Below are 57,671 nucleotides of genomic sequence, written 5' to 3'. Positions count from 1 at the left end.
AACCATAGATCTATCTTTTTTGAAATGAAACATTATTATTTTTATACAAAAGAAAAAAATTAATAGTAATGATATTATAAAAGGGATAAAATATCCAAAAATATCCATATATCCTATATAATCTGCTATAGAAGCGTGAATATTAGTGAATTTTAGAAGTGATAATAGAACACTTAAGAAAAAAATTGTTTTGATCAGTAGTAATTTATCAAATAGATGAAGGGGAATTTTTTTATCAAAGAAAACTGTTCTAAAAGACAAAAGTAAAAGATTATATAAAATAATAAATAATGACATTTTTTGTAATAGTGGCATTCCAAAAAGAAATACAGATGTATCTAATTTTGTTAAGGGATCTATATCCCCTGTTAATCCGCTCAAAATAACATTCAATAAAGCTTGTGATATTTGTAAATAAGATTCACAAACAATAGAAAATAAAAAAATTGCAAAAGTTTTGAATATTAAGAATTTTTTATTAGCTCGTTCTTTTTTAGAAGCTGAAATTAAATGAACAAAACTAATTAATGTCATAAGTGTAGCAAATATAGGTATAGATATCCATCTTACTAATAATAATTTGATAATGGATTGTACCACATCCTGAGAAGAAAGCCACATAATTTGTAGTATTAAATTTGCAGAGAATACAATGGTTGCTACCAAAGCTGTAATCCCTAACAATATTAATAACAATCTTTTTTGAACTTTTAGCGTCATCATAACCCTCCAAAACTATACTAAATTATTGAGCATTAACCATCAATAAATACTGTTTTTTTCTCTTTTTCTACAATACTAGGATTTATATATATATATAACATCTGAGACATCACTTTTTCTAATTCATTATTTATAGGGATACAATATATATTTTCAAATTTATATTTTTTACTATTTGTTAAATCACTAAAAATAACATTTTCTAAAGAATCTTTTTTTTCCCATAAGATTTTATTGTTGTGTAATTGCTTTATTTGCTGTTCAGAAAGAAAAGGACTATTTTCTTCATCTTTTAATGTAAAATAAACAATAGGCGTATCCTCTAATAAAAAATATTGTGTTTTTGTTTGACCATTATGATCAATAAAAACACTTTTTTTCAAGAATAAGTCTCTAAAACTTTGATTATACCATGATATATAAGGCTCATTAGTATCAGTCTGAATTAATAAAGTAGGGTAAGGTGATAATTGTGCAACCGTTTTAAATTTTTCATGTTCCATTTTTGCAATAACTGTTTTCAACTGATCATAATGGTCAATTTTTACAAGAAAATTATTAAATAATTCTCCCAAATTACCAAATTCATCTTGCTCAGGAAATCGTAAAATAGAAGGGCGGATAGTAGAATACTGTTCTATATTATCAAAACGACGTAAAAAATCTTGGTATTTATTAATGCCTCTATCAAAAACAAAAATAGAAATAAGAACTCCGGTTACAATAGCTATTAACGATAAAATAATTACTGTTATATACAAATGTCTATAGATATTTTCTGTTTCTACTGATACCATTGTCCAAATAGGTTCTAATAAAACATCTACACTAGTCAACATCACAAAAAAAGTAACCATCACGACAATAGAAAAAACAACATAAATTCTTATAATAGATGATAATGAGAACAAAATACCCTCCTAAATTACTTGAAATATAGTAACTTTTATAGTATAATAGAAGATATTATACTATAAATATGAAAAAAAATCCAAAACATGCCTCATTAAGGAATTCAAATGAAAGAAACACTCTTTGCTACAGTCAATAATCAGCAAATATTAGGAGAAGCAATATTAAACTGTAGAAAAAGAATCTTATCAGAACAACCAGAAAAACCTAATTTTGCTCAAGATCCTAACGATAATAACAATTCTTTTCTCAATGCTGAAGCTTTACAAAAACTAATTGATATGCATTCTTTAGTTTCTTTAGCAAAATTTGAAGGAATTACTGTAGAAGATGAGGAAATATCCGATACTATTTATAAATTACGATCAGCCTATGAAGATGAAATTGAATGGGAGTTATCTCTTGATGATTTAGGTATTACTAATAGTAATATCAGAGAGACTTTTTATTTTGATATGATGGTTGATCGATTAATTAAATCTCATCTGCAACATTTTGATGATCCTAACGATGATAGTGCTGAAGAATTTTATTATCAGAATCAAGAATCTATGAAAATCCCTGATTCTTATACTTTTATAGAAATAGAAGTTCCTAATACTGATCGTTTGAAATTAGCAGTAACTATTGTATCTCAAAATGATACAGCATCTATTGTTAAAGAAGCAGAAAAATATGCTTTACCCATTAGTGTTAATGAAGAAATCCCAAAACATAAATTACCAGAATCTCTCCAAGAAATGTTAGCTGATCTTGAAGAAAATAAAATTGGAACTATTCCTGCTGAAGATGATACTATTGTACTTATAAAGCTTCTACGAAAGTATACAGGTGAAGTATTAACTTTAGAAAAATCTTTACCAGGATTAGTAGAGTATTTAAAATTTCAACAATACAAAAATTTGTTGGATGATTTGACTATTGAAGCTATCGAAAAATGTGATATTGTATACCATAATCCAGAGTTATTAAAAAAATTAATATAATTGAATTAAAAAAATCATGAGGTAATTATGATAGATCAAATCAACTTTTCTATTGTAATAATATTTGTAAGTATTATTATAGGCTGTGTATTATTGCTTTTACTTGCTACACCAGGAGTAATAAGAGAGTACAAGCAAATAGCTGTAAATAAAAAACTTGGTATAGGTTCTCCGAATTCTATGAATACTGGATTGACTATATATATGGAAGAATTATCAAGATGTACAAATATTGATAGAATCAAAGTATTAAAACAAGAAATCGCTAAAACAACTACTGAGATAGAAAACCAAAGTACAAATAAAATACATTTACATCAAACAATCTCTGTAAAAAAATGGCTAGAGCATTTTTCTATCAATCAACATTTAAAAGATTTAAAAACATTAAAAATATCTCAGCAAATTCAATTTGATAGTGCTAAAAAAGATTTTAAACTAATGATTGTTAAATAGTATATTTATTTACTATTTACTATTTATTTAACATAAAAAAAACTCCTGTAAAATTACAGAAGTTTTTTTTTGCTCGGGGCGGGACTTGAACCCGCACACTCGAAAGAGCGAGGGATTTTAAGTCCCTTGTGTCTACCAGTTTCACCACCCGAGCGATAAGCTGATTTTTATTCTTATATTTGTATAACTAGGGGATAGTCAGAATCGAACTGACGGTAGAGGATTTGCAGTCCCCGGCCTTACCACTTGGCTATATCCCCAGTAAGGATTAAATATAATAGCACATTTCTTTATCATAGTCAAGTATCTTTAGAAAAATATTGTTTCTTATAAGAACTTTTCTAATTCTGTTACCTTAAAATCTTCATACAATCGTCCTAATTGCGGAACATATTTGATGAAATATTCAGAATTCATATGAGCTTGAACAGACAAATCATCTTGCCATAAACCCCAAAAAATAAATCTATTCTCTTCATTACAATCTTTCATGACATAATAAAAAATATTTCCTTTCTCTTCTCTAACTTTAATAATAAAATATTCCATCAAAATAATAAACTCTTCTAAATTTTTTGGTATAATTTTTACAGAAATACTAAAACTTTTTTCTGTATATAGATGTGGATTCATCCTTTATTCTCCCAAATGTAATAAGATAAATATATATAATTGACATTATATCGTAATTCTATTATAATATATTATATATAAAATTTCAACATTAAAGGATGTGAAAAATGATTTCTATTTTGATACTGCTTATTTTATTAGTAGTAATGCTCAGTTTATCTATCAAAATTGTTCAACAAGGGCAAACCGTTCTTATCGAACGCTTGGGAAAATTCCATGTTCAATTAGACGCTGGTCTGAATTTTATTATACCTTTTTTAGATGCACCTAGAATGATTCGTTGGCGAATACCTATTCGTCGTAATAACAAATACATGTATGTAGAACAAAATACTCCTTTTATCGATCTTCGTGAAACAGTATTTGATTTTCCAGAACAATCAGTAATCACCAAGGATAATGTCGGTATTAAAATTAACGCTGTACTTTATTACCAAATTTTAGATGTTACGAAAGCTGTTTATGAAATTGTTGATCTTTCTCAAGCTATAGAAAAAATTACTCAAACAACATTAAGAAACCTTATTGGAGAGCTAGAATTAGATCAAACTCTTTCTTCAAGGGATCTTATCAATAGCAAACTTCAAGTAATTTTAGATGAAGCAACAGACAAATGGGGTGTTAAAATTAACAGAGTAGAATTACAAGATATTTCACCTCCTGTAGATATACAAGCAGCCATGGAAAAACAAATGCGTGCTGAAAGAGAAAAAAGAGAAACTATTCTCAGAGCTGAAGGTGACAAACAAGCTGCTATTTTATATGCTGAAGGCGAAAAACAAGCTCGTATTCGTGATGCGGAAGGTTTTAGAGAATCTGAAATTCTTAGGGCTCAAGGATTTGCTGAAGCAAGAGAAAGAATTGCTAAAGCTGAATCTGAAAGTTTGCGTCTTCTTTCAGAAAATCTTGGATCTCAGATGAATTCATCTAGTTATCTAATTGCATTGAAATATGTAGAAACATTAAAAGAACTTGGCTCTGCTGGAAACAAAACTATCATGATGCCTTACGAAGCATCTGCAATGATGGGATCTTTAGCTTCTATCAAAGAAGTGCTATTTGACAAAGAAATGAAAAAATAAAAATAAAAATAAAAAAACCTCATTAATGAGGTTTTTTTATTTTTAAACACTATTACATAAATTCTTATAACTATTTTTTAAATAATTCCGATAATCATTTTAGGGGGATTTCTAAAATGATTTCATCACATGATTTTATTAAACATATCTCAATGTTTTTATTTCTCATTTTTTTAATGATTGTTGCTATTCAAATCCCAACATCTGCTTTACTTAATAATCCAATTTTTTATAATGACGAAACAAAATTATTCAATCTAAACGAAACTAATATGACTTTATACCATAATGAAGGCTTTATAATTACTAATATTATGAATATTCCTATTATTACTGCTCAAACAGAATCACAACTTTCTTCTTTATATGATCTATATTTAGGTTTTGATGGCAATGATTTTACTAATAATTATATTACTATTAAAAGAAATTATGAAACAAATACTTTACAAAAAAAACAAGGTATAGGTTCGGCAAAATTTATATCTGATAACAATTCAATTATTTTATTTCCCACCAAAAATTCCGTATTAAAAAATAATGTTTCTAGTTTTCATAATTTTACTATTACTTTTTCTTTGTATCCTTATCGTATAGGAGAAGAAAATCAAAATATCGTAGAATATAAAGGTTTTTATAATGATCCTTTCATAGGATCACAAGAATATGGCTTTAACATCACCATAGAGGGAGGAATTATTAATTATCATTTTAATAATTTTTTTATTGATACTAATGGTAAATACTATAGCTTCACTCTCAAAGAAAAGAAACCTTTAATTAATTCTAAATGGGAACAACATGCTATTATTGTTGATTCAGCAATGAACACTATAAAAATCTATAGAAATAATATTGAACAAGATGTGATTCTTGTTAGACAATCTCAATCTGAGACTAGCCAACGATTGACTCCAGCTCCTATACTTTCTAGTTCAGAACATGTCCCTCTAACGATAGGAAAAAATGGTGTTTTTTCTCTTGATGAATTTATTATTTACAAAGATGCTATTACTAATTTTATGAATTATACACCTAATAAAATGAATTTTTTTGAAACAGATGTATTCAATATTTCAAAAAATATATCAGCATTACATGAAATGAATATTGAAGCATCTAGTACAAATTTTCATTATAAACTAGCTTATCGTATCAACAACAAATATTTTCTACCTAATACTAGTTCTACTAATTTACCTTGGGTTTATATCAATCCTAATAAAAAAATATTTCCGCCCTCTCAATCAATGGGAAAATACCTGCAATGGCGTGTTGAATATTATACAGCACCAATAGTCACAGAAGAAAAATTTTATATTCAAAATATTTTTGCCAAATTTAAAGAGACTTCTAATCCAGGAATTATACTAATAAATCATATTCTACCCAAAGATACAGCTATAGAAATTTCTTGGCAAACATTACCTAATAGTATGATTTCTTCTTATGAAATATATTACGGAAATCAACCTAAAACCTATTTTGGAACAGCTACTGTATCTCCTAACTCACCTATTGCTATTAATATCAATAAAACTTCCATATCTCAAAGTGTTAGTTACCTTTTAGAAGGATTAGATAATGAAAAACCTTATTTTATTTCTATTAGAGCAAAAGATATTTATGGACAATATGGACCATTTTCTCCTGAGATCATATCTCGACCATCTTCTATTAATGTAGATTTTGGATATAGTATAGGTAGATAATTTATATTTAAATCTTAAAATACAAAGAAGCCTCTTATTCAATTTAAGAGGCTTCTTTGTATTTATTGAGATTTCGGTATATTATCTTGATTTTTTACTTTTTTTATAGTAAAATTTTATATTCTATGATTTTTAAAATAAGGAATAGTACATGATCCCACAAGATGTGATAGAAGATATTCTTCGTAGAATCTCTATAGTTGAATTAATTTCTCAACATGTTACTTTAAAAAAAGCAGGTCATAATTATAAAGGACTTTGCCCATTTCATAATGATAGGAATAATCCATCCTTTTCTGTCAGTGATCAAAAAGGCTTGTATCATTGTTTTTCTTGTGGAGCTGGTGGTAATGCTTTAACTTTTTTAAAAGAATATAATAAATTAGATTTTGTAGATTCTATGAAAATATTAGGAGAACTAGCTGGTATTGATATAGAATATTATTTACAGAATCAACAAGATATTTTACCTTTACGCAATAAATTAAAAACCATGCATCAAATTGCTCAAGAATTTTATGTAGAACAACTATTCAAGATTGATAATCCTCAAACAGAACTAGCTGTAAGAACTATTAAAAAGCGTAAACTAGATAAAAAAACTATAGAGCTCTTTGGACTTGGTTTTGGTGGTATAGGATGGGATGAATTATTTAAAAAACTACAAAGTTCTGGTTTCAAAACTGATGAAATTATTATTTCTGGATTATGTGGAAAAAGTGAAAATAATAAATTCTATGATAGATTTAGAAATAGAATTACTTTTCCTATTTTTGATAGTGAAGGAGTGATCGTTGCTTTCGGAGGGAGAATTATTGACAATTCTTCTAATGCAAAATATATTAACAGCCCTGAAACGCCTTTATTCAAAAAAGGTTCTTTATTATACGGTTGGAATTTCTCCAAAGATACCGCTCTCGAAATAGGTAATGTAATCATTGTTGAAGGATATATGGATGTCATTCGTATGTTTCAAGCAGGATTTTCCACTGCTGTAGCACCTCTAGGCACAGGATTATCCGAAGATAGAATAAGTTTTCTCAAACATAAAGTTGATACAATAATTTTATGTTTTGATGGGGATAATGCTGGTCAGAAATCTACTTATAGATCTGCTGGAATTGCTGCAAAATTAGGAGTACCAACAAAAGTTGCTGTGCTTCCTGAAAATGAAGATCCTGATACTTTTCTCCTATATCAAGGTCCTAATGCTATGGCAAAAATTCTTAATAATAGTATAGATGCAGAAAATTTTATTTTAGAATCAGCTAAAACAAAACTTCCTGACTCTAATAAATTTTTACAAGATGTTTTTGAATATGCTATTTATTTGGAAGGAGATAGTAATTCTCCTTCATTACATATAAAAACCGAACAATTTTTAAAAAAAGTTTCTGAAATATTAATGGTATCTTATGGATCTATAGAACTTGATTTCTCTAGATTCAAAGAACAATTTTTAAAATTTAATAATAATAGTTGGGAAAATTCATATTCAAAGTCAGAATCTAAAGCTGACAAAGAATTTCACGAAGAGTTTGAGTTACTTTCTATTTTGATTATGTTTCCTGAATTTACAGATCATGTCGCGTCTATTCTAGAACCAACTGATTTTTACAACGAAGAATCTCAAGAACTTTTTAAAAAAATGCTCCTTCACCCCGAATTTACTGCTCAAGATTGGATTGTAACAGCTGGAAATACTTCTTTAATTTCTCTTACAAGTAAATGGCTAGATGCTCCTGATATTAGAATTATAAAAAACTATGCTGTTTCTATAAAAATTAAATCTTTAAAGAAAAAAAGAGATCTAATAAGTAAAAAATTAATAAACTCAGACCCTCAATTGAGTATTCAGATTTTAGAAATACAATCTAAAATATTTGCACTAAAAAGAGAATTTTATCATTTATAATATAAAAAATTCAAGATATCTATACTATATATCCGAAATATAGTAAAGTATCATAAAGGAGCTTGTATGCTAGAAGAATTATTGGAACTTCCTGAGATTAACAATCTCATTAAACAAGCAAAAATTAAAGGAATTATTTCTTATGAAGAAATTTTAGAAAAAGTTCCTGAATATATTATTACACACCCTGATCGTATTGATTATATTATTAAAATATTAGAAGATAATAATATCAATATTACAGAAATTTCAGACACTATGGAAAAAGAAATTGAAGAAGTACCAACAGAACATATTTTAATTGAAAGTGATGATGAACAAAATGACAATCCTCTTCGAATTTATCTTAAAAAAATTGGTCGTGTAAAATTACTTTCTTATGCCGAAGAAGTTCAAATTGCAGCAAGAATTGAAGAAGGTCAAGAAGCTATTGATGAAATTGTGTTTCAAAGTGGTTTTTTAATATCCGAAATACATCATGTTATTCAAGATGTTCTCAAAGAAGAAGGCAAATTGTATCATTTCTTTAATTTACCAAAGATTTATAACATTAACCCTAAAGAAAGAAAAGAAAGAACTAAATTAATTCAAAAAATTAGTGATTATCTTAATGATTTTTTTGAATCGTGTGAAATTCTTGAAGAAAAACTTGGAAATGATTTTACCCCTGCAAATATTATAGAATTAAGAAAAGTAGTACGAGCAAAAAGACAAAAATTTATAGAACATATTGCAGATATAGATCTCAATAACAAATTAAAAGATAATGCTGCTGAAAATTTATTATATCTTGCAAATGATATTAAAAATATTCAAACATATCTCAAAAAAGCTTCTGATGTCAACTCTTGTTCCATTGAAGATATTTTAGTTGCAGGTGAAAAAAATCCTGATGATGAGCAATTATCAACTATTGTAGATATTATTAAGAAAAAATTAGAAAAACTGACCCATATTGAAAATATTTTTAAAGCTAGTACAGAAGAGATATTAGAATGGTCTGATGAGATCAAACGAACTCGTTATGTTGTAGACAAACAAAAGAAAGATCTTGTTCAAGCAAATTTAAGGCTGGTAGTAAGTATTGGAAAAAGATATATGAATCGTGGTGTCCATTTATTTGATCTTATTCAAGAAGGAAATATGGGATTGATTCGTGCTGTAGACAAATTTGAATATAAAAAAGGTTACAAATTTTCTACTTACGCAACTTGGTGGATTCGTCAATCAATCACTAGAGCTATTTCTGAACAATCTCGTACCATTCGTATTCCTATACATATGATTGAACAAATTAATAAAGTAAAAAAACTTGAAAGCGTCATGACTCAAGAATTAGGAAGAACACCTTCTGCGGAAGAAATTGGGACAGAATTAGGTTGGACAGCCAGTCGTGTAAGACAAATAAAAAGTGTTTCAAATGATCCTGTTTCTTTAGAAACACCTATTGGACGCGATGAAGATTCTTCTTTAGGAGATTTCATTGAAGATACCAAAATTATATCTCCTGTAAATGCTACCATGTCTAATTTATTAAGAGAAAAACTTAAAGAAATTATTGATTGTTTACCACTAAGAGAGCAGCGTGTTCTTAAAATGAGATTTGGTCTTGAAGATGGATATATTCATACTTTAGAAGAAGTTGGATATTTATTTCAAGTAACAAGAGAGAGAATCAGGCAAATAGAAAGTAAAGCTCTTAGAAAATTAAAAAATCCTAATCGTATTAAAGAATTTTTAGATTTTATTGACTAAAATATACATAAAAAAGACCCTTTATAAAAGGGTCTTTTTTATGTATAACTAATTCTATCTATTTTTATTGCGTAAACATTTAAAATATATTATACTGATGTTATAATTCATAAAGGGAGAATAAAAATGAAAAAAATATTATTATTATTTTTACTGATAGCAACACACAATACAGTTTTCTCACAAGAGGAAAATAAGCAAATTGATACTAGTTATCACCGTTTTGGAATGAATATCCTTTCATTAGGTGGAGGATTTGGGGTTAATGGTAGTGGTTTTCCTCTTTCCTTTTATTTGGCAAATGATCTTCAACAAATTATTAGTTTTGGACTAGATTGGGGAATAACTCCTTTTGATTTTGGAATACAACTAGGAATGCATGTAGGTTTTGGGAAAATGAAAGCAACTTCCTACAATCCTCGATTAAATTTAGGTTATTTAATAGAATTTAGTGCTGGATATTCAACAGAATCTTTATTAATTCCTTATACATATATAGGTTTTAGTCCTAATTTTATTTTAGAAATCGATCAATTTATTTTCAAAGCTGGATTATATATAGATACATCTTTAATTGTCACCGCTAATGTTGGTATTGGATTCTTATTAAAATAATTAAATAAAAATATTAATCAAAAAACACCCTTTATAGAGGGTGTTTTTTGATTAATATTTTAATAGGATTTTTTAAGTTCGTTTAGAAGATTACCAAAATCAGATAATTCTATTTTTGATAATTCTTTTTTATCAAAAACTCTTAGCTTATGATAAAATTCTTTATATTCATTTTTTTCTGTTTGTAATAAACTTTTTAATAATAATCGTAAATCTTCACGTGAAGATTGTGCTTTTTCTATTAAACCTATTAATTGTTTATTAGAAACATTCACTTTCTTATTTATTTTTTTATAATTTGATTTTGTTTTTTTATTCTGAGGTGTTTTACTTAATGTTTTATATCCGATACCAAGAATAATAAATATTACCAAAAAAATACAAATAATAACAACTCCGCTCTGTAATTCCATAATATACCTCACTCTACTCATCTCTTTTTAAGACCTCAATGAAAGCTTCTTGAGGTATATTAATACTACCTATGCTTTTCATTTTTTTCTTACCTTCTTTTTGTTTATCTAATAGTTTGCGTTTACGAGAAATATCTCCCCCGTAACATTTTGCTGTAACATCTTTACGCATTGCTGATATTGTTTCACGAGCAACCACATTAGCACCGACAGCTGCTTGGAGAGCAATTTGAAACATATGGCGAGGAATCAATTCTCTTAATTTTTTAACAATACCCATTCCCCTTGCACGAACATCTTCAGCATACACCATTTGAGCTAATGCATCAACAGGTTGCCCTCCAACAAGAATATCCATTTTTACAACTTTACTATGACGAAATTCTAAAAATTCATAATCAAAAGAAGCGTAACCACGAGAATAGCTTTTTAGTTTGTCAAAAAAATCATAAATAATTTCTGCTAATGGTAATTCGCAATCAATTTGTACTCTTTTTGTATCAATATAAATAAGATTCTTTTGAATCCCTCTTCTATTCTGAATCAAAGTCAAAATTGTTCCCATATATTCATTAGGGGTAATAATAACTGCTTTTACAAAAGGTTCTTCAACCATTTTAATTTGTGATGGATCAGGAAATTCGGTAGCATTTTCTATTAAGAAAGCTTCCCCTTTATTTAATGTAACTTTGTATTCCACAGAAGGGACTGTAGAAATAATATACAAACCATGCTCTTTTTCTAACCGTTCTCTAATAATTTCTAAATGCAACAGACCTAGAAATCCACATTTGAATCCCATTCCTAAAGCACCAGAATTCCATTTATCAAAACGAAGAGCAGCATCTGTTAATTTTAATTTTTGTAATGCCTGATCTAACTCAGCAAAATCTTCGCCATCACCAGGGAATAAACCAGCAAACACAAATGCCTGAGGTTCTTTATAACCATCTAATGCTACCGCACAAGGATTGTCAGCCAAAGTAATTGTATCACCGATTTTAATATCAGCAAGGCTTTTAATTTGTGCAGAAATATATCCTACATCACCTGCTCTGAGTTCAGGTTTTGAATTGAAGATTATTTGCATTAATCCTACTTCATCAGCTGTATATTTAGAATTACTATTCATAAAAAGAATTTCTTGACCTTTTTTCAAAGTGCCTTCTACAATTCTTACTTTGACCACCACACCTCTATACATATCATAATAAGCATCATAAACAAGAGCTTTTAACTGATTAGAAGCATCTCCTTTAGGAGCGTGTAATCTTTCAATAATTATTTCAAATAACTCTTTTACCCCTTCACCTGTCTTTGCAGACACAGCAACGGCATCGAGTGGATCTAATCCCAAATCGTTTTCTATTTGTTCCAATATTTCATCTACTCTAGCATTGGGAAGATCTATTTTATTAAGTACAGGAATAATTTCTAAATTATTTTCTACCGCTTGATAAAATGTAGATAATGTTTGAGCTTGTATTCCTTGCGTTGCATCAATAAGCAATAAAGCACCTTCACAAGCAACTAAACTACGAGAGACTTCATAAGAAAAATCTACATGCCCAGGAGTATCAATAAGATTTAATAAATAATCTTGCCCGTCTTTACCTTTGTAGGGAGCAGATACTGTTTGTGCTTTAACAGTAATTCCATGTTCCTTCTCTACTTCCATTGAGTCCAAAACTTGTGATCCAGATTTACTAGGATCCATTAAACCCGTTAATTCTAATATTCTATCAGCAAGAGTTGATTTACCATGATCAATATGTGCAATAATACAGAAATTTCTTATTTTTGATTTGTAAGACATTAATAATTCATTCTCCTAACAAAGATCATTTATAATCGTATAACATTATGAATGATATTTTATCTTATGTCAACACATTTAAGCATATAAGAAATATTTGAGTGAGTTTAATATATTTTGACATTTAATAATAAATAATGTATAAATAAATAGACAAAAAACTAGTGAGTACTACTATATCTTTTATTATTAACATATATCTTTTATTATTAACACCTATATCTTTATTTTCTTTACCAAATTTGCAAGAAAATACACAAATTCAACAAATTTTTGATGAACATAATATTAATGGAACATTTGTATTTTATAACTCTTCCAACAATACAATTATAGGCTACAATCAAAAGCGTGCTCAAAAACAATTTATTCCTGGATCTATTTTTAAAATTCCTAATAGTGCTATAGCGCTATCTGAAAAAGTTATCACTAATGTCGATAGTGTTTTTTATCACTATAAAGGTGAAAAAGTATTTTTATCTGTTTGGACCAACAGTATGTCTCTTCGTGATGCTATGAAACATTCCAATGTTCCTGCTTTTCAACAAATTGCTAAAACTGTAGGATTAAAAACAATGCAAACATATTTAAATAAATTTAATTATGGAAACCAAAAAACAGGGAAATTTGTTGATAAATTTTGGTTAGATGGTCCTCTAAAAATTAGTGCTATAGAACAAGTGAAATTCCTTCAAATACTATTTAGTAATAACTCTCCTATTTCTTCCTCTATTCAAAAGCAATTGAAAGATATCATGTTTTTAGAAAATAAAAATGGTTGGAAATTATATGGTAAAACTGGTTGGCCTAGTAAAATCGGTTGGTTTGTTGGTCTGATAGAAAAAAATGATCAACAATATTTTTTTGCCCTAAATATGGATTTAGAAAAATTCGAAAATTTATCTCTTAGACAAGAAATTGCAGATGAAATATTTACCCTAATTATTGCAGATTATTAATAATTATATCTAGGAGTAATTTTTTGAAACATATATTAATTATTGTTAATTTACTTTTTTTAGTATCTTGTTCTTTTGTAGAAAAAATAAGAACTCAACATGATTTTCAAGAAAACACTAAAAATTATTTTTTACACTATCACTTAGATCCTAAAACTTACAAAAAATTTTCTTATACTTTCTACAAAAACGATTTAAAGCAATTTGAATACTATCAATCTACATACTATTTTAATAGTAATAATACAGAATTAATAACAGTTTCTACTAAAAATAATTTTTATAAATCTATTTATTATTTTTTTAACAATAAAGATATAGAATCGATCTCTAGTAATATCTCAAAAAAAAGTTATAACTATTCATTTTGGAAAAAACAACAAGATAAAACTTTAGGATATTTTTTCTACAATCAATTAGAAAAACTATCTCTAACTAATCTTATTTTTAAAAATATGTATGATGATGTAGAAGTTACTATAGATACTAATAATTATTCTTTGTATAGAGCTTCGCTTTACAAGTATAATTTTCCTGAAGAACTAGATAACTCAGTAAATAATTATCACTACTTTTTATTAAAAGAACAAAAAGATTCTTTATCCGTAATAAATTTATTCAAAACTAGTTTATTCAATGAGGCTAATGATTATCCAGAAAATATTTATGGGATTATAACTTTAGAACCAATAGTAATGATCAAACAACACTAATTAATAAACAAAAAACACTCTTACTACAAGAGTGTTTTTTTATAAATTCAATAATTCATTTACTACTTTTCTAAAATCAGTTTTGGGACACATATAAATATATTCAATACCTACAGAGGTAGCTCCAAATTTGTCATACAATTCATGATCTCCTACAAAATAAGAGTGTTTAGATTCTATCGCTAAATTTTCTAATATTCTATGAAAAATCATTTTTTTAGGTTTCATAAATCCAAATTCATCAGAAAAAACTAAATCATCAAAAAAATCATATATTCCTTGTTCTTTTAAGAAAAATCTTAAAGCAATACCTGGTGTCATTGCAGTATTAGAAATAAGAGCTATTTTTTTATCATGATCTTTTAATTTTTGTAATCCTTCTTTAACATTGTCAATTAATTTAGGAGGTAACTGCAAAGAAGCATAAGCCCAAATATCATAAAATTTTTTAAGAAGAATTACATCTTTTATTTGTATTTTTTCTGCAAAAATACTCACTAATTCAAAAATACTAAGACTAAAATAATCTTTTTGATATTCATACATAATTTCTTGTGTTTCTTTATAAGCTTTGATAACATTAGAAAAACGAATGGGAAATCCTGATTTTTCTACAATCGTCCATATAGAATTAATTCTGTATTGATGCCTATCTTCCACACTATCATCTACTATTAATGTATTGTACAAATCAAATATTACCAGTGATTTTTGCATAATCAATCCTTTTATTTACTCAAATATTAATATTTGATTTTTAATATCTTAAGCTTTCAACAATTAAATTTTGCCACTCTTGGGCTTTAGATATATGCTGACTTTTTGGGTAATCTTCTATTAATTTTCTAAAATACCCTAAAGATTCTTCTGATTTATCAGATTCAAAAGCAATTTTTCCTAAAGCAAAAAGAGCATCAGGATCTTTAACAATATTTTCATTAGCAATTACTTTTCTTAAAATTATCATTGATTGTCTGAGATCTTTTCTTTTGTAATATAAATCTGCAATCTTCAATAAAGCTTCATCTCCATGTACAGTATTATCAAAATAAATAAGAATTTTAGTATAAGAATTTTCTGCACTATCCAAATAACCACGATTAACCAAATCATTACCATGTAATAAAATATCTTTAATAAAGGAATCTTTAACATATTCAAAATTTCTAGAAGAAGGATATGCTTTTATAAAATTTTCTAATTCATTAATTCTCTCAGGTCTCATAGATTGAGCTGCATATAAATCTGATTTTCCCAATAATCCATCTTCACCTATAACATTATTAAAATATTTTAATGAAGATACATATTCATTTTTGTATAAAAGTAAATATCCTAAATAAAATGATATTTTTGATTTTGTAGGTTCTTCTGCTCTAAAATAAGCTTGTTCTAGAAAAGATTGAATATATGAATCATATTGTTTTCTTTCACGGGCAATAGATCCAAGTAATAATACAGATTCAGAATAATCTTCATTACTTAATTGAGTTTCTCCTAATATTTTTTTAATATAAGATAAAGCACCTTCAAAATCACCTTTATCGTTCATTAATTTTGCTCCAATCAAACGAACTTTGTGTCTATAAATACTCATTGGATATTCAGAAATAAAATTAACAATCAGACGAGATACAAGTATATTATCACCCAACTCATAAGCAATAAAAATACGCTTAGCTTCTTTAGTTGAAACATCTGATTCTATAGAATTTGAGTTTATATTTTCTATATTTTGATATGGAATAGGTAGTGGAATTTGTGATATCTCTTCATTTTGATTATTATTTTCTTGAAAAATTTTAGGGATCTGTATTTTTGGTGTTTCATAAGTTGGTGATGGTGTCATTTGTGATTTTTTGAAATCATTATAAGTTTTCATAAGTGATTGATAATAAAATAAATATAAAAATAATAATACAGAAATAAATAATACAGATAAACAAAAATTATTTAATAATCTATAAAATACTAAATTAGTACTATCGTAATATTGCCCTCTTCTCATACTTTATCCTTATTGATTATTTTCTATTATTTTTCTATCTAGAATTTTTTCAGAAGTCTTATCTAACCAATATCTTGAATTAGGCAATCCCATATTTACTGCTGTAATAAATACAGAAAATGCATCTCTATAAGCACCTAATTGATAATAAGATTGACCTAACATCATCAATGAGGCTTTATGTGTAGTAGCAAAAGATAATAAATATATAGCTTCTTGATATAGATTCATATCATATGCTTTTCTTCCTTCAGAAATTGCCAATGTAGAAGATGGTCGCATCCATTTAGAGGCAATTATTTCATAATTTGAACCTAAAATATTTCTAGTTATTCTTTGCCATAATTTTTGTTTAGATATCCAAATTTCTTTATTTTCGTAAAGCCATGTTTCTTTGGGTATTTCTTCAATTGTAGGAACTTTTTCTACAGTTACATCCCTATAATACGATCGAACATCAGCAAGAACAGCTTGAGCTTCTATCATCTGAGCAAAATGATCAGAATGTTTTTTTTGTTTTGAAGATATTTGTGTGTTTTTAAAATTATTAGTAATGATTGAAAGTTTGTTTTCTTCTTCTTTAATAGCTATTGTTAATTGATCTATCTGTTGATTTATATTTTGATCCAACACTTGTAAATTTGTTTTATTTTGTTTTGTTTTGTTTTTTGTCATTTTTATTGAAATATTATTAACCATATTATTTATCTTTTTATTGTTTTTACAATCTTGATATAGACTAATTTTTTTTTTCGTTGCCTCTATAGAGATATTTTGGATATTAATTAAAAAATCATTTTCTCTCTGTTTTCTTCGTTCAATAAATCTTTTTATCTGGGAACTAGCTTGATATTGTTTTACCCTGATATTATCTCTCTTATCATAATAGCTATTTAAATTGTTTTCAAAGTCTTTGATATAAGCATTATCTGAATATAACAATGATTTTGTGATAGTATTGTAAGAGTCAATTTCATTAGATATCATTATAATACTTTTTATAATACCACTGTAATCTTTTTGTTCTTGAGCTAATAAAAATTGACGCTGATTTTCTATTTGTTCTAGATATTTTTGTTCATTTTTTGATATTTCATCAGTAAAATATAGTGTTTTTTTTTTATGTTCTGGAATAAATTTATTACTTTTAATTTCAAAAGGATTTGATGTCTTTACTTCACTATCTGCTCTTGTTAACAAACTATTATTATTGAATAGAAAAGATTCTGAAGATGTCAAATTTGAAATTTCTGGTAAGATTCCCAAAGAAACTTGATCTTCTGCTCTTGTATTCGTAAAAGTGTTTTGATTTGTTAATTTATCTAATAAAGATTGATTGTCATTAGTATCAGATAATATTTGTAAATTAGATAATGTTTTTTGAACAGCCATTTCAATATCTTTCTCTGAAAATATTTCTTGTGTATAAAAAGGTAATGTACTTTTTCTTTTTATATACTCTGTTTTTGATGGCATATTTAAAAGAGGTGATTTTTTTAATAAAACAGCAGGTGTGTTAAAAATGTTAATACCTGCAGTCCATTGTTTTGAATCTTGGATACTTACAGCATAATAATATGGTGTTTCAAAAGAAACATTTCTATCTTCAAAAATAAATTGATTTGTTACTGTAACATATACAGGCAATCCTTCAGCACTAGGATATTTAGATATAGGATAACGACTTCTATATATATTAAATATATATAGAGGCAAATCTTTTGGGTATACACTCCATTTCAAATGAAAAATATCTTCATAAGATTCTAGATTCAAAGATGTTATTATATGAGCTGGTTTGTGATCTAATTCTTGTATTGATTTTTGAAAAGATCTTTTTTTTGAAACTATAATAGATATAGGTTGAATTGTGGTATTAATCTCTGGAAGTAGAAAATTTTCATAGCCTTCTATTAATTTGTTAACAGAGCTTTGGGCTATAGTATCGAAATAGTTACTGTTATTAGCAACTATAGCAAAATAATACGATCCTGATTTATCAAATTTTATTGCATATTCATATTCATAGGATGAATCAACTTTAACACCTTCAAAATTACTTTTTATAGCAAGTTCAGCTTCTCTCAATACAAAAATATCTGAAATCCTTGATGTATGGTAATAAATCACAAACTCATTTTTATCTACATTTGCTTTCCATTTTAGTACTACTGTATTAGAAACAACATTACCTATCTCAATAGATGTTACAATATTTTTTAATTCCTGTGCTTGCATATCGTTAAATGATAAACAAAAAATCATATTAAATAAAATCGCATATTTTTTCATAAGAATTCCTTATTTCAAAATAAATAAAAAGATGGTATTTTGACACCTTTCCTTAATGTAATCGGAAATCACTCTTTTATAACTTGATCTTTTTTAGAAAAAAAATAATAATGCTATTTTTAACCTTTCTTAAACAGATCTTTCACTATTTTTCGTACAATCACACAATTATAGATATAGGTTTAAAAATTCCGCACAAAATATAATATTTTTGCAGAACAACTCCAAACAAAACACAAGATATACCTACAATAAATATATATCTAAATATATATAAACAAACAGGATAGATAAAAATCATGTTAAAAAATATAGATAACTACTACTACTACTACCTATTATATTTTAAATTTAAAGATTAGTATTAATTATAGTATAGATATTCTATGTGCAATAAAATATTATTTATATTAACTTGACTATTTTGTTATTTTTAATCATAATTAAAATAGTTATTTAAATTAATTAAAAAGTAGGAATGAATAGTGTATAGCCTTTTTTTATTAATCCCTTTTATCTTATTTTTTTGCTTATATATTTATTGTTTAGCAACTTTTTCAAAAATAAGTAGACGCATATTTAATAATTATATTTCCTTGATTTCTTTAAAAACAGATTGGAAAAATTCTTTTTTAGAAGATTTAGCTGAAGAAACAAGGAAATATTTCATAGCTCCTTTTATTAGTATTACAAAAATGAAAAGTTCAAATACAGGTCGAATGATTATTTCTTCAGGAGATAATTCTGTAGGATTTTTAATCGATTCTGTAGAAAAAGAAGAGTATTATCTTCAAAAGAAAAAAATATTTTTAACGCCTTATATTTATAAAACAGAAGATGTTTTAATTCAAAAAGATTATAAAAATATAAATATTTTAAAATATTTTAATTTAAAATATTCTTTTATGATTCCTATTTTTTTTTCTGATCAGAGAGAAGAAGTATTAATAAGTGTTTATTTTAAAAATAGAATATCTTGTTTATTTGCTTATATAAGATATGTTTTAGTTAGAAAAAAATTATCTTATTTTTATGCTGGTGTTTTTAGAAATTTTGTAAGAGCATTTGAAAGTTCTGCCGAGTTATTATTAGAAGAGATAGAAGATTATGTAGCAATTTCTCTTAATGAAAAAGCAAAAATAGTTGCTTGGAATAAAGGTGCTGAAAAATTATTTGGATATAGAAGTGTTGATATTATAAATAAAAATTTTATTTTACTTTTTAATTATGGAGAAGAAGAAACTTTTGATAAATCTTTAGAAATATTAAATGTTAAAAATGATATAAAATATTTTGCTACTTTAAAAGATAAAATGAATATACCTATTAAAGTAGAATTAAAAGTAAAAAAAATGCTCACTGTAACTGGTGTTTTAGCTGGTTATAGTGTTTTTGTTAAAGATATAACAAAAGAGGAAATTTTCAAAGATAATATCCAACAACATAGTTTTATTAACTATACTATTTTAGAAAATAGTCAAGATGGTATTTTAATTCTAGATTCAGATGATAAAATTATATTTTATAATCAAAGAGTAAAAAATATTTTAGATAATTCTATGAATCTTTTTGGAATTCCTGGTAAAAAAATATTTCCTAGAAAATTTGGAGAAGTTTTTGAACAAACCATAAATAAACTAAAAGAATCCAAATTAAAATTCGTAGATATTGATTATTGTTTTGAAAATAAATATTATAATATTAGATTTTTTAGAGTACATAAAAATTCTAATAATGAGTACGGTGGTGTTATTATATTCTTTATTGATGAAAGTGCAAGAATGTTGACGATGTTAGAATTAGAAGAAAAAAAAGAAGCTTTAGAAAACATTAATAAAAATCTTTTAGAAACATTAAACTCAGCAAGAATCATGCAAGAAAATCTTATTCCAAAAGATCTTCCTAATGAAGAAGGAATGTATACAGAAGCGATATATAAATTATCTGATGATTTGGGTGGAGATTTTTATTATTCAGAAAATATCATTTTAGAAAATAAAAAATATAATATTGCTTTTATTAGTGATGTTAGTGGACATGGTATTTCATCTTCTATGATGAATGTTATGGTAAAAGATGTTTATGGAACATATATCGATAATTTAAAAGATGGATATAAAAAAGAACCTTTAGATTTTTTACAATTATTAAATAAAAAATTATTAGATTTAAATGTCACAGAAAATAAATTTATTACTTGTGTAATTGCTTTGACTGATTTTGAAAAAAGAATAGTTAAAATTTGTTCTGCAGGACACACATTACCTTATTATATCCAAGATGATAAAATTGAATTATTAAATTTTAAAAGAGCTGTTCCTTTGGGTGTGATTAATTTAATTCAATGTGAAACATATGAGATTAATTATCAAGATGGTGATAAAATAATCCTATATACAGATGGATTTTTGGATCTCTTTGAAGTAGATAATCAAAAACCATCTGACTCGGCACTATATTATCTTAAAGATAATATAGATAAAAATATTGTAGAATTAAAAATGTTAATAATGGATAAATATATTAGTTATAAAAAAGATCAATTTTCTTCTATAGATGATCTTACTATTTTAATAATAGAATTTAATAAATAAATATAAAAATAAAATACCCTTACTAATTTAGTAAGGGTATTTTATTTTTGTCTAAAATTAGATTGAGAAAATTTTAAAAATACCGACAATCTATTTATGCATAATATTTCATAAATAGGAAAATATAATGGTAAAATTTGTTAATGTCTCTCAATCGTACGGTAACTTTAAAGCCCTCTTTGATTTAAGTTTTGAAATTAAAAAAGGAAGTTTATTAGCTTTATTAGGACCAAATGGTGCTGGTAAAAGTACAACATTAAATATCATGACTGGATTTAGACCTCCTTTAGAAGGAGATGTTTTTATTAATGGTATTAATATTTTTGAAAATCCACAAGAAGCAAAATCTTATATAGGCTATTTGGCTGAGATGCCACCTTTGTATCTAGAATTGACAGTTATTGAATATCTTATATTTATTGCTGAGATGAGAGGTATGAATCATCAAGATTCTGTATCTAGATCTAAAGAAGTTTTATTACTTCTTAATATGTTAGAAAGAGAAGACGCTCTCATTAAAAATTTATCTAAAGGATTAAGACAAAGAGTAGGAATTGCCCAAAGTATTTTACATTATCCAAAATTATTAGTTCTTGATGAACCTACTGTGGGATTAGAGCCATCACAATTGATTGAGTTTAGACAAGTAATAAGACATTTGGCAAAAGAAACTGGAATGACAGTGGTGATCTCTACGCATATAATGTCAGAAGCTGCTGAATTATGTGATGAAGTTATTATTATCAGTGAAGGTAAAAAATTATTTGAAGGTTCAAAAGATTTTCTTCTTGCTAATAAAAACACACAAGAATTTATTTATGAGCTAATAGTAGTAAGACCTTCTCAAGAGTTATTAATACATCTTAACAATATTCCTTCTGTTATTAATATTGTTGAAAATAATAATATTATTACTATTATTACAAATAAGGATGTTTCTGAAAATATTGTAGAAGAAACTATCAAATTTGGATCTGGAGTAAAATCTATTATACCAACAACAAATAGTTTGGAAAAAGTATTTTTAGATCTTACAATAAAAAAATAAATAAAAGGTATAGCCAATGAAAAATTTATTACCTATTTTTAAAAATGAATTGAGATTATATTCATATTCATGGTTAGGATTATCCTCACTAATTATTATAAATATAATTGCTGGAATGGGATATTTATTAGGTTCTGTAAATTTTGGGAATTTTCAATATTTCTTTAGTTTGTTAGAAATGCCATTTGCTTGGGCAATTTTGATAGTAGGCTCAAGATCCTTAGCAAAAGATAAAGAGTTAGGAATGTTTTCTTTATTTTTTACATCTCCGTTAAAATTAAAAGATATTTTATTAGCTAAGTTTTTCGCATTAGTTGTTTTTTTTACTATATGTGCAACTAGTTTAATTTTTTATGCATTTTTATCAAGTATCTTTTTTAAAATTTCTTGGATGACAGTTTTATCTGGTTATTTTAGCTTATTGCTTGCTGTGGTTGTATTTAGCTCGATATCAATTTTTTCATCTTCCTGTACAGATAATACACTTGTTGCAATAGTAATAGGCTTTGGTTTATGGATGTTTATTTATTTATTTGGCTCTTTGGGTAATATGTTAGATCCGAATTTACCATTCACTTCATTTATAAAAGAAATATCATATAGCTATCATTTTAAAAATATCAGTTCAGGAGTTTTTTCTTTAGCTGATGTACTTTATTTTTTGTGTTTTCCTATATTTATGTTAAAATTAACAGAATCAAAAATATTAACGCAGATTGCATATTAAGGAGAACTAATGAAAAATAAATATATTATATTAATTATTTGCTTTGTTGTATCTATTATTTTATCAATAGTTTCTTATATATTTTTTGGAGAAAGAAGCATTTTTCTTAGAGTATCATTATTATTGATGTTAATTTCAATAATATTTAATATTATTTATTTTAGAAATAATATTTCTCAACAATTGAAAAGAGGAAAATATTCTAGAATTAAATTGGTAGAAAGTTTCACTGTTTTATTTTTTAGTATAATACTATTTTCTTTGGTTAAAAGTTTTGATTTAAATGTTGATTGGACGGCAAGAAAATTATTTAATTTATCTCAAGAATCAAAAACTATTATCTCTCAAATAAAAACCCCTTTAACAATCACTGTTTTTTCTTATGATAATGATGAAAACTCTATAAAAGGATTGGTTGATTATGCAAAAAAATTAGGAAAGCGTTATGAATCCTCAAATCCTAAAATGATTGAATTATTGACAACTGATCCCATTAGAAATAAATCAAAAGCAGAAGAATATGGTATTAGACAAAATGGGACTATTGTTTTTGAAATGAATGAAAGACGAGAATATGTAACCCCAAATATATTAATTGAAAATTTAAATCAAGATGAGATTAATTACAAAGGTGAAACAATATTTTCAGCTATTATTGATAAACTTAATAATAATAAAGAAATTGATATTTCTTATTTAACAGGACATGGTGAATTAGATTTTAATTCTCTAGGTGTCGGCGGATATGATGGAATTAAAAAAACACTTCTTGATAGAAGATACAATGTCTCTGCAATTAATTTAGATCATTATCCTGATGTTCCTAAAAAATTAGATATTTTAATTATTGCAGACCCAAGAACAGCGTTATCTCCACAAACATACCAATCAATAGAAAATTATATAAATAATGGTGGCAATGTTTTGTACATGGTTAGTAGAAACACCATAGCTGATCTTAATTTTTTATTAATGAAATCAGGATTTGTTTTTTTACCAAATGTAGCTGTTGATCCTAGTAGAGTAGCGAAAAATAGTGGTGAATTTTCTATTATCCCTACACTGTCTCCAAAATCAGAAATCACGCTATTATTAAAAAATAAAAAACAATCTGTGATTTTCCCATCCGCCTCCGTTGTATATTCATTACCCAAAGAATTATCAGATAGTAACAACATCTATGATATAAGACCATTAGCCAAAATGTCTCAATATGGATTTGGTGAACGATCTTTTGAAAAAGGTTTGTATACAAAAGGAGAAGAAGATATTACAGGGATTTATTGTTTAGCAATATCTTCTATTATTGCAAACAAAACAAATATGAAAAGTCAAAGAAGATCGATTGTTTTTGGTTCTACAGAATTCATTGATAACGCTAGATTGTATACAGGTGGGAATGCTGATTTTTTTATTAATTCTATAGATTTTCTATTAAGAAAAGATCTAAAAACCACAGTAGCGCCGAAAACAGAATATTTATCACAATCAATCCCTCTACCCGAGCAAACAAGATTCATTGTTATTATCGTTGTTTTTTGGATATTTATTTGGATATTTATTTGCACAAACTTTCTGCTAAAGAGAAAAAATAAAATTAAAAATCAATAATTGTTTCACGTGAAACAATATTTTATAAAACAAATGCATATATGGAGCGTTGTTATTTATGGTTAAAATAATTGTTGTTGCAAATCAAAAAGGTGGGGTTGGGAAAACAACAACTTGTGTTAATTTGGCTACCTATGTTGCTAGTGTAGGTAAAAAAGTTTTGTTATTAGATCTTGATCCTCAAGGAAATTCTTGTTCAGGTTTAGGGGTAAAAGTTTCTTCTAATTTGAACAAGGGTATATACAGTGTTTTTATAGGTGATAAAACTTTCAAAGAGGTTATTGTTTGTTCAAAGTATGAAAATCTTGATATTGTTCCTGTTTCTATGGATCTTGCTGGTGCTCAAGCTGAATTGTTTGATCAGCGTGGTAAAGAGTATATTATAAAAAAATCTTTAGAAGAGGTTTCTAGAGATTATGATTTGATATTGATGGATACTCCCCCATCTTTAGGTTTGTTTACGTTAAATGGTTTGACCGCTGCAAATAGTGTTCTTATTCCATTGCAAAGTGAGTTTTATGCAATGGAAGGTTTGGCTCAATTGTTACAGGCTGTTAAATTGGTGAAAAGCTCTACAAATTCTAATTTAGGTATTGAAGGAGTTTTGATTACGATGTTTGATCAACGTACTAATTTGTCAAAAGATGTTCTGAATGAAGCTAAATCTTTCTTTGGTGAGAAGGTTTATGATACTATTATTCCAAGAAATATACGTCTTAGTGAAGCACCATCTCATGGTGTTGCTATTTATGAATACGATTCTTCTTCACAGGGTTCAAAATCTTACACATCTTTTGGTGATGAGTTTATTAAAAAGTCTGGTATATAGGGGTTGTTAAATAATGTCAATGAAGAAAAAGGGTTTAGGAAAGGGTTTGGCTGCATTAGTTGAGGAGCATATTGTAAGTCCTTTGGTTGAAATAAAACCACTAGAAAATGAATATGCACCAAAAAACAATGGAGTCTTAACTGTTAGTCCTAATGATGTTTTACCAAGTAGATATCAACCTAGAAAAGAATTTGATGAGGCTTTTTTAGAAGAGTTAGCGGATTCTATTAGAAAACATGGGATAATTCAACCTTTAGTTGTATCTGATCTTGGCGATGGAACATATGAACTTGTCGCTGGTGAACGCCGTTTAAGAGCATCGAAGCTTGCAGGAATGAAAACAGTTCCTATAGTTATTAGAGAGTTTGAAGATAAAGATAGATTAGCTGTTGCTTTGATAGAAAATATTCAACGTACTGATTTGAATGCTATAGAGGTTGCTGAAGCTTATCAAGAAATGATAGATAGAGTGAATTTAACTCAAGAAGAGGTCTCTCTAGTTGTGGGTAAAAGTCGTACCAGTGTAGCGAATACATTACGATTATTAAAATTACCAGATTCTATAAGAACAAGAGTTATTAACAATAATATTTCAGAAGGTCATGGTAGAGCTATCTTATCTCTTTATCCAAATTTTCAAAAAATGGAAGAGGTTGCTCGTATATCAGAAGAAGAGGATCTCTCTGTTCGTCAAACAGAAGATTTGACAAGAAAAATTTTATCCGATGATATAAATAAAAATAATATTCAAAAATCAAATTCTGTCTCATATAATCATAGAATACAATCTTTAGAAGAAAAATTAGTAAAAATTCTTGGTGTAAAAACAAAGATTTCAGGTAATATAGATAGAGGTTCTATTAAATTCTTCTATCATACTCCAGAAGAGTTAGAAATCCTTATTCAAAATATATTAAAAAATAGAGACTCTTAAGAGTCTCTATTTTTTAATGATCTTGAATATCTCTTAAAAATGTTGTTAATCTTTTTACTTTTTGTTCAGCATTGGATTCAAATGTTTGATAATTAAGTTGATTTGGATTGTAAGGGTTGAATGAAACAGGATGTTCTCCATTTTTTGCAATTTCTAATATTTTTAAAGGATTTGCTTTAGAATTACTAGAAAAAACTATTTCTATGTGAGTTGATTTTTCTGTAATAGAGGTGATGCCGATAGTGTTTGCTTCTAATTTTAATTTAGAGATTTCAAATAATGTTTCTATTTCATAGGGGAAGGATCCATATCTATCTCGTAATTCTTTTTTTAGATTATCACTTTCTAATTGGTTTCTTAAAGATATAATATTTTTATATACTTCCATTTTTAATGCAGGATCATGGATATATATATCGGGAATAAATGCATCATAAGATAAATCAATTAATGTATCAATATAATTTGTTTCATTTCCTTGTAATTTTTGAACTTCTTCTTTTAAAAGTCTCATATACATATCATAACCTATTGCTATTAAATGGCCATGTTGTTGAGATCCTATAATATTTCCAGCACCTCTTATTTCCATATCACGCTTAGCAATTTGAAAACCAGCTCCTAATTCTGTATATTCAGATAAGGCATCCAATCTTTTTGTTGCTTGTTCTGTAATATTTTTATGTTCTGGAAATAAAAAATAAGCATAGGCTTGTTTAGTAGATCGTCCGACACGACCTTTTAGTTGATAAAGTTGTGAAAGACCTAATCTTTGAGAATCACTTATAATAATTGTATTAGCATTAGCAATATCAAGACCGCTTTCTACAATAGTTGTGGAAACAAGAACATTATAATAACCTCGCATAAATCCTAAAAATGCGTTTTCTAATTCATCTTCTTCCATTTGACCATGAGCAACTACAATAGATGCTTCGGGTACTAGTTCTGTAATAAGATTTGCAAATTTATCTAATTCTTTTATTCTATTATTAATAAAATACACTTGTCCATCTCTTTCTAATTCTGTGCGAATTGCATCAGCAACCAATTCATTTTTAAAATCAGAGACTATTGTTTCTACAGGAGTTCTTAATTCAGGAGGTGTTTGAATAGTTGAAAAAGCTCTTAGATTTCCTAATGCAAGAGACAATGTTCTAGGTATAGGTGTTGCAGATAATGATAAAATATCTGTATAAGGATATCTTGTTTTTATTTTTTCTTTTTGAGCAACGCCAAATTTATGTTCTTCATCAATTATTAATAAGCCTAATTCTTTAAATAAAATTTCTTTGTTTAATACAGCATGTGTTCCAATAAGTAGATCAATTTCTTGAGATTTAATTCTTTGAATAATATCTTTTCGTTCATTGTTTTTAGTAAATCTAGTGATTAAAGCCGTTTTAATAGGAAAATTCTTAAAACGATCCAAACATGTTAAATAATGTTGTTCTGCCAAAATAGTGGTAGGAGCAAGTAAAGCAACTTGTTTATGTGAAAAAATAGATTTAAATGCTGCACGAAGAGCTATCTCAGTTTTTCCAAAACCAACATCTCCACAAAGAAGTCTATCCATAGGTTGTAAACTTTCCATATCAGATTTGATTTCTTCTATAGCTGTAATTTGGTCAGGTGTTTCTATATATTTAAATAAATCTTCAAATTGTTTTTGTTCTTCTGTATCTGAAGGAAAAGCTATCCCTTCAAAAACAACTCTTTTTGCATGTGATTCTACCAATTGTTTAGCAAATAATACGATATCTTCTTGTGCTTTAATTTTTTTCTTTTGCCATGATTTGCTAGAAAGAGAATCTATTTTTGTTTTTGTTTGTTCAAATCCACCAGTATATCGCCCAATCAAATCTGCTTGTTCGAGAGGAACAAATAGTTTTTGTTTGTCTGCATATTCTATAAGGATATAATCTTTTTCTTTATTTAAAGTGTTGATCCTTTCAATCCCTTTGAAAATTCCAATTCCATAATTCAAATGTACTACAGCATCACCTGGTTCAATATCTGTTTCAAAATTAGAATAGATTGCCTGTTGTAATCTTTTACGAAAAACTTTCTTTTTTCCACTAATATCTGTTTCACCAATAAAGAGAATATTTCTGTTATTTGTAAGATCTTCTCCTAAAAATCCAAATTCCCAATTTTGTGTGATTATATAAAATCCTGGATTTTGAGGATTGATTTCATTAATATGTGAAACAATTTTTGGCTTGAATCGACGAAGCATAATAGCAATTCGACGGGCATTTTCTTTATATTCAGAAAAAAAACAAACAAACACATTTTCTTTGCTTTTCAATATTTTTTCTAATTCAACAACAAATCCAGAAAATCCTCCTGAAAAATTTCCAGCAAGTTTAAGCAATGGAGATAAATCTCCATTATTATCATGTGTATAAATACAAGATGCATTTTTAGTACTTTCTTTTATAGAACTAAGTAATAATTTGTTAGCATTCAATCGAGTAAAAATAGCTCGTATTTTATTGTCAGCGAATTCTGGCTTTTCTGTAAATAAAATATCAAATTGACGATCAGTGATATAGTCAGTGATCGATGATAAAGTGTTATAATAATCAACAAAGTTTGAGTGTGCTAATGTATTATGAAAAGGATCTTCAAATCCTTTTTTATCTTTCGGGAAAATAAATTCAGCTAAAGGGGGGATATCAATATAATTAGTTTTATTAGTTGTTAATTGAGTGTTTTTATCAAAAAAAGAAATACGAACAATAATATTATTTTCTATAATAATACGAATTGGAGAATCTATATGACTAGGGTATACATCAATAAGTTTATTTTTAATAGAAAATTCACCAATTTCTCTAACAGCAGATGTTTGAGAATAACCATATTCTTTTAATTGTTGTGAAAACTTGTTAAGATCTAATGGTGTTTGTTCTGATAGTTTGATAAGAGATTTTTCAAAAGATAAACGAGGTGGTAATGTTCTAATAAAACTTTGATAAGCACAGACAATAATATAAGCTTGATTGTTTTGATGAAGAAGGGACATAGTTTGTATTCTTGTGGTAAGAATATCAAGAGAGGGGATTCCATGAGAATAAGGCATAACTTCAATAGATGGAAAATAAATAACATTTGAATATATACTAGATAAACTTTCAAAAACTTTATTTGCTTGAGGATTGTCTTCTGTAATAATAAAAATATGTTTATTTTTTTGAGTTATTTTATTTAATGAGAAAAATAATGATCCTAAAGGATATGCTAGAGCTTTTTCTTTAGAATCATTAAAAACATCAAAATTAAAAGAGGATAAAAAAGACATTAATGTGTCTCCAGAAAGATTTACTTATAAATCAAATAAAAAATAAAATTAAGGAGTATTATCTTCAAAAATAACACTAGCCCACATACTTGGAGGACTTTCAAGATTTCTTACTTGATTAAAAGCTGTAACAAAAAACCAATATTCTTTTCCTTGACTGAACAATTGACCTTGACCAGCGTAGTAAAATTTTTTAATATCGTAGGAAAATGATCTGCTGACATTAAAAGGTTGTCGTACTACAAAAGATGCTTGTTTAGGATTGAAATTAGCACAAAGAATTTTTGTGCCTTTTAAAGCAGTTGCATCAGCAATATTATCTGTATAATATATATTATAACCAGAAAATTCTAATTCAGGATTAAGTCCAAACCAAGTTACGCGCAATGTTGCTGCAGGAACCCCTGTCCCTAAAATTGAATTATAAACTTGTACCCCATTTGGAGAATATAATCGAGGAACAGGCTGGGGTATTTCTAGTCCACAAGATAAAAATAAAATAAAAAATATTATTAATTTTTTTTTCATAAGTATCTTTACGGAAAATTTATAGTAGTAATATTTGATGGTAAACTATACGAAGTATCAACAGCTGAATATGCATATACAGCAAAATAATAAACTGTACCTGATATAAAGGGTGTACCATCTGGTAAATCTTTGAAACCAGTTACAGTAAATGTAGGATCTGCAGGAGATGAATTTGGAGTGATGGATAAATAATCTGGTGATGGAGGATAAAATCTTCTTTCTGGAAAGGACATTGCTCCTCCGATATATATTGTTAAATTTCCATCATTGGCTGTAATAAAATTTTTTAATAATTGTGCTTGAGATCCAGGTACATCAGTAGGTTTTAATGGGAAAAAAACTTCTCCAGCATCAGCAAAAGATATAAAATCTTCTATTCTAGTGGATACATAAATAGCATATCCTGTAAAATAAATTTCAGGGTTGTTTGCTGTAAAAAATAAAGCTAATCCTGTTCCACCACCTTGAGCAGGAGCTGTTTTAACTTTTAATCCTAGAGGCGTTGCAAGTAAAGGTTGTCTAGGGATTTCATCAATACTACAAGATGATAGGAGTGCAATACAAAAACAAATAACAATGTTTTTTATTATTTTTATCATATATATTCCTGTTATTATTGTTTGATTAAATTTAGTTGAGGTTTTTTAGCCCCAATAAAATATCCCTCTTTTTTGCTTGCAATACCATCAGGATTAAAATAATAAATGAATTTAACTGTCTTAGGAGAAACATTCTCGTAAGACAGTTCTACTATAGTATGGGGAATATTTTTGATATTTGTAATTATAGTAGGAATTTTATGTGCCTGAGCAATATAGGGTTTAAGATCAGATAATCTAAAGGTGATAAACTGCATATTAGTTAGCTCTTTGTTTTGTATAAAATTTTGTAATTGAACTTCTGGCAAAAGAATCAATTCTAAATTATGTAATTCTATAGTTTTTCTTTTACCTTTCTGAATAGTGATCAGATTGCCATTAAATATATAAAAAGCATTAGTTTCTTTTTTGGTAATATTAGTAAAAGAAACGGTTGCATGATTCTCATTAGTTAACATTAATATTTGATATGTTTTTTTATCTGTATTAAAATTATAAGAAATACCATTTTTAATAGTGGTGATAGTTTCACGAATTTTATTATTGTCACTATTATATGTAATATCTAAACTATATGATGAGGATAGAATAGTTAATAAAAAAGATAATAAAAGTATAAATTGCATAAATCACCTCTAATTTTTTATAGTGTGATAACAATTGTTAAATAATAAACTATATGTTATATTTTAAAGTGTATTACTAATAAAATCAAATATAAACACAAAAGGATTCGTAATGCAAAAAAATATTGTTATTTTTGGTGGGAGTTTTGATCCTATTCATAAGGGACATATAATGTTAGTCAAACAAATGTTTAATAATCTTGTTGATATTGATAAATTTTATATTATACCAACAGGAACAAATTTAGCATATAAAAAACATCTTTTTTCAGATCAAGAAAGATTGTTTATGTTAAAATCATGCTTTAATTTATTATCAGATAATGATTTAAAACTTTTCCCACAAATACTAGAAGAACAAAATTTTGTTTATGAATTTTATCACCCCAACATTGTTATTTCAGATTTAGAATTAAATAAGAGTGAAGTATCATATACTATAGATACTATAAATTATATTAAAAAAATACATCCTCACAAAACTATTCATTTGCTTATAGGATCCGATCAAGCTGCTAATTTTTCAAAATGGCATTGTGTTCAGGATTTTGTTCAATTAATTACTTTATGGACTTATCCTAGAAAAGGTTTCAAATTAGATCCTAATTATCAATGGAATATAATTGATTTTGAAGAACAGAATATCTCATCTTCTATAATAAGAGATATCTTATATAATAATGATTCATTAGAGCATGAATTTATTCCTGAATCTATTAGTGTATTAGCTAAATTATTTTTTGATAAATAATACAAATAATATATTTAAGATAGAATCCTAATAAAAGATAATAAAAACAATGCATATTGGAAATTTTTTAAATAAATAAAAAATTATGTATTAATATTTTGTTTAATAATTAATTTTATTTCTTTGGGGGTTAAATTAGTTGTTACCCCTAATTTTGTTAATAATTGTACAATTTCTATATTTCCAGAAATGTATCCGTATATCAACGCATTTTGACCAGCCTTATCCACCGTATGAATGTTGATCTGTGGAGTAGCGATTAATAAGTTCATAATATCTATATTTCCTATTTTTGCTACAATCATTAAAGGTGTAATACCAGTATCAGAAATATTATTAACATCAGCACCGTTATCAATTAATAATTTTACAATATTATATTTATTTTGTTGAATAGCTATCATCAAAGCCGAATTACCAGCTACGACCCCTGTTGTTTGAGCGTTAATTTTTGCTCCATTAGTGAGAAGTGTTTTTATACTTTCTATAGGACCTTGTTGAGCAGCTAGCATTAAAGGAGTGATGTTACTAATATTAAATTTATATGAAGCTAAATTAGGATCTGCTTTATAGGTAGTAAGTAACAATTTCGTAATAAAAACTCTTCTATGTGCGATAGAGCACATAAGAGCTGTAGTACCATTTTTTCTATCCAGTATTTGTCTAATATTAGCATCCATTCCAAGATTAAGGTAATCTACAACAGAATCTATATCGCCAATTTTAATAAAATAAAAAAATTCCTCTATTGCTTGATAATTTTTACTAATTTCTCCAACAGGTGGTTTTGATAATAATTTGGGAGTATTTGTATGTTGAGCTACTTTTGTTTTAGTCTTAGATGGTTCACTTATATTTGAATTGATAATATTCGTAGATTGGGGTAATACTTCCAGATTGGTTGCTAATGTACTTGGATCTATTTGTAGACCTGGATTTGATACTATAAATATTTCTTCTTGTGCAAATAACGGTACTACAAGCAATAAAAAATTTAACAAAATAAACATAAATATCTCCGATTATCTTTTGTGTGATTATTGATTTGATGTTTGAAAAAATAATTTTTTTATTTTTTTTGGGAAAGAACCGATATAAGGTACAGCGATCGTATACAAATAATACTGAGTGTTTGGTAACAAATTATCTATCATATTCGTATAACTATCACCATTGCCTATGGTAATGTTTCCACCAAAAGTAACAGTATTATTTATCGTATTGGTGTTAGTAAGATCTTCTGGTATTTCTGGAATATTATTAGTATTGGAATATATTCTCCAATAAATAGCGGAAGGTTCTGTTACCGTAAAACTAAATTGAGCTTTTGTAGAATTAATTTTAATAATTTCTGGACTATTATCCAACCATTCAGTATTTTTATAATTGATAGTCTCATGATTTTTGATAAGGTAAGAGATCAGGATATAAGCAAAAAAAATATAAATTACAAATTTCATACTTCCCCTCGAATGCGATTAATGTATTATAAATACTATGTTAATTTTTATCAAGTAAAACAAGGAAGATAGCTTGGCAAAGAAATCCTATTCATTATTTTCTAATATTAATTCTAAAAAACATATAAAATTTTTAATTATTTTTATATGGATGTCTTTTACTGCTCATTTGTATGCTTTATGGGGTTTTAATGTTATATCTACTATGTCTACAGATAAAAAACCCTCAAAAAACCCTCAACAAAGAATCCATAATATCATTTTAGAAACTAAGACAGAATCTCCCTTGAAATCTCAAGAAGCTGTTATTTCTGATAAAAATAATGTTAGTCAGTCTCTTACTCAAGATAAAACGAAGCCAGAAGAATATAATCTTGTCAATTTTGATAATGCTCTTGATCAAGGAAAAGGTGGAGATGAATCTTATATTCCTCAAGAAGAGACAAATGGTGAGGATAAAATAGAGGAAAAAGTAGTAGAAACTACTGAAGTGGGCATTGACATTCGAAAAGATGTGAAAACAATAAAACAAAAATCAGCATCAGGTGGTGGTGAAACAACACCTACACTTTATGACATTAATAAGAAGCCTATCATTAATCTTTATAGTACAGGTAATACAAGTTTAGCAACGAAATCTAAAGATTATGCCCAATATTTTTTGAATATGCAAAAGAAAATTGAAAAATATCATAAAGAGTTTTTTCCTATTTATCAATATTATCAAGGATTAATAAAGAATGGGGAAGTAATAGTGGAGTATACCTTGAATCAATCTGGTGATATCTTAAACGCACAAGTTGTTTCTTCATATGGTTCCGATATTGTTGATAATGCCAGTTTGAATTCTATTGTATATGCCAAAAACTTTGGATTACTTCCTAAAGATTTGCAAAATGAAAAAGAAGTTGCTATTCGTTTTCATTTTATTTATTTATCAAGATAGATTATTTTTTTGTTCCGATATTAGTTCCAAGAAAGTAGATATAGGTTCCATCTGTTTTTATTTTCTCTCTCCAAGCGTAATTTTTAGTAGGATCTTCTATTAATGTTAACATGAGATTGTGCATGGTTCCATTCTCAGAATTTAATATTTCTAAACTTTGATAATTACCTACTCCATCCCATATTCCATTAGTAAAAAATATTTTTTTTATCCCTTTTGTTAGAATATTATTAGTGTATATGATATTAAAAACAAAAAAATTATCTGCAAGTTTTGATGTTTCTATGATATAACCGTCACTAAATTTTATGTTATAGATACCAATTTCTAATACAGCATCTTTATTAATATTATAATTCCCAGAGAAATTTGTTTTGAATCTTGCTTGTGTAAAATTCATATCTGGAGTAACAGGAATAGGTTTATTGGAAGAAGGAAAATCAGAATCAACTTGTAAGGAGCAAGAAATTATTACAAAAGCTAAAATGATTAGTAATAGTTCTTTTAATAATGATTTGTAAATCAAGTTCATGTGTAATATTTTTTTCATAATAATTCCTTTTATAATAATTTTTTAAGATACATATACAGATAAAAAATACTTATATAGTATGTTTTAGTCAAAATAAAATAAATATTATCTTTGTTGATTGACAAATGAATTCTTTTTGTGTTATAATAGTAGATATAAAGCTCTATGTTTTTATTTTTAAAGGAGTCAACTAATGGGTGTACCAAAGAAAAAGACATCAAAATGTCATTCACGTATCCGTCGTGCTAATAGTTATTATAAGATGGATGCTATAAATTTGTCTACATGTGATTCTTGTGGAGCCCAAAAGTTGCCACATAGAGTTTGTTCATCATGTGGTACTTACAAAGGTAGAAAAGTTTTTGCTGGTGTGGAAGAGGCTTAAGCTCTCTCTTTTAAAGAGATTCTTTCGTGAATCAATAATGTTCATATGTAATTATAGACGAAGAGTTTTTATTATAACTCTTCGTCTTTTTTGTAAATTTGTTATTTAAAGTGGGTTTTATGCGTATAGGTGTAGATATAGCTAGTGGAGAAAAAGATTCTCATTTGTTAGTGAAAGGTAGTATTGACGGTGCTTTACTACATCCACAAGCTGAAGTAGTCATGATAGGCAATAAAACAAAATTACAAAAAATTTTAGATGATGTGTGTGAGAAATCTAAAATAATTATGCCTGATAATATTTCTATCATGCATGCAGGTAGTATTATTACAATGTTTGATGAACCTCTGTCTGCAATCAAAATGAAACCAGATTCAAGTATTGTTGTTGGTTTAGAAGCTCACAAAAGAGGTGAACTTGATGCTTTTTTCTCTCCTGGTAATACAGGAGCTATTGTTGTTGGGGCTTCTTTGATTTTACGTCGTTTACGAGGAATTAAAAAACCAGCTTTAGCAACTTTTATTTCGAAAGGTATACACAGTGCACCACCAATGATTTTAGATATTGGAGCTAGTTCAGAAACAACCGTAGAAGATCTTCTAAAATTTGGTTTAATGGGTCAAATTTATTATGAACGGATGGTCAATGTTTCTACTCCAAAAGTTGCTCTCTTAAATATTGGTGCTGAAGAATATAAAGGTTCTAAATTAGCAAGAGCGACTTACCAAGCTATGAAACATTGTAATTTTTTAAATTTTATAGGAAATATAGAGGGTAAAGAGTTCTTCAAGGGCAAGGCAAATGTGATTGTCTGTGATGGATTTTTAGGTAATATTGTTCTTAAAACTATTGAAGGTACTGCATCAGGATTTTCTCAGATGTTAAAATATGCTTTTAAATCTAGTTTATTTAGTCTCTTTGGTGCTTTGTTGGCAAAACCAGCTTTTCAAAAAGTAAAAGATGCACTTGATCCTGAATATTTTGGAGGAGCTCCTTTATTGGGTGTTCAAGGTGTAGTAATGATAGGGCATGGTTCTTCAGGATCCTTGGCTTTTAAAAATGCTATTGATGCTTGTGTTAGAACAATAGAAAATAATGTTATAGAAGAATTAAATAATAAAATTGAAGAAAATTTAATTCATATAGAATAATTTTCTTAAATTTGTTTGATACTTAAATTTTTTTGATAAATTAATAGAGATATGATTTTGAAAAAGGGGCTTAATTTGAAAATAGGTATTTCAAATATAGGAATATATTTACCAGAAAAAATAGTTACCAATGATGATCTTTCTAAAATAGTTGCTACTAATGATGAATGGATTTCTACTAGAACAGGTATCAAACAGAGACATATTGCACGCAAAGATGAAACTACGGTTGATATGGCGGTAGCTTCTATAAATGATCTTATTATCAAATCAGATTTAAATATTCAAGATATTGATTTTATTATATGTTCCACAGTAACAAATGAACAAAAATTTCCGTCGATAGCGACATTAATACAAAAAGAATTGAAAATACCTAATATACCTACTTTTGATATAGGTCCAGCTTGTGCTGGTTTTGTTTATTTACTAGCAATTGCAGAATCTTTTGTAAAATCAGGATTAGCAAAAAAAATATTATGTGTTTGTTCTGAAAAATTTAGTGATATTGTTGATTGGTCAGATAGAAATACATGTATTTTGTTTGGAGATGCTGCTGCAGCATTTGTTGTTGAAGAGAATCCAACTACTTGTACTATTCTTAACACTAATATTGGTGGAGATGGTGTGTATAGTGAATTATTGAGAACAAAACAACAAGAAAATGGAAAACATTTTGTTAAAATGGATGGTACAAGTGTTTTCAAATTAGCTGTTCGTATTATGGATGAACAAGTAAGAAAAATATGTGCGAAATCAAATAAAAGTTTGGATGATGTAGATCTTTTAATTCCTCATCAAGCGAATGCTCGTATTATGGTTGCTGTTGCTGAAAGATTGGGTATAGAGCCTTTTATGAATGTTCAAAATTATGGTAACACAAGTAGTGTCACGATTCCATTAGCTTTGGTTGATGCAATGAAATTAGGAATTATTACTAAAGGACAATTGGTAGTTTCACCTGCTTTAGGTGGTGGATTTACATGGGGTGCTACATTACTACAATTTTAAAAGATACAAAAAAGGATATAAAATGCGCCGAACACTACTAATAAATATATTTGTTTCTAGTATAATTTTTTCACAAACTACATTTAATAATATTAATTTACAACCTTTTGTTGGTGAAAAATATGTAGGATTGCAAATTAATCCTATATTAACTGGTTTGAAAGGATCAGTACCTAATCAAGAAATGAATCTGAATATTGCTATGTTTTATCACAATAAATACACCTTGCGTGATGATCAAGTTTTAGGAATGGTGGACGGTCGTTTGATTACAGAATTTCCACTATCTTCTTTTGATATGTACAAAAAAATTAGAGAAGATACTAGCTTAGTATTATCTAATTATGCTGAGAACCATGCCGCTTATCAAGAGGCATTATTACAATTTCGATCATTTCAAGATACTTATTTAGAAGAAGAATATTATGATGAAGAATATTCTACCACAGAAGATGTTGAGTTGAATGAAGATATTGAGTTGAATGAAGATGGTGAACTTGTTGAAGAGTATGAGAATGAGTATGGGGTTTTAAACGAGTATGGGAATTCAAACGAATATGAATATGAAAATACGATTTCGTATAACTCATCTTTTATAAATCCAACAGTTGTTGCTCAATTATGGTCTGATAAAAATCCGCTTGCTGCAGAATTACCAAAATTTCCTAGTTTAAAATATACTAATACAGAACCAGCAAAGAAATTTCTATCACCAAAAGAATTAGAGTTTTTAATATATTTTGAAAAAATCAAATCAAATTATAATGAAGCTGTAAAAAATTACAATGAAACTCTAGAAAATAATTCAAAAATATATAAAGATGATTTTGATCCAGCAGATCCAGTAGAAAGATTTACTATTATGTTGATTGGAGATCAACTAAACTCTATTTGGGTCAAAGAATTTGGTTTAGATGGAAAAAAAAGATATCAATCCTATGATAAAAATGTTTGGTATTTAGGCTATCAGATAGAAATAACTAAAAAAGATGTTAGAGCTCTATATAATGTTTTTAAAAATAATACCAATGTAAAATATATTATTAAAGGATCTACACGAACGGTAGAATTTGAATTGTCTCCTTATTTTAAAAATGCAGCAAGTGATTTGTTGGATTTATATGTTAAAGGTAAATTTGCTATTGATACAAGTACGGAGTATCCTATAATGCGTAATTATGATCAATATCTTAAATAATATTTTCTTCTTCTTTTTTCTTTTTCAATTTCAAACAATGCATGCTACAATTTACACTAATTACGAAAAATACTTGACAGATCCATCGCAAGGATTTGAAAGAAAAATTGATAAAATGAAACAAACAGAACTAATAACATTAAAAACTAATATTTTGTATTTTCAAGATCAAAATGGTACTTTTCATCTAAATTTTTCTTTTCAGCGATATAAGAATGTTATTATACCAAACTCTTATACAGAAATATTTATTAGAATAAATACCAAAAAAATGATCACACCTTTTGATGGATTGGATCAACAAATTGATTTAACTATTTTAGGATTAGATAACAAACAAATTTGGCGATCAAGCTTTTATTTTAATAAAAGACAAGTGTATTTAAATGTTTTAAAAACAGGTGACAAACAACTAGACTTAGTCAAATTTTTATCAAATAGTGATATGAGACAAATACAGGATATTTTTATCTTTAATAAAGAAGTGTATTTTTATTTAGAAGGTTTTGATGGTAGTTATGATTTTATTATTCCTAATCCAGTAGTTGAATTTTATAAGAAATATTTTGATTATAAAAATAATATATATAAAAAATGAGGTTTTCATGAAGGGTATCGCAGGGAAAAATGCAATTATTACGGGATCATCTAGAGGAATAGGACTTGCAGTTGCTGAAAGACTTGCTTCTGAAGGAGCAAATATTGTTTTAAATTCTATTTCTATTAAAGAGGATACTCCTTTGATAAAGGAATTATCAGAAAAATATGGTGTAAAAGTCAAAGCTATACAAGCAGATGTAACTTCTTATACGGAAATAAAAGGAATGATTAATAAAATTAATGAAGAGTGGGGATCTGTTGATATCTTAGTAAATAATGCAGGAATAACAAAAGATAATTTGATTCTTCGTATGTCTCCAGAAGATTTTGATATGATTGTAGATATTCATTTAAAAGGTGTTTTCAATGGTGTTAAAGCTGTTTATCCTATAATGATGAAGCAGCGTGCTGGGAAAATTATTAATATGACATCAGTAGTTGGATTGACAGGTAATGTTGGACAAGCTAACTATGCTGCAGCAAAAGCTGGGATTATAGCTCTTACCAAATCTACAGCAAAGGAACTTGCTGGAAGAGGGGTAAATGTTAATGCTATTGCACCAGGATTTATTCATACAGCTATGACAGATATTATTCCAGAAAATGAAAAAATAAAAATATTATCAGCAATACCAATGAAAAGAATGGCTGAAACATCAGAGGTAGCATCAGTAGTAGCGTTTCTTGCTTCAGATGATGCTTCTTATATTAATGGTCAAACCATCGTTGTCGATGGTGGAATGGTAATGTAAGTAAAAACAAATTTAATTAAATAGAAAATGGAGGATACTGTGAGTCGTAGAGTTGTAATTACAGGTGTAGGTGTGATTTCCCCTTTAGGAAATAACTTAGAATTATTTTGGAATAATTTAAAAAATGGTACTAGTGGTATTTCAAAAATTGAACGCTTAGATACTTCAGAACTAGCAGTCAAAATAGCAGGTGAAATTAAAAACTTTAATTGTGAAGATTATATGGATAAAAAATTAGCATCTCGTATGGATCGTTATGCACAATATGGAGTAGCCGCTATTACACAGGCAGTCAAAGATGCTAATCTAGAACATTTAAATGGTATTGATCCCTATCGAGTTGGTGTTATTGTGGGTTCTGGTATAGGTGGTTTACAAACATTACAAGATAACGCTACTATTATTGTTGAAAAAGGACCTCGTAGAGTTTCTCCAATGTTTGTACCTGCATCTATTTTAGATATTGTATCTGGTTACGGTGCGATGCTTTATGGTTTTAGAGGGCCTAATTATGCTGTTACATCAGCTTGTGCAACAGGTCCTCATACTATGGTTTCTGGATTTAATCATATTCGTTTAAATGAAGCTGATATTATGATTACAGGCGGAACAGAATGTACCTTAACTACTCTTGGTCTTGCTGGATTTATTCAAGCAAGAGCATTATCTACACATTATAATGATGATCCTCAAAAAGCTTCTCGTCCTTTTGATAAAGATAGAGATGGTTTTGTAATGGGTGAAGGTGCTGGTATTCTTGTACTAGAAGAATATGAACATGCAAAAAAGCGTGGTGTACATATTTATGGTGAATTATTATCTTACGGTGCTACAGCAGATGCATATCATATTACAGCTCCACATCCTGATGGTGAGGGTGCTGGTATGGCAATGAAAATAGCAATGAAAAATGGTAATATTTCTCCAGAAGATGTTGATCTTGTGAATATGCATGGAACATCAACACCTTTAGGTGATATTGCTGAAACAAAAGCAGTTAAGTTTGCTCTTGGTGATGTAGCTTATAAAACTAATTGTAATTCAACGAAGTCTATGATGGGACATCCATTGGGTGCTGCAGGAGCTTTAGAGGCGATAGCTATTTTAAAAATGATGGAGCAGAATACTATTCATCCAACAATTAATATAGACAATCAAGATCCTGAATGTGATTTGAATTATACAGCAAATAAAGCAATACAAAAAGATCTTAATATAGTATTAAGTAATTCTTTTGGATTTGGTGGGCATAATGTTTCTTTGGCATTCAAAAAAATATAATACAGTAGAAATTACTGAAGATAGAAAAAAAATATTAAAAAATCATGCTCAAAAATACAATATTCCTATATCTAATTTCGAGTTATGGGATTTAGCCTTAACTCATATTTCATATATGGATACGATGAATGGCCTATCTTATGAAAGATTGGAATTTCTAGGTGATTCTGTTTTGGGTCTTTGTCTTGCAGATATTTTATTTAAAAGATACATAGAGCTTTCAGAAGGAAAAATGTCCATGATGAAATCTAGTTTAGCTAATGAAAATACATTAGCAGTTCTAGGGCGAGAATTGGGATTATTAGATATTGTAAAATTAGGTCATGGTGAGCGTCTAGCTGATAAAAGAGCTCAGGAGAAAGTACTTTGTGATTTATTTGAATCGACAGTGGCAGTTATTTATTTGCAGAATGGATTTAAAAAATGCAAAGATTTTTTAGAAAATTTATTAAATCCTAAAATAGAATGTCTTTTAACAGACGGTCTTAAAGATTTCAAAACAAAATTACAAAAAGTAACTATGAAAGTCTATAAACAATACCCATCTTACGAAATGATTGATACAGAAGGACCGGACCATGGTAAAATATTTACAATAAAGGGTAAGGTTATGAAGTTTGAGGCGTCAGCAAAAGGTCGTACCAAAAAAGAAGCAGAACAAAATGTTGCACAAATTATTTTACACGCAATGAAAGAAGACTCATTAACAAATACAAACTCGCTTTTTTCTAAAGAATTAGTTGATGATGAATAAAAAGGATGTTTTATGATTCGTGGAATGACAGGAAAATCAACACTTCGCTTTTCAACAGATTTTTTAGATGTTGAAATGGAAATTAAAAGTGTTAATTCAAGATTTTTTGAGTTTCGTATTAAAACACCATCACGCTACGCTGCATTAGAAATGGAAACTCGAAAAATAGCTTCTCATAAATTAAATAGAGGAAAAATTGATTTTAATCTTAGAATTAATGAAAAAGAATTACAATCTTCAGGATTGTCAATTAATATGGTTTTAGCAAAATCTTATTTAGATGCAAGTCGTAAAGTGGCAGAAGAATTAAATATTTTGGATAATATTTCTTTAAAAGATATTTTATCTTTTCCTCAAGTCTTGAATACGGATACTAGCGATGTAGATGATGCTACTTTAAAAATATTATTAGAATATTTTGAAAAATTAATTGATCAAATGTTGCCCATGATGATTGATGAAGGAAAAAGTACTATTGATGATATCCAAAATTCTCTTGATATTATGGTTAAATCATTAGACTTTGTTAAGACTAAATATCCACAAGTATTAAATAAATACAAAACAAATCTTAGGGAAAGAGTTCTTGAAATTACTACTGTAAAACCAACAGATGAACGCTTGAGTATAGAGCTAGAAATATTCGCTTCTCGTACTGCTATTAATGAAGAAATTGTTCGTTTAGATAATCATATTCGTGTTATGCAAGATATTTTGTTGGGTAAGCGTCCAGAAACATCAAAAGAATTAGATTTTATTGGTCAAGAAATGAATAGAGAAGTAAATACGATTGCGTCGAAATCTTCTGATTTTGAAATCACAGAACATACTATTATTTTAAAAAGTGAGATTGAAAAAATGAGAGAGCAATTTAGAAATATTATATAAGGTAATTTAGATATGGATGATTATAAGATAATTGTTATCTCTGGCCCTAGTGGTGTTGGAAAAACAACAATGTATAAACAAATATTACAAGAATATGCTGATGATATTTCTTTTTCTATTTCTGCAACTACTCGCAAAATAAGAGATGGAGAAGAAGATGGTAAAGATTATCATTTTTTATCTATAGAAGAGTTTGAATATTTGATAGCTAAAGGTGATTTTATTGAATGGGAATCTGTTCATAATAATTATTATGGAACTTTGAAATCTGAAATATATCGTATTTGGGAAACAGGAAAGCATTGTTTGTTGGATATAGATGTTAAAGGTGGATTGCGTATACAAAAAATATTTGGAGAAAAATCATTTTTAATTTTTGTATCACCGCCATCAATTACTGAATTAGAAGTACGCTTGCGTAGTCGTGGTTCTAATGATGAAGAATCATTAAAAAGACGATTAGATAATGCTGCAGAAGAAATGGAACAAAAATCTTTTTACAGTTTAGTGCTAAAAAATGAAGACTTGGAAACAGCAGTTATAGAATTAAAAAAATCTCTTCAAGAATATATTCTTAAAAAGTAAGAGCTAATTAATTTGTATTAAAATAAAAATCCCTTTTAACAAGGGATTTTATTATTATAAATTGATAATATTATTGTTTGAACCATAATCCTACACTTGTGGGAATATGCCAATCTAATCCAAAATATCTTTTAGATATTTTCAATCCTGTTGGAGATTGTTTTCTTTTATAAGATGATTTGTACAGAAGAGTAAATATCTTTAATACATCTTCTTTTCTTTCTAATCGATCACAAATTTGAGGATAATCTAATCCTTCTTCACAATGTAAAAATAATACTTGATCCAAAAATTCATAATTTGGAAGACTGTTTTCGTCAATTTGATTTTCGTTTAATTCTGCACTAGGGGGTCTTGTTATAGTTATTTCAGGAATAATCTCTTTATTTGAAATAGTATTAATATAACGACATAATGCTCTAACTTCTGTTTTTAAAAGATCTGAGATAGGTGCAAATCCACCACACATATCTCCATATAAAGTACAATAACCGACAGAAGCTTCTGTTTTGTTTCCTGTTGCTAACACTAGTGATCCTTCGGCATTGGCAATACTCATGACAATATTACCACGAATTCTAGCTTGAATATTTTCTTCCCAAATAATATTACCATCTTTTAGAAATGATAATTCTTGAATGTAGGATTGATGCAATGATTCGATAGAGATATGATTAAGAGAAACATTCAGGTTATCACAAATTTGTTGAGCACCATGTTGGCTAATATCTGAAGAAAATTTGGAAGGAAGATAAACAGCGTGGACTTTCTCTGCACCAACAGCTTCTACAGCCAGTACCAATACAAGAGCAGAATCAATTCCGCCACTGACAGATACTAGAATTTTTGAAAAATGATTTTTTAGAAAATAATCTCTAATACCTTGCACAATAGTTTGACGAAGAATTTCTTCACCAGCAGGTATTTCATGAATAGGATAAGTATTAGATGATTCCAAATCTACTGTAACAAAATCTTCTTGTGCGTACTTCAATCGAGCAATGATTTTTCCTTCAGGATTGGTGATAGAACTAAGTCCTGTAAATAATATTTCATCAGTAGCACCAGCTAAATTAATATCAAATACCCAAGATTTTTTTTCATTAGCAAGTAATTTTAATTCCATTTCGTGAGCTTCAGGTCTGTTTTTTTCAAAAATTTTAGGGCCAAGATTCACAAATATGTCATAATTATTTTGATTAAAAATAGCTGGTAAAGGAAGATGAGTATGATCTGAGATTTCTTGAGAAAACCCTTCTCTACTTACAATCCCTTTAGTCAAAATTTCCTGACCTTCAACAAAAACAGAAAGTTCTGTGTCCTTAGTTTCAAGAGCTAATTCTTCACGAGTATTTTGAATAGCAACTCTAAAATCTTCTGATGCCATTAGATTTCCTTGTGGAAATCCAGAAATAGAACCAAAAGGGATAATTAATATTTGAGATTGGTCACGCAAAGCTAATTTAATTGCTTCCCGAATTTTTTCTTTGTTGTAAGTGAAATCTCCAAGACGAGGATTTAACTGAGCGATAGATACTTTCATATAGGCCTTACTTTAAATTCATTTTTTTTATTTTAACATAAGTATATATAAATGTCAAAAATCTGTGATATTGACATTATACCAACATATAAGGTATAATAGGTATTACATAGGGGTCTTTATGTGTTTTTGCAATCAATTATGGATAGAAAATCAAGATATTATTCAAAAAATTGTTTCTATGGATTTTTTACAAGATATGTTTGATGGCTCCTTAAGTGATGAAAAATTCTATTATTACATAGAACAAGATATTCATTATCTCAATGATTATGCGAAAGCTAATGCTTATTTAATGACTAAATCAGAAAATTCAGAACAATTACAATTTTTTTTAGATTCAATCAATGCTAGTTTTGAAGAACAAAAAAGAGTACATTCACATTATACCACTCAACTAGTATATTCTCAAAAAAATACTTTTACGCCTGCGTTTAAAAATTATAGTGTTTTTATTTTGTATCACACTGCTAGCAAATCACTTCCCATAGGATACGCGAGTATTATGGCTTGTCCATGGTTATATGTATACTTAGGAGAATATTTTTCTGCTAAAAAATTTAACAATAATAAGTATCAATATTGGTTTGAAGCTAATTGTACCACAGAAGTACAAGAGTGGCTTTCTAAACAAAAAAAATACTTAGAGACTTTTGCTAATAACAATCCCTCTTATCACAAAGAGATGAAAAAATTATTTAGAGAAGCTTTATTTTTGGAATATGAATTTTGGAATGATGCTTATTTATTAAAATCTATTTGAAAATGTAAAATTATTGGTTTAATAATTATAATGTATTAATATGAAAAAACATTAAAAATGATATCATAATATGTTTGGGGAAATATATGAAAAAATATAGCTTATTATTACTTTTATTTGCATCATGTAGTGTTGTTGAAAATACTAATAATCCTATAGGAATAGGAATCACACCAAAATTTAGTGATTTGATACCAACTTCTGATTATGTTATTTATTCTGATTGTGCAACACTGCCTACTCTTTATTCTGGAATACATATGTTTACTCATACAAAACCATCTTATATATATATGGGACGAGCTGGGACATTAAATCTTACAAAATTACCTATACATGTTCGTGAAATATCTGATGTTGAGAAAATGAGAACAAAAATAGCAGATATAAATAGCGCAAATCCAAAAGCAACTTTCACTTTGTATGCTAATGATTTGAGGGCAGCAAAAGCCTTCAAATATTTTTATTCTCAAGGAATTTCAAAAAATAGAGTAAAAGTTATCTTATTAACTGATGGGACACAAACTTATAAGCAATTTTCTGACATATATGGTGATAGTTTAGCTTATAATACATGGAAAAGAAACGAGATTATTTATAATAGAGAATTTAATAAAAATCCAAAACCTAATTTAAATATCAACTTTTTTTTGGATAACAAAGATAATAAAGGTGCTTTTTTAACGGTACCTGTAATTGCTGACAACACTTATATATGGATGCAATGGCCAGAATTATTAGTGAGTGATAGTTCTGATCTAAGAAATTATTTGAGTACAAGTGCAAAAAGATATTATAAAGTTGATCCATTAAAATATTATAAAAGCTTAACTATTAGCAAACAAAATGATTTTATTACTTTAGTAGGTTTGGACAAAAAATGGGCTCTTAATGAAGGTAATGGAACATTAAAAGATCAAACAATAGAAGAAGCCTTGGATGCTTCACCAAAAGAAAATATTATTATTACAGGAACTGTTCCCTATGGAAATACAGATGCGTATATCGCCAAAGTAAAGGCTTATTATGGTACAGGTTATGATTATTTCTTCAAAGGTCATCCTAGCGAAATAACACATCCTTCCGATAAAAATATTGTAGTGTTTCCGTTTCAATTACCTATGGAATCTATTGTATGGGCTTATGGAAATAAAATTTCTATCATGGGCGGTCATGATGGATCACTATATATGAATGCTCCCAAAGAAATGAATAAATTTTTCTTTAATCACAAATCAGATGGTTCTACACTTGTTTCTCCATTAGATATTATGTTCAAACAAGGAGTATTGGGTGAGGTCAAGTTTTTTTAATTAAAAACTTATAAAGAAAGATATGAAAAAAATATAGTATTATTACTTTTGTTTACATCATGATTATTATCATATTCTTGATACTGTAGCTTATGAATCATTAATTTTTTCTGGAGTTAATCCAGAAAAAATAGGTGGCATATTGAATTCTTTATATTTTTCATTGCCAAAAGATAAAATATCTTTTTTAGTATTCAAGGGTACACGAGCTGAAGCTCAAGAAAATTCTTTAGTTTAAGTAATGAAAGAGCTCGATATTATTCAAGATTCACAATTATATTTTTGGAATGAATTAAATAATACTCTTTAAAATATATTATAGATATATCAAAAAAGTCGATTCGTAAAGAATCGACTTTTTTTTTTGATATTATACGATAAATTGTTTTTTTTAGAGATTTATCTTATAATATTAAGATATCTTAAATGTTTATAACAAGGGAGTTTTCATGAGTTTAGATAATAATAATAAAGGGATTATTCCCTCTTATTTTGAAAATGAGCTAGAAACATCATATTTGAATTATGCTTACAGTGTAATTACAGGAAGAGCTATTCCTGATGCTCGTGATGGTTTGAAACCAGTACACAGAAGAATATTATATTCTATGAATGAATTAGGTATTCATCATGATAAAAAAAAGCGTAAATCTGCTCACATGGTTGGTGATGTTTTAGGTAAGTATCATCCTCATGGTGATGCTTCTGTTTATAATGCTGCTGTTCGTTTAGCACAAGATTTTTCTACTCGTTATCCTTTGATTGTTGGTCAAGGTAACTTTGGTTCTATTGATAATGATCCTCCTGCAGCAATGCGTTATACCGAATTAAAACTTTCTAAAGTATCTCATTATATTTTAGAAGATCTCAAAAAAGATACTGTTGATTTTCGTGCTACTTATGATGATACGAGTGAAGAACCATCGGTATTACCAGGAATGTTTCCACAACTTCTTTGTAATGGTACGGAGGGAATTGCTGTTGGATTTTCAACAGGTATTCCTCCTCACAATTTACGAGAAATTGTTCAGGCAACTTCTGCTTATTTAGATGATAGTGATATCAGTGTTGAAGAAATAATGAAACATGTTCAAGGACCAGATTTTCCAACAGGAGGTCGTATCACTAATAGATCTAATATTGCTTCTATTTATCAAACAGGTAAAGGATCTATTCGTGTTGCAGGAACAATAGAATGGGAAGAAAAAACACAATCTTTAATTATTACAGAAATTCCTTATCAAACAATTAAATCGCGTATTGTTGCTGAAATTGTAATGCTTATTGCTGATGATAAAAGTAAATATGTAAATACACTAAGACATGTTAAAGAAGTTCGTGATGAGTCTTCTAAAGATGGTATGCGTGTTGCTATTGAAATGGGTAAAACTGGTGATGAAAGTATTGCTAATAAAATTAAATCTATTCTTTACAAAGAAACTCGTTTAGAAATTAATGTGTCTGTTAATATGGTATCATTAATCAAAAATAGACCTGAATTAATGACTTTAAAACAATTAATTTGTTCTTTTGCAGAACATAGAAGAACTGTTACTGATAGACGACATCGTTTTGAAAAAAGAAAAGCAGAAGAACGATTGCATATTGTTGATGGTTTGTTAATTGCACAAGCCTCTATTGATGAAGTAATAAAAGTGATCCGTGCTTCTACAGATTCAAAAGCAGCACAAGAATTACTTATGCAAAAATTTATTCTATCAGAATTACAATCGAAAGCTATTTTAGAAATGAGACTACATCGTATTACTTCTATGGAAGTCGAAAAATTAACTACAGAAAAAAGAGAATTAGAAGCAATTATTAACAAACTTCAAGAACTACTCGAAAACAAACAACTAAGAGATGCTCTTATCAAAACAGAACTTAATGAAATGTGTAAAGATCTTGGTGATGAAAGAAGAACTCATTTTGGTAGTACAGATGCAGAACAACTTGATAATGAAGAGTTTATAGAAAACAAACCAATGCATATTGCTATTTCACATCAAGGATATTTGTTTGTAGAAATTGATCCTTCTAACAAAACTATGGGTCGAGGAAGTAAGCGTACAGGTAATGCTACTGGTGGTAGAAAATTAGCTGAAGATGATCATATTATAGCATCTGCTTCATGTAATCTTAAAGACACAATTTTATTTTTTTCATCTAATGGTAAGGCATTTTCTATCAAAGGGTATGAAATTTGTGGATCAGATAGTGGATCTCAGGTTCGTCATGTCAATAGTGTTGCTCGTTTAGAAGCAATGGAAGGAAATATAGCAGCAGTTATGTTTGTAGATCAATTTAGAGAAGATAATTATGTTGTATTTGCAACTAAATTTGGACAAGGTGTCCGTATTCCTCTAAATCTTTTTAGTAATATTTCACGAGCAGGAGTGATTGCACTTAAGTTAAAATTAGATGACACCTTAATTACTGCTAAAAAAACATCAGGAAATGATACTTTATTGTTTGTCAAACGAAAAGGTAAAGGATTTAAATTAGATGAAAAATTATTTACTCCTCATAATAGAGGAGCTATGGGTGAAAGAGCAATTCGTGTAGAAGGTGAACTAGATTCTGTTGTTGGAATGGCTGTAGATGAGCCTGATAAAACAGTATTTTTTGTCACTCAAATTGGACGAGGTCGTCGCGTCAGTTCTAAAGACTTTTCCCAATTGAACAATAGGGGTGGAAAAGGATATAAATTAGTCACTCTTCGTGAGGGTGAATATGTAGCTGATTTTGCCTATGTACAAGAAGAAGAAAAAGTTTTTGTAGTTAGTAAATTAGGTCAACGCGCAACATTAAGATGTGGTGATATTACAAATTATGCATCACAATTATTAGTAATGAAAATAGATGATGAGTTGACAGTGTTATCTGTAGCTAGAGAAGAAGATGAAGAATTGAAAGCATCTAAAGCAATTACAGATGAACAAAGTAATATAGAAGATTCTTTGTATACTTAATTTAATAGCTATTGAGGACAAAATGATAAAAACAAAAATTAATTTTTCTTGTTATTCTATTATTAAAAACATATTATTGATAAGTATAGATAGTCTTGCCTATGTAACTAGTATGTTTCTAGCAATATATATTAGAAATATATTACCAGAATTTCTGTATGATATTGATTTTCCTGGTTTTTCTATTCAATCATATTTTTTACCTGAGACTTTTATATTTTTATTTATAATAATACTAGTATTTATTTGGAATAGTTTATATCAAAAAAGAAGATCTTTTTGGGAAGAATTATTAATAATATGGAAATCATTGATAATTACTTGCTTAATTTGTTATTTATTTCTTTTTAATTTTAATGAACTATTACCATTTATGAGTAGAATAGTTATTCTTTTATTGTTTATTTGTTTGGTATTTATTCTTCCTTTGTATAGAATCATTTTAAAGAAAATATTATTTAATATTTCTTTTTGGAGAACTCCTGTTGTTTTAATTTGTAAAAAAGAAGATCTTAATAAAACTGTTAAAATTGCACATAATTTTTATAAAGATTTTTATTTGGGTTTTATTCCTATTGGTTTTTTGATAGAAGATGATAATCTACAACAAGAAGTATTATTTTTAGGTGAAAAATTAGTTGTATATAATAATATCAAACAAATACCATCTTATGCTACTGTTTTTATTATAGAAGATGCTTTAGCACATGATAATCAATTAATATCTTATTTATATAGTTATTATAGAAAAATTTATCTTGTATCTTATAAGAATATGATAGGAACCAAAGGCAACTATTTGTTTTCAGAGCGTTTATTCATCATAACATTAGAAAATCAATTGAACTCCTATTTATCACAATCAATAAAATTTTTAATGGATCGAATCCTTAGTGTGATTTTTTTACTTTTATTATGTCCTCTATTTTTTATTATAGTAGTTTTATTAAAAATTTTATCTCCTGGTCCTATTTTTTATCGTCAGGAAAGAATAGGTAAAAATGGTAAGACATTTAAAATATGGAAATTTCGTACTATGTATATTGATGCAGAACAAAAACTACAACAATTATTAGCCAAAGATCTTGAATTAAAAAAAGAATGGGATATTTTCTTCAAATTAAAAAATGATCCAAGAATCGTACCAATTGGTTCTTTTCTAAGAAAATATAGCTTAGATGAATTACCACAATTATTTAATGTATTAAATGGTACGATGAGCATTGTCGGGCCTAGACCATTTGTAGATGGAGAAATTGAAAGTATAAATGCTACATTGTTACCATTATATGCACAGGTAAAACCAGGATTAACAGGATTGTGGCAAATTAGTGGTAGAAATGAAATTGATCGTTTAGAAAGAATGAATATTGATGTATGGTATATTCAAAATTGGAGTCCTAGTTTGGATTTATTAATTTTATTAAATACTCCTTTCGCTGTATTAAGTGCCAAAGGAGCTAGCTAATATATTAAAAATATGAAGGAGTATATTGTGAAAAAAATAATGAGTTTTGTGTTATTAAATATTTTTCTTCTAATTTCTACTATTTCATATAGTCAACAAAATCAAATTGCTATTTTAGCGGGTGGATGTTTTTGGTGTATAGAAGCTGATCTTGAAAAATTGACAGGTGTTTTGAATGTGGTATCAGGATATATTGGTGGAAAAGAATCTGATGCTACTTATAAAGAAGTTTCTGCTGGTAGAACTTTACATAGAGAAGCTGTGAGAATAGAGTATGATGCTGATATTATTTCGTATCAACAACTATTGAACGCTTTTCTTCGTACTATAGATCCTACAGATCTAGATGGGTCTTTTGTTGATAGAGGTTATCAATATACTGCTGCAATTTACACTTCTTCTGAAGATCAAAAAAAAATAGCTCTAGATTTTATTGATAAGATGTCTAAATCTTCTTATTTTTCAAATAAAAAAATATCGATAGCCGTTCAAAATATAGAATCTTTTTATTTAGCAGAAGATTATCATCAAAATTATGCAAAGAAAAATTCAATCCAATATTCTTTTTATAGAGCTAAATCTGGAAGAGATCAATATATTAAAAAAGTTTGGGCAAAAATCCCGCAAGAGTTTTTTCTAGCAGAGGAGAATTTAATGAAAAAATTATACACACCAAATATAGCGATGGAACAAAAATATGCTAAGTTTGTTAAGCCTTCTAATAAAGAATTAAAAGAACAATTGACAGCGATACAATACAAAGTTACTCAGCAAAATGGTACAGAATCTCCTTTTAGTCATGAATATGATACAAATAAAAATAGAGGGCTTTATGTAGATATTGTTTCGGGTGAACCATTATTCTCTTCACGAGATAAATTTGATTCGGGAACAGGCTGGCCTAGTTTTATGATTCCTATTTCAGATCATTTTATAGTAGAAAAAGATGATTTTAGTTTTTTTTCACGCAGAACAGAAATTCGATCTCGTTATGCAGATTCTCATTTAGGACATGTCTTTGATGATGGTCCTAATGGCACATTACGATATTGTATGAATGGTTCAGCATTACGATTTGTTCCAAAAGACCAAATGGAACAAGAGGGTTATACTGATTATTTATCAGAAGTATAATTTTAATAATATTAATAAACCAATAAAAAAACTACCTCTATTAGAGGTAGTTTTTTCTATAACAATGATTATATTTTGTACTAATATTTATAAAAGAATCTGTACTATTGTTTTAATAGTATGTGAAAAATTTAGTGATGATTATAAATTAATTGATGGTATTATTGATCAAGAATTTTTTGAATTTGATTTTTAACTATATGAACTTGTGGTCCAACAATTACTTGAACATTATTTTTGTCTAAAATAACCAAATTAATAGCTCCAGCTTCTATGAGTATATCTTTTTGGATAATACTAGAATCTTGAACAGATATTCTTAATCTAGTTAAACAATTGTCTAAAGAGGTAATATTTTCTTTTCCACCAAGACCTTCAAGCATTTTTTCTGCAACATAATTTTTTAATGTTTTATTTGATGATTCTTGTTGGGTAGTCATTTGTTCTCTACCAGGTGTTTTTAGATCGAATTTAAGAATAGTAAATTTAAATATAAGATAATATATAATAAACCAAACTATTCCAAGTGGAAGTACTAAATACCATTTTGTTTGAGGACCTTGTAAAACACCAAAAATAAATAAATCTATTAAATTGCCATCAGTATTACCAATAGTAACTTGTAATAAAGCTAATACTAAAGCACCTAATCCTGCTAATATAGTATGAAAAAGATATAAAATTGGACTAATAAATAAGAATAAAAATTCTATAGGTTCTGAAATTCCTGCTATTGCACAAGATAGTGCTCCAGATAATAACAAACTTTTCACAGTACTTTGATTTTCTTTACGAGCGGTATGATACATTGCTAATGCTGCTCCTGGTAATCCAAAAGACATAAACAGCATTTTTGCTTGAGAAAGAAATCTTGTTGCTTCAGGTGTGAATGGTAATCCGTTACCTAATTCTGAATAATAAATATTTAATGCTCCACTTACTAATTCACCATTAATGAGTGCTTCTCCACCGATAGATGTGAAACGAATAGCTGCTACCAAAATATGGTGTAAACCAAATGGTAATAAAAGGCGCTCACTAGCAATAAATAAAAATGGTCCAAATATACCAGCATTTTGTATAATAGTACCAATACCTCTAATTCCATTATCAAAAAATGGCCAAATTATTGGTACAACTAGCCCTACTATAGAAATAGTAAAAGCTGTAATAATAGGTACAAATCTAACACCACCAAAAAAAGCTAATGCATCAGGTAACTGTATTTCATAAAATTTGTTGTGAAGATGATATACAATAATACCTACTAATACACCACCAAGGACACCTGTATCAATACTATGTATACCCATAATCATTGCTTGACCAGCATCACGAAGAGATCCAGTTGCAAGCTGTCCTGATTCTTTCAAGAAGAAGTTGATAGATAAATTAAGAACAACAAATCCCACATAACCAGAAAATGCTGCTATTCCTTTTTCCTGTTTGACAAGCCCTAAAGGAATTGCCATAGCAAATAAGATTGGTAGGTTAATAAAAGCAAAGAGACCTGTGGAAGTCATGAATTTGAATATAAATTGTAAAATAGGAGTATCTAAAAAAGGAAGAACTTCTAATACAGCTTTTCCACTTAAGGATGAACCGAGACCTAGTAAAATGCCCATAGCAGCTAATAAAGCAACGGGTAACATTAATGATTTTCCAAAATTTTGAAAGAAATCCCAGAAATTAACTTTAAATTTCATATATATATATCCTTTTTATTATTATTTTTATATATTAACATAATTATGATATTAGTCAAGAATATTTTAAATAAAAAACACCTTTTTAAACTATAGGAAGGTATTTTATTTGATTATATATTATTAAATATCCCTAAATCGTATATAATTAATATGAATTTTTCGATTAACACAGAAATCGTTACCAATAAGAATATACCATGCCAATTTATTTTTGATTTCAATATCTTGGCATTAATTAAGATTTGATCAATTAAATATTTATCTGACTTAGTCAAATCGTTGATGTTATATTCACTGTCTAAAACTTGTTCAAATTTATTTTTATCTAAAGAATATATATCTAAGCAATAAAAAATATTATGTTTGTTATAAGATTTGTAAGTACCCATATCAATTATACCAATTAATAATTTCAGTGTAATAGGTAATAAAGAAAATAGTAGAGGAATAGCTATGAGCACTAGATAAATAGTGTCTGTTGACCATTGAAAAATAGAGTCTCTATTAATAATATGAAAAATTATTCCTAAAAAAGCTATAAAAATATAAGCTTTAAGATCCATTTTTTTTTGTTGAAACATAATATTATCAAAAGATTTTAATAAACTTTCATTCATATTCTTATTCACCATGATGGTATACCCTCTAATTAATTTATATTTTTATGTTCACTTTCTATATATTAGGCATTTTTTCTATATTCATCCAATAAATCCATAACAGCTAAATCTTCTATTTTTCTTGTAAATAATGTATTGTTAAAAGTATATACAATATTATGATACATTATTTCTAAAATGGGAGGTATTATGATTTATAGTATGTTGTCATGATTTGCATCGATTTAATATCTGTAAAATTACGAGCAAAATAACGATGCGGATCATTTGCTAAAGAAAACATTTGGGATTGATCGATTTGTTGAGCAAAACGAATGGCACCAAAATCAGTTGTTAAATTTAATTGTTCTTTGTCACAATAATGATATATCAAACTTGGTATGACAATTTCTTCAGGAGCAAATAAGAGTTTAAATTTTTTCACAAATTTTTTCACATTTTGATAATCTTGTATAATTTTACTATTAACTTCATGAAAAGTCACTGCATAGCATGATGCTCTTAAGATATTGTAAAAAACATCTTTTTTATTTATTCTTAATATTCCGAAAGAAGGTAGAATAATACCAAATATCTTAGCATGAATTTTCATAATAGAGCTAAATATATGATAATATATTTTTTTCCACAAAGGTATATAAAGATTAGGATTAACTTTTTCAAAAATAATAGTGAAATGAATTAAAATTCTACTTATTTCTAACCAAGTTAATTCTGGATTAATATTCGTAATACCATAATAATATTTAGGAAAAAAACTCAAATAAAAACGACTAAAAACATGGTTTTTAAGAATTCGATCATATACTTCTTCTTTTTCTTTTTCATCTGTTAAAAAAATAGGTTTAGTTGGTGATGCTAGTATAAAAGTTGTACCATAGTTTTTTTGTAAAAAATCTTCCAATTTATAGAGAGGTTGAGTAAAAAAAACATCACCACTGATATCAATAGCATAATCATAAACTATCCCTGAAGCTATAATTTTTTCTGTTAAAAATAGAGGAGCTTGTGTTAAACCATAAGATCCCCAAGATGTTTTGAATTTTTGATAGCAAAAAACTCTATCATTATCTTGAAAAGCATTTTGAATCATTTGAAATTCTGTTTTAGATGAATTTTTATTATAATGAATAAAAACAGAGTGTGTGGAGTTGCTTAATATATAATTAATTAACCATATTTGTTGTCCTGGATTTTTGTAAGCTATTATTTTCCATACAATATTAATTTTTTTTTCATTTGTAATTTGAATTTTTCCCCCATCCAAAAAATCAAGATAGTTTTGTAAATCTTCAGGAGTTCCTGTACCATGCATTTGGGATTCTTGTATCATATAAGTAGTAAATTTTTTCCCTCGTGCAATAGCATAATTCTAGGTAGGGCATTGAAAAAACTCATTATTAGCTCTATCATTTCTAATAATTAAGTCTATAGCAGCATCAACAAAATCAGAACCTTTACGATATAAATACCAACCCACAACACCTTGACTAGAAAATGGTATTTTGGCTTTGACTTCTGTTACTTTATTATCAGCATCTGTTTTAACAAAAGACCAACGCGGACTTTGTTCTGTTTCTTCGAATGTTAGCAAACTACCATCAAAATTATTTTCCAAGCAAGAATCAACAAAATCATCAACATCACAATCTGCAATCTGATCACTGTTTGCAATCAAAATGGGAGTACCATTATTAATAAGATCTTTTACAAATAAGATAGTACAAAGAGGTCCTTCGGTTTTTTGTTTGATAGTGACAAAAGTAACATCAAAATTATTTTTGATTTCATTTAGTTCTTTCTGATATTCTAATGCATGTTCTTCTCGTAAAATAAGAATAAAATGTGCCTGTTGATGATAATTCAGATTATGCATGACATGTTCTATCATTTTTTTACCATTCCATTCTATGAATGGTTTCAGGGTTTTCCACTTCGAGTTTTGAAATCGTTGACCATCACCTGCCATAGGAATAACAATATTTATTTTATCTGTCTGTCTGTCTGTCTGTCTGTCTGTCTGTCTGTCTGTCTGTCTGTCTGTCTGTCTGTCTGTCTG

Annotated in this window: 51 protein-coding genes, 2 tRNA genes and 1 pseudogene (1 of these 54 running past the window's edge); 33 read left to right on the top strand and 21 right to left on the bottom strand. The window is 27.7% G+C overall.

Annotated features, from left to right (window positions below):
* Together KFW21_05210 and KFW21_05205 are read right to left on the bottom strand one after the other, a co-directional pair.
* On the bottom strand, positions 1-720 hold the 5' portion of the coding sequence (locus KFW21_05210) for a UPF0182 family protein (GenBank protein ID MDK2818828.1). It extends 1,827 nt beyond the left edge of the window; the window shows 720 of its 2,547 coding nt (coding positions 1-720); it begins with the start codon at positions 718-720; its stop codon lies off the left edge, out of view.
* A gap of 35 nt (positions 721-755) precedes the next feature.
* Complete coding sequence (locus KFW21_05205; GenBank protein MDK2818827.1) at positions 756-1,634, bottom strand: hypothetical protein; 879 nt, start codon at positions 1,632-1,634, stop codon at positions 756-758.
* A 108-nt stretch (positions 1,635-1,742) separates the two neighbouring features.
* On the opposite strand from KFW21_05205, the gene KFW21_05200 reads away from it, so the two are divergent.
* Positions 1,743-2,621, top strand: a complete 879-nt coding sequence (locus KFW21_05200; protein ID MDK2818826.1) for a hypothetical protein — start codon at positions 1,743-1,745, stop codon at positions 2,619-2,621.
* A gap of 27 nt (positions 2,622-2,648) precedes the next feature.
* Complete coding sequence (locus tag KFW21_05195; GenBank protein ID MDK2818825.1) at positions 2,649-3,077, top strand: hypothetical protein; 429 nt, start codon at positions 2,649-2,651, stop codon at positions 3,075-3,077.
* A 70-nt stretch (positions 3,078-3,147) separates the two neighbouring features.
* Here the strand turns inward: KFW21_05195 and KFW21_05190 are convergent.
* From KFW21_05190 to KFW21_05180, 3 genes are all read right to left on the bottom strand, one after another.
* Positions 3,148-3,231: transfer RNA gene (locus KFW21_05190), tRNA-Leu, on the bottom strand.
* Between the two features lie 35 nt (positions 3,232-3,266).
* Positions 3,267-3,337 (bottom strand) — tRNA-Cys (locus KFW21_05185).
* Between the two features lie 67 nt (positions 3,338-3,404).
* Positions 3,405-3,710, bottom strand: coding sequence for an antibiotic biosynthesis monooxygenase (locus KFW21_05180; protein MDK2818824.1), 306 nt, complete (start codon positions 3,708-3,710; stop codon positions 3,405-3,407).
* 107 nt (positions 3,711-3,817) lie between these two features.
* On the opposite strand from KFW21_05180, the gene KFW21_05175 reads away from it, so the two are divergent.
* From KFW21_05175 to KFW21_05155, 5 genes are all read left to right on the top strand, one after another.
* The gene (locus KFW21_05175; protein ID MDK2818823.1) at positions 3,818-4,792 is read left to right on the top strand and encodes an SPFH/Band 7/PHB domain protein; all 975 of its coding nucleotides are present in this window, start codon (positions 3,818-3,820) and stop codon (positions 4,790-4,792) included.
* Positions 4,793-4,908: 116 nt separating this feature from the next.
* Positions 4,909-6,504, top strand: a complete 1,596-nt coding sequence (locus KFW21_05170) for a hypothetical protein (protein MDK2818822.1) — start codon at positions 4,909-4,911, stop codon at positions 6,502-6,504.
* A gap of 151 nt (positions 6,505-6,655) precedes the next feature.
* On the top strand, positions 6,656-8,419 hold the full coding sequence (gene dnaG / locus KFW21_05165) for a DNA primase (GenBank protein ID MDK2818821.1): 1,764 nt from the start codon (positions 6,656-6,658) through the stop codon (positions 8,417-8,419).
* Between the two features lie 66 nt (positions 8,420-8,485).
* Positions 8,486-10,174 (top strand): RNA polymerase sigma factor RpoD, encoded by a 1,689-nt coding sequence (gene rpoD / locus KFW21_05160; GenBank protein ID MDK2818820.1) that lies wholly within the window; start codon positions 8,486-8,488, stop codon positions 10,172-10,174.
* A gap of 126 nt (positions 10,175-10,300) precedes the next feature.
* Positions 10,301-10,789, top strand: a complete 489-nt coding sequence (locus tag KFW21_05155; GenBank protein ID MDK2818819.1) for a hypothetical protein — start codon at positions 10,301-10,303, stop codon at positions 10,787-10,789.
* A gap of 59 nt (positions 10,790-10,848) precedes the next feature.
* On the opposite strand, the gene KFW21_05150 is transcribed toward KFW21_05155, so the two are convergent.
* Positions 10,849-11,202: a hypothetical protein gene (locus KFW21_05150; protein ID MDK2818818.1), complete on the bottom strand. Its 354-nt coding sequence runs from the start codon at positions 11,200-11,202 to the stop codon at positions 10,849-10,851.
* 13 nt (positions 11,203-11,215) lie between these two features.
* Positions 11,216-13,018 (bottom strand): translation elongation factor 4, encoded by a 1,803-nt coding sequence (gene lepA / locus KFW21_05145; protein MDK2818817.1) that lies wholly within the window; start codon positions 13,016-13,018, stop codon positions 11,216-11,218.
* A gap of 164 nt (positions 13,019-13,182) precedes the next feature.
* Between lepA and blaOXA the strand changes: the two genes are divergently transcribed.
* Both blaOXA and KFW21_05135 read left to right on the top strand, forming a co-directional pair.
* Positions 13,183-13,977 (top strand): class D beta-lactamase, encoded by a 795-nt coding sequence (blaOXA, locus tag KFW21_05140; GenBank protein MDK2818816.1) that lies wholly within the window; start codon positions 13,183-13,185, stop codon positions 13,975-13,977.
* 23 nt (positions 13,978-14,000) lie between these two features.
* Complete coding sequence (locus tag KFW21_05135; protein ID MDK2818815.1) at positions 14,001-14,690, top strand: hypothetical protein; 690 nt, start codon at positions 14,001-14,003, stop codon at positions 14,688-14,690.
* A gap of 39 nt (positions 14,691-14,729) precedes the next feature.
* Here KFW21_05135 and KFW21_05130 read toward each other — a convergent pair whose 3' ends face one another.
* The 3 genes from KFW21_05130 to KFW21_05120 are packed head-to-tail and all read right to left on the bottom strand — an operon-like array spanning position 14,730 to position 18,990.
* On the bottom strand, positions 14,730-15,407 hold the full coding sequence (locus tag KFW21_05130; GenBank protein ID MDK2818814.1) for an HAD family hydrolase: 678 nt from the start codon (positions 15,405-15,407) through the stop codon (positions 14,730-14,732).
* A gap of 40 nt (positions 15,408-15,447) precedes the next feature.
* On the bottom strand, positions 15,448-16,698 hold the full coding sequence (locus KFW21_05125) for a tetratricopeptide repeat protein (GenBank protein ID MDK2818813.1): 1,251 nt from the start codon (positions 16,696-16,698) through the stop codon (positions 15,448-15,450).
* Positions 16,699-16,707: 9 nt separating this feature from the next.
* Positions 16,708-18,990 carry a hypothetical protein gene (locus KFW21_05120; GenBank protein ID MDK2818812.1) on the bottom strand — a complete coding sequence of 761 codons (2,283 nt, stop codon included), beginning with the start codon at positions 18,988-18,990 and terminating at the stop codon, positions 16,708-16,710.
* 596 nt (positions 18,991-19,586) lie between these two features.
* On the opposite strand from KFW21_05120, the gene KFW21_05115 reads away from it, so the two are divergent.
* The 6 genes from KFW21_05115 (at position 19,587) to KFW21_05090 (ending at position 26,733) form a co-directional block, all read left to right on the top strand.
* A complete protein-coding gene (locus tag KFW21_05115; GenBank protein ID MDK2818811.1) occupies positions 19,587-21,584 on the top strand; it encodes a SpoIIE family protein phosphatase in 1,998 nt (665 codons plus the stop codon).
* Between the two features lie 127 nt (positions 21,585-21,711).
* Positions 21,712-22,632, top strand: coding sequence for an ABC transporter ATP-binding protein (locus KFW21_05110; protein MDK2818810.1), 921 nt, complete (start codon positions 21,712-21,714; stop codon positions 22,630-22,632).
* Between the two features lie 16 nt (positions 22,633-22,648).
* A complete protein-coding gene (locus tag KFW21_05105) occupies positions 22,649-23,359 on the top strand; it encodes a hypothetical protein (GenBank protein MDK2818809.1) in 711 nt (236 codons plus the stop codon).
* Positions 23,360-23,368: 9 nt separating this feature from the next.
* On the top strand, positions 23,369-24,970 hold the full coding sequence (locus tag KFW21_05100) for a GldG family protein (protein ID MDK2818808.1): 1,602 nt from the start codon (positions 23,369-23,371) through the stop codon (positions 24,968-24,970).
* 58 nt (positions 24,971-25,028) lie between these two features.
* Positions 25,029-25,799, top strand: coding sequence for a ParA family protein (locus KFW21_05095; protein MDK2818807.1), 771 nt, complete (start codon positions 25,029-25,031; stop codon positions 25,797-25,799).
* Between the two features lie 13 nt (positions 25,800-25,812).
* Complete coding sequence (locus KFW21_05090) at positions 25,813-26,733, top strand: ParB/RepB/Spo0J family partition protein (GenBank protein MDK2818806.1); 921 nt, start codon at positions 25,813-25,815, stop codon at positions 26,731-26,733.
* Positions 26,734-26,746: 13 nt separating this feature from the next.
* Here KFW21_05090 and mfd read toward each other — a convergent pair whose 3' ends face one another.
* The 4 genes from mfd to KFW21_05070 are packed head-to-tail and all read right to left on the bottom strand — an operon-like array spanning position 26,747 to position 31,796.
* Positions 26,747-30,040, bottom strand: a complete 3,294-nt coding sequence (gene mfd / locus KFW21_05085) for a transcription-repair coupling factor (GenBank protein ID MDK2818805.1) — start codon at positions 30,038-30,040, stop codon at positions 26,747-26,749.
* A 48-nt stretch (positions 30,041-30,088) separates the two neighbouring features.
* On the bottom strand, positions 30,089-30,568 hold the full coding sequence (locus KFW21_05080; GenBank protein MDK2818804.1) for a hypothetical protein: 480 nt from the start codon (positions 30,566-30,568) through the stop codon (positions 30,089-30,091).
* Positions 30,569-30,576: 8 nt separating this feature from the next.
* On the bottom strand, positions 30,577-31,170 hold the full coding sequence (locus KFW21_05075) for a hypothetical protein (GenBank protein ID MDK2818803.1): 594 nt from the start codon (positions 31,168-31,170) through the stop codon (positions 30,577-30,579).
* A 14-nt stretch (positions 31,171-31,184) separates the two neighbouring features.
* Complete coding sequence (locus tag KFW21_05070) at positions 31,185-31,796, bottom strand: hypothetical protein (GenBank protein ID MDK2818802.1); 612 nt, start codon at positions 31,794-31,796, stop codon at positions 31,185-31,187.
* Positions 31,797-31,908: 112 nt separating this feature from the next.
* Between KFW21_05070 and KFW21_05065 the strand changes: the two genes are divergently transcribed.
* Positions 31,909-32,547: a nicotinate-nicotinamide nucleotide adenylyltransferase gene (locus KFW21_05065; protein MDK2818801.1), complete on the top strand. Its 639-nt coding sequence runs from the start codon at positions 31,909-31,911 to the stop codon at positions 32,545-32,547.
* A gap of 83 nt (positions 32,548-32,630) precedes the next feature.
* On the opposite strand, the gene KFW21_05060 is transcribed toward KFW21_05065, so the two are convergent.
* Positions 32,631-33,557 (bottom strand): ankyrin repeat domain-containing protein, encoded by a 927-nt coding sequence (locus KFW21_05060; GenBank protein ID MDK2818800.1) that lies wholly within the window; start codon positions 33,555-33,557, stop codon positions 32,631-32,633.
* Positions 33,558-33,584: 27 nt separating this feature from the next.
* A complete protein-coding gene (locus KFW21_05055; GenBank protein MDK2818799.1) occupies positions 33,585-34,007 on the bottom strand; it encodes a hypothetical protein in 423 nt (140 codons plus the stop codon).
* A 73-nt stretch (positions 34,008-34,080) separates the two neighbouring features.
* Here KFW21_05055 and KFW21_05050 point away from each other — a divergent pair, with 73 nt between their 5' ends.
* Positions 34,081-34,953 carry a TonB family protein gene (locus tag KFW21_05050; GenBank protein MDK2818798.1) on the top strand — a complete coding sequence of 291 codons (873 nt, stop codon included), beginning with the start codon at positions 34,081-34,083 and terminating at the stop codon, positions 34,951-34,953.
* Between the two features lies 1 nt (position 34,954).
* Here KFW21_05050 and KFW21_05045 read toward each other — a convergent pair whose 3' ends face one another.
* Positions 34,955-35,503, bottom strand: a complete 549-nt coding sequence (locus tag KFW21_05045; protein ID MDK2818797.1) for a hypothetical protein — start codon at positions 35,501-35,503, stop codon at positions 34,955-34,957.
* 175 nt (positions 35,504-35,678) lie between these two features.
* On the opposite strand from KFW21_05045, the gene rpmF reads away from it, so the two are divergent.
* The 10 genes from rpmF (at position 35,679) to gmk (ending at position 44,090) form a co-directional block, all read left to right on the top strand.
* Positions 35,679-35,870: a 50S ribosomal protein L32 gene (rpmF, locus tag KFW21_05040; GenBank protein MDK2818796.1), complete on the top strand. Its 192-nt coding sequence runs from the start codon at positions 35,679-35,681 to the stop codon at positions 35,868-35,870.
* A gap of 119 nt (positions 35,871-35,989) precedes the next feature.
* Positions 35,990-37,021: a phosphate acyltransferase PlsX gene (plsX, locus tag KFW21_05035; protein MDK2818795.1), complete on the top strand. Its 1,032-nt coding sequence runs from the start codon at positions 35,990-35,992 to the stop codon at positions 37,019-37,021.
* A gap of 75 nt (positions 37,022-37,096) precedes the next feature.
* Positions 37,097-38,032, top strand: a complete 936-nt coding sequence (locus tag KFW21_05030; protein MDK2818794.1) for a ketoacyl-ACP synthase III — start codon at positions 37,097-37,099, stop codon at positions 38,030-38,032.
* A gap of 22 nt (positions 38,033-38,054) precedes the next feature.
* Entirely contained in the window at positions 38,055-39,230 is a 1,176-nt protein-coding gene (locus KFW21_05025; GenBank protein ID MDK2818793.1) for a hypothetical protein, read from the top strand.
* A complete protein-coding gene (locus KFW21_05020) occupies positions 39,211-39,828 on the top strand; it encodes a hypothetical protein (protein MDK2818792.1) in 618 nt (205 codons plus the stop codon). The genes KFW21_05025 and KFW21_05020 overlap by 20 nt, the downstream gene beginning before the upstream one ends.
* Before the next feature lie 7 nt (positions 39,829-39,835).
* Complete coding sequence (gene fabG / locus KFW21_05015) at positions 39,836-40,582, top strand: 3-oxoacyl-[acyl-carrier-protein] reductase (GenBank protein MDK2818791.1); 747 nt, start codon at positions 39,836-39,838, stop codon at positions 40,580-40,582.
* Positions 40,583-40,609: 27 nt separating this feature from the next.
* Positions 40,610-41,863: a beta-ketoacyl-ACP synthase II gene (gene fabF / locus KFW21_05010; GenBank protein ID MDK2818790.1), complete on the top strand. Its 1,254-nt coding sequence runs from the start codon at positions 40,610-40,612 to the stop codon at positions 41,861-41,863.
* Positions 41,835-42,617 carry a ribonuclease III gene (gene rnc / locus KFW21_05005; GenBank protein MDK2818789.1) on the top strand — a complete coding sequence of 261 codons (783 nt, stop codon included), beginning with the start codon at positions 41,835-41,837 and terminating at the stop codon, positions 42,615-42,617. The genes fabF and rnc overlap by 29 nt, the downstream gene beginning before the upstream one ends.
* A 12-nt stretch (positions 42,618-42,629) precedes the next feature.
* Positions 42,630-43,505: a YicC family protein gene (locus KFW21_05000; protein MDK2818788.1), complete on the top strand. Its 876-nt coding sequence runs from the start codon at positions 42,630-42,632 to the stop codon at positions 43,503-43,505.
* A 12-nt stretch (positions 43,506-43,517) separates the two neighbouring features.
* Complete coding sequence (gmk, locus tag KFW21_04995) at positions 43,518-44,090, top strand: guanylate kinase (protein ID MDK2818787.1); 573 nt, start codon at positions 43,518-43,520, stop codon at positions 44,088-44,090.
* Between the two features lie 70 nt (positions 44,091-44,160).
* Here gmk and nadE read toward each other — a convergent pair whose 3' ends face one another.
* Positions 44,161-45,633: an NAD(+) synthase gene (gene nadE / locus KFW21_04990; protein ID MDK2818786.1), complete on the bottom strand. Its 1,473-nt coding sequence runs from the start codon at positions 45,631-45,633 to the stop codon at positions 44,161-44,163.
* Between the two features lie 121 nt (positions 45,634-45,754).
* Between nadE and KFW21_04985 the strand changes: the two genes are divergently transcribed.
* The 6 genes from KFW21_04985 to msrB all read left to right on the top strand — a co-directional run bounded on the left by KFW21_04985 (position 45,755) and on the right by msrB (position 53,283).
* Positions 45,755-46,396: a hypothetical protein gene (locus tag KFW21_04985; GenBank protein MDK2818785.1), complete on the top strand. Its 642-nt coding sequence runs from the start codon at positions 45,755-45,757 to the stop codon at positions 46,394-46,396.
* Positions 46,397-46,482: 86 nt separating this feature from the next.
* Entirely contained in the window at positions 46,483-47,709 is a 1,227-nt protein-coding gene (locus tag KFW21_04980) for a hypothetical protein (protein ID MDK2818784.1), read from the top strand.
* A 73-nt stretch (positions 47,710-47,782) separates the two neighbouring features.
* Positions 47,783-47,947, top strand: coding sequence for a hypothetical protein (locus tag KFW21_04975; GenBank protein MDK2818783.1), 165 nt, complete (start codon positions 47,783-47,785; stop codon positions 47,945-47,947).
* 211 nt (positions 47,948-48,158) lie between these two features.
* Positions 48,159-50,681: a DNA topoisomerase 4 subunit A gene (locus KFW21_04970; protein MDK2818782.1), complete on the top strand. Its 2,523-nt coding sequence runs from the start codon at positions 48,159-48,161 to the stop codon at positions 50,679-50,681.
* A gap of 22 nt (positions 50,682-50,703) precedes the next feature.
* Positions 50,704-52,149, top strand: a complete 1,446-nt coding sequence (locus tag KFW21_04965; protein MDK2818781.1) for an exopolysaccharide biosynthesis polyprenyl glycosylphosphotransferase — start codon at positions 50,704-50,706, stop codon at positions 52,147-52,149.
* 12 nt (positions 52,150-52,161) lie between these two features.
* On the top strand, positions 52,162-53,283 hold the full coding sequence (msrB, locus tag KFW21_04960) for a peptide-methionine (R)-S-oxide reductase MsrB (protein MDK2818780.1): 1,122 nt from the start codon (positions 52,162-52,164) through the stop codon (positions 53,281-53,283).
* 161 nt (positions 53,284-53,444) lie between these two features.
* Here the strand turns inward: msrB and malX are convergent, their stop codons facing one another.
* From malX to KFW21_04945, 3 genes and pseudogenes are all read right to left on the bottom strand, one after another.
* On the bottom strand, positions 53,445-54,989 hold the full coding sequence (gene malX / locus KFW21_04955) for a maltose/glucose-specific PTS transporter subunit IIBC (protein ID MDK2818779.1): 1,545 nt from the start codon (positions 54,987-54,989) through the stop codon (positions 53,445-53,447).
* Between the two features lie 113 nt (positions 54,990-55,102).
* Complete coding sequence (locus KFW21_04950) at positions 55,103-55,624, bottom strand: hypothetical protein (GenBank protein MDK2818778.1); 522 nt, start codon at positions 55,622-55,624, stop codon at positions 55,103-55,105.
* 175 nt (positions 55,625-55,799) lie between these two features.
* A pseudogene (locus KFW21_04945) lies at positions 55,800-57,599 on the bottom strand (glycosyltransferase family 2 protein).
* Positions 57,600-57,671 lie beyond the last annotated feature (72 nt).

It is taken from the genome of Spirochaetota bacterium (genome assembly GCA_030154445.1).
Taxonomy (GTDB): domain Bacteria; phylum Spirochaetota; class Brevinematia; order Brevinematales; family Brevinemataceae; genus Brevinema_A.
This window is presented reverse-complemented; position numbering and strand designations above follow the sequence as displayed.

Excerpts from the sequence above, each read along its gene's own strand:
- KFW21_05200 (MDK2818826.1), top strand. The coding sequence starts at position 1,743 with ATGAAAGAAACACTCTTTGCTACAGTCAATAATCAGCAAATATTAGGA.
- KFW21_05195 (MDK2818825.1), top strand. The coding sequence starts at position 2,649 with ATGATAGATCAAATCAACTTTTCTATTGTAATAATATTTGTAAGTATT.
- KFW21_05180 (MDK2818824.1), bottom strand. The coding sequence starts at position 3,710 with ATGAATCCACATCTATATACAGAAAAAAGTTTTAGTATTTCTGTAAAA.
- KFW21_05175 (MDK2818823.1), top strand. The coding sequence starts at position 3,818 with ATGATTTCTATTTTGATACTGCTTATTTTATTAGTAGTAATGCTCAGT.
- KFW21_05170 (MDK2818822.1), top strand. The coding sequence starts at position 4,909 with ATGATTTCATCACATGATTTTATTAAACATATCTCAATGTTTTTATTT.
- dnaG (MDK2818821.1), top strand. The coding sequence starts at position 6,656 with ATGATCCCACAAGATGTGATAGAAGATATTCTTCGTAGAATCTCTATA.
- rpoD (MDK2818820.1), top strand. The coding sequence starts at position 8,486 with ATGCTAGAAGAATTATTGGAACTTCCTGAGATTAACAATCTCATTAAA.
- KFW21_05155 (MDK2818819.1), top strand. The coding sequence starts at position 10,301 with ATGAAAAAAATATTATTATTATTTTTACTGATAGCAACACACAATACA.
- KFW21_05150 (MDK2818818.1), bottom strand. The coding sequence starts at position 11,202 with ATGGAATTACAGAGCGGAGTTGTTATTATTTGTATTTTTTTGGTAATA.
- lepA (MDK2818817.1), bottom strand. The coding sequence starts at position 13,018 with ATGTCTTACAAATCAAAAATAAGAAATTTCTGTATTATTGCACATATT.
- KFW21_05130 (MDK2818814.1), bottom strand. The coding sequence starts at position 15,407 with ATGCAAAAATCACTGGTAATATTTGATTTGTACAATACATTAATAGTA.
- KFW21_05125 (MDK2818813.1), bottom strand. The coding sequence starts at position 16,698 with ATGAGAAGAGGGCAATATTACGATAGTACTAATTTAGTATTTTATAGA.
- KFW21_05120 (MDK2818812.1), bottom strand. The coding sequence starts at position 18,990 with ATGAAAAAATATGCGATTTTATTTAATATGATTTTTTGTTTATCATTT.
- KFW21_05110 (MDK2818810.1), top strand. The coding sequence starts at position 21,712 with ATGGTAAAATTTGTTAATGTCTCTCAATCGTACGGTAACTTTAAAGCC.
- KFW21_05105 (MDK2818809.1), top strand. The coding sequence starts at position 22,649 with ATGAAAAATTTATTACCTATTTTTAAAAATGAATTGAGATTATATTCA.
- KFW21_05100 (MDK2818808.1), top strand. The coding sequence starts at position 23,369 with ATGAAAAATAAATATATTATATTAATTATTTGCTTTGTTGTATCTATT.
- KFW21_05095 (MDK2818807.1), top strand. The coding sequence starts at position 25,029 with ATGGTTAAAATAATTGTTGTTGCAAATCAAAAAGGTGGGGTTGGGAAA.
- KFW21_05090 (MDK2818806.1), top strand. The coding sequence starts at position 25,813 with ATGTCAATGAAGAAAAAGGGTTTAGGAAAGGGTTTGGCTGCATTAGTT.
- mfd (MDK2818805.1), bottom strand. The coding sequence starts at position 30,040 with ATGTCTTTTTTATCCTCTTTTAATTTTGATGTTTTTAATGATTCTAAA.
- KFW21_05080 (MDK2818804.1), bottom strand. The coding sequence starts at position 30,568 with ATGAAAAAAAAATTAATAATATTTTTTATTTTATTTTTATCTTGTGGA.
- KFW21_05075 (MDK2818803.1), bottom strand. The coding sequence starts at position 31,170 with ATGATAAAAATAATAAAAAACATTGTTATTTGTTTTTGTATTGCACTC.
- KFW21_05070 (MDK2818802.1), bottom strand. The coding sequence starts at position 31,796 with ATGCAATTTATACTTTTATTATCTTTTTTATTAACTATTCTATCCTCA.
- KFW21_05065 (MDK2818801.1), top strand. The coding sequence starts at position 31,909 with ATGCAAAAAAATATTGTTATTTTTGGTGGGAGTTTTGATCCTATTCAT.
- KFW21_05060 (MDK2818800.1), bottom strand. The coding sequence starts at position 33,557 with ATGTTTATTTTGTTAAATTTTTTATTGCTTGTAGTACCGTTATTTGCA.
- KFW21_05055 (MDK2818799.1), bottom strand. The coding sequence starts at position 34,007 with ATGAAATTTGTAATTTATATTTTTTTTGCTTATATCCTGATCTCTTAC.
- KFW21_05045 (MDK2818797.1), bottom strand. The coding sequence starts at position 35,503 with ATGAAAAAAATATTACACATGAACTTGATTTACAAATCATTATTAAAA.
- rpmF (MDK2818796.1), top strand. The coding sequence starts at position 35,679 with ATGGGTGTACCAAAGAAAAAGACATCAAAATGTCATTCACGTATCCGT.
- plsX (MDK2818795.1), top strand. The coding sequence starts at position 35,990 with ATGCGTATAGGTGTAGATATAGCTAGTGGAGAAAAAGATTCTCATTTG.
- KFW21_05025 (MDK2818793.1), top strand. The coding sequence starts at position 38,055 with ATGCGCCGAACACTACTAATAAATATATTTGTTTCTAGTATAATTTTT.
- KFW21_05020 (MDK2818792.1), top strand. The coding sequence starts at position 39,211 with ATGATCAATATCTTAAATAATATTTTCTTCTTCTTTTTTCTTTTTCAA.
- fabG (MDK2818791.1), top strand. The coding sequence starts at position 39,836 with ATGAAGGGTATCGCAGGGAAAAATGCAATTATTACGGGATCATCTAGA.
- fabF (MDK2818790.1), top strand. The coding sequence starts at position 40,610 with ATGGAGGATACTGTGAGTCGTAGAGTTGTAATTACAGGTGTAGGTGTG.
- rnc (MDK2818789.1), top strand. The coding sequence starts at position 41,835 with ATGTTTCTTTGGCATTCAAAAAAATATAATACAGTAGAAATTACTGAA.
- KFW21_05000 (MDK2818788.1), top strand. The coding sequence starts at position 42,630 with ATGATTCGTGGAATGACAGGAAAATCAACACTTCGCTTTTCAACAGAT.
- gmk (MDK2818787.1), top strand. The coding sequence starts at position 43,518 with ATGGATGATTATAAGATAATTGTTATCTCTGGCCCTAGTGGTGTTGGA.
- nadE (MDK2818786.1), bottom strand. The coding sequence starts at position 45,633 with ATGAAAGTATCTATCGCTCAGTTAAATCCTCGTCTTGGAGATTTCACT.
- KFW21_04985 (MDK2818785.1), top strand. The coding sequence starts at position 45,755 with ATGTGTTTTTGCAATCAATTATGGATAGAAAATCAAGATATTATTCAA.
- KFW21_04980 (MDK2818784.1), top strand. The coding sequence starts at position 46,483 with ATGAAAAAATATAGCTTATTATTACTTTTATTTGCATCATGTAGTGTT.
- KFW21_04970 (MDK2818782.1), top strand. The coding sequence starts at position 48,159 with ATGAGTTTAGATAATAATAATAAAGGGATTATTCCCTCTTATTTTGAA.
- KFW21_04965 (MDK2818781.1), top strand. The coding sequence starts at position 50,704 with ATGATAAAAACAAAAATTAATTTTTCTTGTTATTCTATTATTAAAAAC.
- msrB (MDK2818780.1), top strand. The coding sequence starts at position 52,162 with ATGAAGGAGTATATTGTGAAAAAAATAATGAGTTTTGTGTTATTAAAT.
- malX (MDK2818779.1), bottom strand. The coding sequence starts at position 54,989 with ATGAAATTTAAAGTTAATTTCTGGGATTTCTTTCAAAATTTTGGAAAA.
- KFW21_04950 (MDK2818778.1), bottom strand. The coding sequence starts at position 55,624 with ATGGTGAATAAGAATATGAATGAAAGTTTATTAAAATCTTTTGATAAT.